Origin of the sequence: Variovorax sp. KK3, assembly GCF_001984055.1 — a bacterium.
Classification (GTDB): Bacteria; Pseudomonadota; Gammaproteobacteria; order Burkholderiales; family Burkholderiaceae_C; genus Variovorax.
In genome coordinates this window covers 56,952-112,817 of the sequence record NZ_LYVO01000004.1, presented here as the reverse complement: position 1 = coordinate 112,817, position 55,866 = coordinate 56,952, and the positions used below count along the sequence as shown (strand labels likewise).

Annotated in this window: 51 protein-coding genes (2 of these 51 running past the window's edge); 21 read left to right on the top strand and 30 right to left on the bottom strand. The window is 67.3% G+C overall.

All coding sequences use genetic code 11. The features are described from left to right. Positions 1-604, bottom strand: partial view of a D-erythronate dehydrogenase gene (gene denD / locus B0W80_RS03435; protein WP_076997702.1) — the 5' portion only. 413 nt of this gene lie to the left of the window's left edge; 604 of the gene's 1,017 nt are visible here — the first part of the coding sequence; its start codon is at positions 602-604; its stop codon lies off the left edge, out of view. A gap of 59 nt (positions 605-663) precedes the next feature. On the opposite strand from denD, the gene B0W80_RS03430 reads away from it, so the two are divergent. From B0W80_RS03430 to B0W80_RS03415, 4 genes are all read left to right on the top strand, one after another. After that, the gene (locus B0W80_RS03430; RefSeq protein ID WP_076997701.1) at positions 664-1,569 is read left to right on the top strand and encodes a LysR family transcriptional regulator; all 906 of its coding nucleotides are present in this window, start codon (positions 664-666) and stop codon (positions 1,567-1,569) included. A 70-nt stretch (positions 1,570-1,639) separates the two neighbouring features. Next, positions 1,640-2,455: a putative hydro-lyase gene (locus B0W80_RS03425; RefSeq protein WP_076997700.1), complete on the top strand. Its 816-nt coding sequence runs from the start codon at positions 1,640-1,642 to the stop codon at positions 2,453-2,455. Positions 2,456-2,495: 40 nt separating this feature from the next. Beyond that, positions 2,496-3,785 (top strand): MFS transporter, encoded by a 1,290-nt coding sequence (locus tag B0W80_RS03420; RefSeq protein ID WP_076997699.1) that lies wholly within the window; start codon positions 2,496-2,498, stop codon positions 3,783-3,785. 108 nt (positions 3,786-3,893) lie between these two features. Beyond that, entirely contained in the window at positions 3,894-7,556 is a 3,663-nt protein-coding gene (locus B0W80_RS03415) for a hydantoinase B/oxoprolinase family protein (RefSeq protein WP_076997758.1), read from the top strand. Between the two features lie 46 nt (positions 7,557-7,602). Here the strand turns inward: B0W80_RS03415 and B0W80_RS03410 are convergent, their stop codons facing one another. Further along, on the bottom strand, positions 7,603-9,297 hold the full coding sequence (locus B0W80_RS03410; RefSeq protein WP_076997698.1) for an electron transfer flavoprotein-ubiquinone oxidoreductase: 1,695 nt from the start codon (positions 9,295-9,297) through the stop codon (positions 7,603-7,605). Between the two features lie 145 nt (positions 9,298-9,442). Here B0W80_RS03410 and B0W80_RS03405 point away from each other — a divergent pair, with 145 nt between their 5' ends. Both B0W80_RS03405 and B0W80_RS03400 read left to right on the top strand, forming a co-directional pair. Further along, a complete protein-coding gene (locus B0W80_RS03405) occupies positions 9,443-10,225 on the top strand; it encodes an SDR family oxidoreductase (protein WP_076997697.1) in 783 nt (260 codons plus the stop codon). After that, a complete protein-coding gene (locus tag B0W80_RS03400; protein WP_083745156.1) occupies positions 10,225-11,136 on the top strand; it encodes a DMT family transporter in 912 nt (303 codons plus the stop codon). Before B0W80_RS03405 ends, B0W80_RS03400 begins: the two co-directional genes overlap by 1 nt. A 15-nt stretch (positions 11,137-11,151) precedes the next feature. Here the strand turns inward: B0W80_RS03400 and B0W80_RS03395 are convergent, their stop codons facing one another. Continuing rightward, on the bottom strand, positions 11,152-12,543 hold the full coding sequence (locus B0W80_RS03395) for an ATP-binding protein (protein WP_076997696.1): 1,392 nt from the start codon (positions 12,541-12,543) through the stop codon (positions 11,152-11,154). Next, positions 12,540-13,217 (bottom strand): response regulator transcription factor, encoded by a 678-nt coding sequence (locus tag B0W80_RS03390; RefSeq protein WP_076997695.1) that lies wholly within the window; start codon positions 13,215-13,217, stop codon positions 12,540-12,542. The genes B0W80_RS03395 and B0W80_RS03390 overlap by 4 nt, the downstream gene beginning before the upstream one ends. 87 nt (positions 13,218-13,304) lie before the next feature. Here B0W80_RS03390 and B0W80_RS03385 point away from each other — a divergent pair, with 87 nt between their 5' ends. Continuing rightward, a complete protein-coding gene (locus tag B0W80_RS03385) occupies positions 13,305-14,021 on the top strand; it encodes a phosphatase PAP2 family protein (protein ID WP_076997694.1) in 717 nt (238 codons plus the stop codon). 46 nt (positions 14,022-14,067) lie between these two features. Beyond that, the gene (locus B0W80_RS03380; RefSeq protein ID WP_083745155.1) at positions 14,068-15,846 is read left to right on the top strand and encodes a phosphoethanolamine transferase; all 1,779 of its coding nucleotides are present in this window, start codon (positions 14,068-14,070) and stop codon (positions 15,844-15,846) included. Positions 15,847-15,875: 29 nt separating this feature from the next. Here the strand turns inward: B0W80_RS03380 and B0W80_RS03375 are convergent, their stop codons facing one another. Then, positions 15,876-17,003: a flavin reductase gene (locus tag B0W80_RS03375; protein WP_076997693.1), complete on the bottom strand. Its 1,128-nt coding sequence runs from the start codon at positions 17,001-17,003 to the stop codon at positions 15,876-15,878. Between the two features lie 101 nt (positions 17,004-17,104). Beyond that, entirely contained in the window at positions 17,105-18,124 is a 1,020-nt protein-coding gene (locus tag B0W80_RS03370) for a LysR family transcriptional regulator (RefSeq protein ID WP_179106819.1), read from the bottom strand. A gap of 134 nt (positions 18,125-18,258) precedes the next feature. Between B0W80_RS03370 and B0W80_RS03365 the strand changes: the two genes are divergently transcribed. From B0W80_RS03365 to B0W80_RS03340, 6 genes are read left to right on the top strand one after another with little or no spacing between them, the layout of a single operon-like run. Continuing rightward, positions 18,259-19,239, top strand: coding sequence for a tripartite tricarboxylate transporter substrate binding protein (locus B0W80_RS03365; RefSeq protein WP_076997692.1), 981 nt, complete (start codon positions 18,259-18,261; stop codon positions 19,237-19,239). 27 nt (positions 19,240-19,266) lie between these two features. Continuing rightward, positions 19,267-20,643 carry an LLM class flavin-dependent oxidoreductase gene (locus B0W80_RS03360; RefSeq protein WP_076997691.1) on the top strand — a complete coding sequence of 459 codons (1,377 nt, stop codon included), beginning with the start codon at positions 19,267-19,269 and terminating at the stop codon, positions 20,641-20,643. Next, complete coding sequence (locus B0W80_RS03355; protein WP_076997690.1) at positions 20,640-22,016, top strand: acyclic terpene utilization AtuA family protein; 1,377 nt, start codon at positions 20,640-20,642, stop codon at positions 22,014-22,016. Before B0W80_RS03360 ends, B0W80_RS03355 begins: the two co-directional genes overlap by 4 nt. Then, a complete protein-coding gene (locus B0W80_RS03350; RefSeq protein WP_076997689.1) occupies positions 22,013-22,363 on the top strand; it encodes a DUF4387 domain-containing protein in 351 nt (116 codons plus the stop codon). Before B0W80_RS03355 ends, B0W80_RS03350 begins: the two co-directional genes overlap by 4 nt. After that, positions 22,360-23,757 carry an MmgE/PrpD family protein gene (locus B0W80_RS03345; protein WP_076997688.1) on the top strand — a complete coding sequence of 466 codons (1,398 nt, stop codon included), beginning with the start codon at positions 22,360-22,362 and terminating at the stop codon, positions 23,755-23,757. Before B0W80_RS03350 ends, B0W80_RS03345 begins: the two co-directional genes overlap by 4 nt. Further along, positions 23,757-24,728: a tripartite tricarboxylate transporter substrate binding protein gene (locus B0W80_RS03340; protein ID WP_076997687.1), complete on the top strand. Its 972-nt coding sequence runs from the start codon at positions 23,757-23,759 to the stop codon at positions 24,726-24,728. The genes B0W80_RS03345 and B0W80_RS03340 overlap by 1 nt, the downstream gene beginning before the upstream one ends. A gap of 27 nt (positions 24,729-24,755) precedes the next feature. Here B0W80_RS03340 and B0W80_RS03335 read toward each other — a convergent pair whose 3' ends face one another. From B0W80_RS03335 to eat, 18 genes are all read right to left on the bottom strand, one after another. Then, positions 24,756-25,556 (bottom strand): transporter substrate-binding domain-containing protein, encoded by an 801-nt coding sequence (locus tag B0W80_RS03335; protein WP_076997686.1) that lies wholly within the window; start codon positions 25,554-25,556, stop codon positions 24,756-24,758. Between the two features lie 31 nt (positions 25,557-25,587). Then, positions 25,588-26,313 carry an amino acid ABC transporter ATP-binding protein gene (locus tag B0W80_RS03330; protein WP_076997685.1) on the bottom strand — a complete coding sequence of 242 codons (726 nt, stop codon included), beginning with the start codon at positions 26,311-26,313 and terminating at the stop codon, positions 25,588-25,590. Next, the gene (locus B0W80_RS03325) at positions 26,310-26,981 is read right to left on the bottom strand and encodes an amino acid ABC transporter permease (protein ID WP_076997684.1); all 672 of its coding nucleotides are present in this window, start codon (positions 26,979-26,981) and stop codon (positions 26,310-26,312) included. The genes B0W80_RS03330 and B0W80_RS03325 overlap by 4 nt, the downstream gene beginning before the upstream one ends. Beyond that, complete coding sequence (locus B0W80_RS03320) at positions 26,978-27,661, bottom strand: amino acid ABC transporter permease (protein WP_076997683.1); 684 nt, start codon at positions 27,659-27,661, stop codon at positions 26,978-26,980. Before B0W80_RS03320 ends, B0W80_RS03325 begins: the two co-directional genes overlap by 4 nt. After that, positions 27,658-28,545, bottom strand: coding sequence for a ribokinase (gene rbsK, locus B0W80_RS03315; RefSeq protein WP_076997682.1), 888 nt, complete (start codon positions 28,543-28,545; stop codon positions 27,658-27,660). The genes B0W80_RS03320 and rbsK overlap by 4 nt, the downstream gene beginning before the upstream one ends. Then, positions 28,546-29,325 carry a FadR/GntR family transcriptional regulator gene (locus B0W80_RS03310; RefSeq protein ID WP_076997681.1) on the bottom strand — a complete coding sequence of 260 codons (780 nt, stop codon included), beginning with the start codon at positions 29,323-29,325 and terminating at the stop codon, positions 28,546-28,548. 11 nt (positions 29,326-29,336) lie between these two features. Then, positions 29,337-29,867: an RpiB/LacA/LacB family sugar-phosphate isomerase gene (locus B0W80_RS03305; RefSeq protein ID WP_076997680.1), complete on the bottom strand. Its 531-nt coding sequence runs from the start codon at positions 29,865-29,867 to the stop codon at positions 29,337-29,339. Positions 29,868-29,968: 101 nt separating this feature from the next. Further along, on the bottom strand, positions 29,969-30,550 hold the full coding sequence (locus B0W80_RS03300) for a phosphatase PAP2 family protein (protein WP_083745153.1): 582 nt from the start codon (positions 30,548-30,550) through the stop codon (positions 29,969-29,971). Between the two features lie 57 nt (positions 30,551-30,607). Further along, positions 30,608-31,513: a 4-deoxy-4-formamido-L-arabinose-phosphoundecaprenol deformylase gene (locus tag B0W80_RS03295; RefSeq protein WP_076997678.1), complete on the bottom strand. Its 906-nt coding sequence runs from the start codon at positions 31,511-31,513 to the stop codon at positions 30,608-30,610. A 5-nt stretch (positions 31,514-31,518) separates the two neighbouring features. Then, positions 31,519-32,562, bottom strand: coding sequence for a bifunctional UDP-4-keto-pentose/UDP-xylose synthase (locus B0W80_RS03290; protein WP_076997677.1), 1,044 nt, complete (start codon positions 32,560-32,562; stop codon positions 31,519-31,521). A 28-nt stretch (positions 32,563-32,590) separates the two neighbouring features. Continuing rightward, a complete protein-coding gene (locus B0W80_RS03285; protein WP_076997676.1) occupies positions 32,591-33,547 on the bottom strand; it encodes a formyltransferase in 957 nt (318 codons plus the stop codon). After that, positions 33,544-34,527, bottom strand: coding sequence for a glycosyltransferase (locus B0W80_RS03280; protein WP_076997675.1), 984 nt, complete (start codon positions 34,525-34,527; stop codon positions 33,544-33,546). The genes B0W80_RS03285 and B0W80_RS03280 overlap by 4 nt, the downstream gene beginning before the upstream one ends. A 2-nt stretch (positions 34,528-34,529) precedes the next feature. Continuing rightward, on the bottom strand, positions 34,530-35,675 hold the full coding sequence (locus tag B0W80_RS03275) for a DegT/DnrJ/EryC1/StrS aminotransferase family protein (RefSeq protein ID WP_076997674.1): 1,146 nt from the start codon (positions 35,673-35,675) through the stop codon (positions 34,530-34,532). Further along, positions 35,672-37,393 carry a glycosyltransferase family 39 protein gene (locus B0W80_RS03270; RefSeq protein ID WP_083745152.1) on the bottom strand — a complete coding sequence of 574 codons (1,722 nt, stop codon included), beginning with the start codon at positions 37,391-37,393 and terminating at the stop codon, positions 35,672-35,674. Before B0W80_RS03270 ends, B0W80_RS03275 begins: the two co-directional genes overlap by 4 nt. A 233-nt stretch (positions 37,394-37,626) precedes the next feature. After that, the gene (locus B0W80_RS03265; RefSeq protein WP_076997673.1) at positions 37,627-38,208 is read right to left on the bottom strand and encodes a peroxidase-related enzyme; all 582 of its coding nucleotides are present in this window, start codon (positions 38,206-38,208) and stop codon (positions 37,627-37,629) included. Positions 38,209-38,275: 67 nt separating this feature from the next. After that, positions 38,276-39,052: an ethanolamine ammonia-lyase subunit EutC gene (eutC, locus tag B0W80_RS03260; RefSeq protein WP_076997672.1), complete on the bottom strand. Its 777-nt coding sequence runs from the start codon at positions 39,050-39,052 to the stop codon at positions 38,276-38,278. Beyond that, a complete protein-coding gene (locus tag B0W80_RS03255; protein WP_076997671.1) occupies positions 39,049-40,449 on the bottom strand; it encodes an ethanolamine ammonia-lyase subunit EutB in 1,401 nt (466 codons plus the stop codon). The genes eutC and B0W80_RS03255 overlap by 4 nt, the downstream gene beginning before the upstream one ends. Before the next feature lie 16 nt (positions 40,450-40,465). Further along, positions 40,466-41,836 (bottom strand): ethanolamine permease, encoded by a 1,371-nt coding sequence (gene eat / locus B0W80_RS03250; RefSeq protein ID WP_076997670.1) that lies wholly within the window; start codon positions 41,834-41,836, stop codon positions 40,466-40,468. A gap of 165 nt (positions 41,837-42,001) precedes the next feature. Between eat and B0W80_RS03245 the strand changes: the two genes are divergently transcribed. Continuing rightward, positions 42,002-42,358, top strand: a complete 357-nt coding sequence (locus B0W80_RS03245; protein WP_256856469.1) for an FKBP-type peptidyl-prolyl cis-trans isomerase — start codon at positions 42,002-42,004, stop codon at positions 42,356-42,358. 39 nt (positions 42,359-42,397) lie between these two features. Here the strand turns inward: B0W80_RS03245 and B0W80_RS03240 are convergent, their stop codons facing one another. Then, positions 42,398-43,150: a glucose 1-dehydrogenase gene (locus B0W80_RS03240; protein WP_076997668.1), complete on the bottom strand. Its 753-nt coding sequence runs from the start codon at positions 43,148-43,150 to the stop codon at positions 42,398-42,400. A 177-nt stretch (positions 43,151-43,327) separates the two neighbouring features. Next, positions 43,328-44,683: an esterase-like activity of phytase family protein gene (locus B0W80_RS03235; RefSeq protein WP_076997667.1), complete on the bottom strand. Its 1,356-nt coding sequence runs from the start codon at positions 44,681-44,683 to the stop codon at positions 43,328-43,330. 231 nt (positions 44,684-44,914) lie between these two features. Here B0W80_RS03235 and B0W80_RS34645 point away from each other — a divergent pair, with 231 nt between their 5' ends. Both B0W80_RS34645 and B0W80_RS34640 read left to right on the top strand, forming a co-directional pair. Beyond that, positions 44,915-46,054: a hypothetical protein gene (locus B0W80_RS34645; RefSeq protein WP_143684458.1), complete on the top strand. Its 1,140-nt coding sequence runs from the start codon at positions 44,915-44,917 to the stop codon at positions 46,052-46,054. Between the two features lie 6 nt (positions 46,055-46,060). After that, positions 46,061-47,272 carry a hypothetical protein gene (locus B0W80_RS34640; RefSeq protein ID WP_143684457.1) on the top strand — a complete coding sequence of 404 codons (1,212 nt, stop codon included), beginning with the start codon at positions 46,061-46,063 and terminating at the stop codon, positions 47,270-47,272. A gap of 291 nt (positions 47,273-47,563) precedes the next feature. Here B0W80_RS34640 and B0W80_RS03230 read toward each other — a convergent pair whose 3' ends face one another. Then, complete coding sequence (locus tag B0W80_RS03230) at positions 47,564-49,159, bottom strand: glucan biosynthesis protein (RefSeq protein ID WP_076997666.1); 1,596 nt, start codon at positions 49,157-49,159, stop codon at positions 47,564-47,566. A 193-nt stretch (positions 49,160-49,352) separates the two neighbouring features. Between B0W80_RS03230 and ada the strand changes: the two genes are divergently transcribed. The 3 genes from ada to alkB are packed head-to-tail and all read left to right on the top strand — an operon-like array spanning position 49,353 to position 51,775. Further along, a complete protein-coding gene (ada, locus tag B0W80_RS03225) occupies positions 49,353-50,429 on the top strand; it encodes a bifunctional DNA-binding transcriptional regulator/O6-methylguanine-DNA methyltransferase Ada (RefSeq protein ID WP_076997752.1) in 1,077 nt (358 codons plus the stop codon). After that, entirely contained in the window at positions 50,426-51,112 is a 687-nt protein-coding gene (locus tag B0W80_RS03220) for a 2OG-Fe(II) oxygenase (RefSeq protein ID WP_083745151.1), read from the top strand. The genes ada and B0W80_RS03220 overlap by 4 nt, the downstream gene beginning before the upstream one ends. 3 nt (positions 51,113-51,115) lie before the next feature. Beyond that, complete coding sequence (gene alkB, locus B0W80_RS03215; RefSeq protein WP_076997665.1) at positions 51,116-51,775, top strand: DNA oxidative demethylase AlkB; 660 nt, start codon at positions 51,116-51,118, stop codon at positions 51,773-51,775. A 42-nt stretch (positions 51,776-51,817) separates the two neighbouring features. Here the strand turns inward: alkB and B0W80_RS03210 are convergent, their stop codons facing one another. Beyond that, positions 51,818-52,810, bottom strand: coding sequence for a tripartite tricarboxylate transporter substrate-binding protein (locus B0W80_RS03210; protein ID WP_076997751.1), 993 nt, complete (start codon positions 52,808-52,810; stop codon positions 51,818-51,820). A 131-nt stretch (positions 52,811-52,941) separates the two neighbouring features. Here B0W80_RS03210 and B0W80_RS03205 point away from each other — a divergent pair, with 131 nt between their 5' ends. Continuing rightward, complete coding sequence (locus tag B0W80_RS03205; RefSeq protein WP_256856465.1) at positions 52,942-53,937, top strand: LysR family transcriptional regulator; 996 nt, start codon at positions 52,942-52,944, stop codon at positions 53,935-53,937. 4 nt (positions 53,938-53,941) lie between these two features. Here B0W80_RS03205 and B0W80_RS03200 read toward each other — a convergent pair whose 3' ends face one another. Next, on the bottom strand, positions 53,942-55,579 hold the full coding sequence (locus B0W80_RS03200) for a hypothetical protein (RefSeq protein ID WP_373038127.1): 1,638 nt from the start codon (positions 55,577-55,579) through the stop codon (positions 53,942-53,944). Beyond that, a protein-coding gene (locus B0W80_RS03195) for a PAS and helix-turn-helix domain-containing protein (protein WP_076997664.1) crosses the window boundary here: on the bottom strand, positions 55,576-55,866 show its 3' portion. It continues 324 nt past the right edge of the window; the window shows 291 of its 615 coding nt (coding positions 325-615); its start codon lies beyond the right edge, outside the window; the stop codon is at positions 55,576-55,578. Before B0W80_RS03195 ends, B0W80_RS03200 begins: the two co-directional genes overlap by 4 nt.

The window sequence follows — 55,866 nt, the reverse complement described above, 5'->3', positions numbered from 1 at the left end:
AGAAGCTCGACGCCGCGCCGTTGGGCCGGCCCGGACGCACGCTCACCGTCATCAGGCGCACGCTGCGGCCGCGCACGAAGCCCTTGCGCGTGTAGTCGGCCACCAGTTGCTCGCCGATGAACTTCTGGATGCCGTAGCTGGACTGCGGCGTGGGCAGCGTCTCGTCGCCGATCACCGCGGGCACCGGCTGCTCGGGCGAGTGGCCGAACACCGCCAGCGAACTGGAGAACACCAGCACCGGCCGCGTGCCGAGGCCGCGCAGGCGTTCGAGCAGGGCGTGGGTGGCGGCGAAGTTGCTGCGCATGCCCAGGTCGAAGTCGGCCTCGCATTCGCCGCTGACGGCGGCCGCCAGATGGAACACGGCGGCGGCGGTGGCCCAGTAGCTGGCATCGGGCGCGGCCAGTTGGTCGTTGAGGTCGCCCACGGCGGCGGCGATGCGCGTGTCGCCGGCCAGGTCGTCGGGTGGGGCGACCCGGTCGACCAGCGTGATGCGTTCGATGGGTTGCGCCGGGGCGCCTGCCAGGGACAGACTTCCACTGGCCAGGAGCGTGCGGGCGAGTCGGGCGCCCAGGAAGCCGGCGCCGCCGGTGATGACGATTTGCATGATGTCTCCTTGTGCGCCGGAGTCTATCTGCCTTGCTCGCTCTCCCTTACCCTCTGGCCATGAACCTGCGATTCGTCGAAGCCTTCCACTGGGCGGTCGCCCTCAAGAGCGTCACGCGCGCAGCCGAAAAACTGCACCTGACGCAATCGGCCTTGTCCAGCCGCATCGCCGCCCTCGAACGCGAGCTCGGCGTGCTGCTGCTGGACCGTCGCGACAAGCAGTTCCGGCTGACCGTGGCCGGCCAGCGCTTCCACGCCTTCGCCCAGCGGCTGCTCGAGATGCAGATGAACATCAAGGCCGAGATGGGTTCCGGCACCGTGCGCGAAACGGTGCTGCGCGTGGGTGCCATCGAATCGGTGGTGCACAGCTGGCTGACCGGATGGCTCAAGCACATGCAGGCCACGCATCCGGACTTCGAGCTGGAGCTGACGGTGGAAACCACGCCCGTGCTGGTCGATCAGCTGCAGCGCGGCAAGCAAGACCTAGTGTTCGCCGCGCTGCCGGCCACCGGCGACGGCGTGCGCACGCGGGCCGTGCCTCCGATGCCGATGTGCTTCGTCGGGCACCGCGAACTGCACTTGCGCCGGCGCTACAAGCTCGCCGACCTGCTGGCGCTGGACCTGCTGACCTTTCAGCGCGGCTCGCAGCCGCACGTGGCGCTGCTGGAGCTGTTCCGCGAGGCGGGCAGCCCGGCGCCGCGCGTGCACGCCATATCGTCGATCTCGGCGATGGCGCAGCTCGTGGAGGCCGGGTTCGGCGTGGCGACGCTGCCGCGTGCGGTGGTCGAGCCGCTGGCGCGCCGCCTGCCGCTGCGGGTGCTGCCCTGCGACCAGACGATGGAGCCGCTGCCCATCTACGCGAGCTACCGGGACGATCCGTCGTCGCCGCTGCCCGAGGCGGCACTGGGCTCCGCCGTGGTGCATGCGTCGCACGGTTCCAGTTCATCGAAAAAATCGATGAGCTGAGCAAGAAACTTTGCGTTGGCGCTCGAACGGGCGGATTCCCACAATCCGCTTCATCGACACGTCAACGCCCATGTCCAGCCTTCAACAACCCTTTCAAACCCCCGGCGCGAGCAGCAGCGCCCACGCGGTGCGCCTCGCCGCCCGCAGCGGGCAGCTCGACTCGCACACCAGCGGCCTCGCGGCAGCGCAGGTGCAGGCCAACCTCGTCATCCTTCCGCAAGTTCATGCGGCGGACTTCCTGCGCTATTGCCAGGCCAACCCCAAGCCTTGCCCGCTGCTGGGTGTATCGGAGCCCGGCAACCCGTCGCTGCCGGCGCTGGGCGACGACATCGACCTGCGCAGCGACCTGCCGCGCTATCGCGTCTGGCGCGACGGCGAACTGGTCGACGAGCCCACCGACGTGCGCGCGCTCTGGCGCGACGACCTGGTGAGCTTCGTCATCGGCTGCTCCTTCACCTTCGAACACGGCTTGCTGGCCGAGGGCATCTCGCTGCGCCACGTCACGCAAGGCCGCAACGTGGCCATGTACCGCACCGGCATCCAGACCGTGCCTGCCGGCCCCTTCAGCGGACCCATGGTGGTGTCGATGCGGCCGCTGCGCGCTGCCGATGCCATCCGCGCAGTGCAGATCTGCTCACGCTTTCCGGCCGTGCACGGCGCGCCCGTGCACCTGGGCGACCCGGCGCTGATCGGCATCCGCGCGATCGGTGAGCCGGACTACGGCGATGCGGTGGAAGTCATGCCCGACGAGCTGCCCGTGTTCTGGGCTTGCGGCGTCACGCCCCAGGCCGCGCTGGCGCAGGCGCGGCTGCCTTTCGCGATCACCCATGCACCAGGCTCGATGCTCGTCACCGACCTGCTGCACCACCACCTGGCCTGCTTCTAGGCCGCTTCGATTCCAGACAGACGAACCAAGGAGACAAGACATGAGCACACTGGATCCCGTGCATTCGGGAGGCGAGGCCACGTCCGGCCGCAACTGGCTCGGCACGCTGAACCGCAACGAGAAGCGCACGCTGGCCGCGTCCTTCAGCGGTTACGCGGTCGATGCCTTCGACTACTACACGCTGCCGCTGGTCACGCCGATCCTGCTGGCGCTTTGGGGCATGAGCAAGACCGAGGTCGGCTTCATCGGCACCGCCACGCTGGTGGCCTCGGCGCTGGGCGGCTGGCTCGCGGGCATCCTGGCCGACCGCTACGGCCGCGTGCGCATCCTGCAGCTCACCATCCTGGTGTTCGCGATCTTCACCTTCGCCTGCGGCCTGGCGCAGACGCCGGGGCAATTGCTGGTCGCGCGCACGTTGCAGGGCCTGGGCTTCGGCGGCGAATGGGCGGTGGGTTCGGTGCTCATCGCCGAAATGATCCGCCCTGCCTACCGGGGCAAGGCGGTGGGCCTGGTGCAAAGCAGCTGGGCCATCGGATGGGGCGCGGCGGTGCTGGTGTCGATGGCGCTGTTCTCCTTCCTGCCGCCGGAGGTGTCGTGGCGCGTGATGTTCCTGCTGGGCCTGCTGCCGGCGGTGCTCATCGTCTTCATCCGCCGTTCGATCCGTGATCCGGAAATCTACGTGCAGACCCGCGCAGCGGTGGCGCGCGGCGAGCGCAGCGGCAACTTCCTCGCCATCTTCAAGCCGGGCATCCTGGGCACCACGGTGCTGGCCAGCCTGCTCTTCACCGGCATGCAGGGCGGCTACTACGCCATCGGCGTGTGGCTGCCGACCTTCCTGAAGAACGAGCGGCATCTCACCGTGCTGGGCTCGGGCGGCTACCAGTTCATGTTCATTGTCGGCGCCTTCCTGGGCTACCTCTGCGGCGCCTACCTGTCGGACCGGCTCGGCCGCCGGCTCGCCTTCATCGTCTTCGCGATCGGGGCCGGCACGCTGGTTTATGCCTACACGCTGCTGCCGATCACCGACGCGATGATGCTGGTGCTGGGCTTCCCGCTGGGCTTCTTCATGTCGGGCATCTTCAGCGGTGCGGGCGCCTTCCTGGCCGAGCTGTTCCCCAACGAGCTGCGCGGCTCGGGGCAGGGGTTTTGCTACAACTTCGGGCGCGGCATCGGCGCCACCTTTCCGGCGCTGGTGGGCGTGTTGAGCGATCGATTCAACATGTCGCTGGGCTCCGCGATCGGCGTGTGTGCGGCGGTGGCGTACGCCATCGTGGTCGTGGTTGCGCTCTGCTTGCCCGAGACGCGCGGCCGCGATCTCCACCAGAACTAGTTGCTCCCCCAGGCTCCCCCACTTCGTGTGGTCCGCGACACCAGCGGCCCGGCAAAGCCGGTTCCGCGGTGTCCCCCGACCATGCCCGAAAACTTCTCGGACTTTCCCATGAATCCCCATACCGTTTCGAACCCTCTCTCACGCTGGCAGTTCTGGATCGATCGCGGCGGCACGTTCACGGACCTGGTCGGCCGCGACCCCGAAGGCGGCCTGCACACCCTCAAGCTGCTGTCCGAGAACCCCGAGCAATACCGCGACGCTGCGGTCGAAGGCATCCGGCGCCTGCTGGGCCTGGGCGCCGGCGAGCTGATCACGGCCGAGCGCGTCGAGTGCGTGAAGATGGGCACCACGGTCGCCACCAACGCGCTGCTGGAGCGCAAGGGCGAGCGCACGGTGCTGATCACCACGGGCGGCTTCCGCGATGCGCTGCGCATTGCCACGCAGGCCCGGCCGCGGCTCTTCGATCGCCGCATCGTGCTGCCCGAATTGCTGTACGAGCGCGTGATCGAAGCCGACGAGCGTGTGGATGCCGACGGCAGCCTGGTCCGTCCGCTCGAAGCATCGGCGCTGCGCGACGGCTTGCAGCAAGCCTTCGATGCCGGCCTGCGTGCCTGCGCCATCGTCTTCATGCACGGCTGGCGGCATCCGGCGCACGAACTCGCCGCCGAGCGCCTGGCGCGCGAAGTCGGCTTCACGCAGGTGTCGGTGTCGCACAAGACGAGCCCGCTGATGAAGCTGGTGCCGCGCGGCGACACGACGGTGGTCGATGCCTACCTGAGCCCCATCCTGCGCCGCTACGTGGACCAGGTCTCGCAGCAGATGCCCGGCGTTCCCTTGTTCTTCATGCAGAGTTCGGGCGGCCTCACGCAGGCGCAGCGCTTCCAGGGCAAGGACGCGATCCTCTCCGGCCCGGCCGGTGGCATCGTCGGCATGGTGCGCACGGCGGTGGAAGCCGGCCATCCGAAGGTCATCGGCTTCGACATGGGAGGTACCTCGACCGACGTGTCGCACTACGCCGGCGAGTTCGAACGCTCCTTCGAGACACACGTGGCCGGCGTGCGCATGCGCGCGCCGATGATGAGCATCCACACGGTGGCCGCCGGCGGCGGCTCGGTGATCGCCTTCGACGGTGCGCGGCTGCGAGTCGGGCCGGAGTCGGCTGGCGCCAACCCGGGGCCGGCCAGCTACCGCCGCGGCGGGCCGCTGACGACCACGGATGCCAATGTGCTGCTGGGCAAGATCCAGCCGGATCACTTTCCGAAGGTGTTCGGCCCCGCGGCCGACCAGCCGCTGGACCTGCAAGCCGCGCGCCGCGGCTTCGAGGACATGGCACGGCGCATGGGCCAGGCGACCGGCCGCAGCGTGAGCGCGGAAGAGGTCGCCGGCGGTGCGTTGCGCATCGCCGTCGCCAGCATGGCGAACGCGGTGAAGCGCATCTCGGTGGCGCGCGGCTACGACGTCACGCAGTACACGCTGCAGTGCTTCGGCGGCGCGGGCGGGCAGCACGCCTGCCTGGTGGCCGACGCGCTGGGCATGCAGACCGTGTACCTGCATCCTTTCGCAGGCGTGTTGTCGGCCTTCGGCATGGGGTTGGCGGATCAGCTGGCCATGCGTGAAAGGGCGATCGAGCGCAGGCTCGATGCCGAGGGCCTCGTCGCTGCGCGCAGCACCGCCCGCGCGCTGGCGGACGAAGCCGTGACCGAGCTTCACGCGCAGGGAGCGCCCAGCGACGGCATCGCCACCGTGCAGCGCGTGCAGCTTCGCTACGAAGGCACCGACACCGCGCTGCCTTGCGTCTTGCCCATGACCCAAGGCCAGGACGAAGCCATCGCGGCGCTGCGCGACGAATTCGAAACGGCGTACCGCCGCCGCTTCGCCTTCCTGATGCCCGATCGTGCGCTGGTCGTCGAAGCCGTGACGGTGGAGGCCACGGCGTCCGGCGAGCGTCCCGTCGTCGGTGCCGCGACAGGCGATTCGGCGCATCACGTGCCGTCGCCCGATGCCGCCGTGCGTGTCTACTGCGAAGCCGACGAGCAGGCGGCCGGCTGGCGCGATGCCGCGCTGTTCCTCGAAGACGCGCTGCGCCCCGGCGCCGCCATCGACGGCCCGGCCATCGTGGCCGGCCGCAACGCCACCACCGTGATCGAACCCGGCTGGCAGGCGCGCGTGCGTCCGACGGGCCTGGTGCTGCAGCGTGTGCGTCCCCGCGTCACGGCCCAGGCCGTGGGCACCAGCGCCGATCCGGTGATGCTGGAGGTCTTCAACAACCTCTTCATGAACATCGCCGAGCAGATGGGCCTGCGGCTGCAGAACACCGCCTACTCGGTGAACATCAAGGAGCGGCTGGACTTTTCCTGCGCGCTGTTCGACGTGCAGGGCAGCCTGATCGCGAATGCGCCGCACATGCCGGTACACCTGGGTTCGATGAGCGAATCGATCCGCACCGTGATCGACGCCAACCCGGGCATGAAGCCGGGCGACGTCTACATGCTCAACGACCCGTACCACGGCGGCACGCACCTGCCGGACATCACGGTCGTCACGCCGGTGTACCTTCAGCCCAGCGATGCGAAGCCCTCGTTCTACGTCGCCTCGCGCGGTCACCACGCGGACGTGGGTGGCATCACGCCCGGCTCGGTGCCGCCTTTTTCGAAGACCATCGACGAAGAAGGCGTGTTGTTCGACAACTTCAAGCTGGTCGAGCAGGGCCGGCTGCGCGAATCCGAACTGCGTGCGATGCTGGCCAGCGGCCCGCATCCGTCGCGCAACGGCGATCAGAACCTGGCCGACCTGCGCGCGCAGGTCGCTGCCAACGAGAAGGGGGTGCAGGAGCTGCAGGCCATGGTGGCGCAGTTCGGCCGCGACACCGTGGCCGCCTACATGGGCCACGTGCAGGACAACGCCGAGGAGTCGGTGCGCCGCGCCATCACGGCGCTGAAGGACGGCAAATACACGCTGCCGCTGGACAACGGCGCGCAGATCCGGGTGCGCGTGCAGGTAGATGCGGCCGCGCGCAGTGCCACGGTCGACTTCACCGGCACCAGCGCGCAACTGCCCAACAACTTCAACGCGCCCAAGGCCATCACCATGGCCGCGGTGCTCTACGTGTTCCGCACCCTGGTGGACGACGACATCCCGCTCAACGCCGGCTGCCTGAAGCCGATCCGCGTGATCGTGCCCGAGGGCTGCATGCTCAACCCCGTGGCGCCGGCTGCCGTGGTGGCGGGCAACGTCGAGACCTCGAGCTGCGTCACCAATGCGCTCTACGGCGCGCTGGGCGTGCTGGCGGCGAGCCAGTGCACGATGAACAACTTCACTTTCGGCGACGGCGATCACCAGTACTACGAGACCATCGCCGGCGGCTCGGGCGCCGGCCCCGCCTTCGATGGCACGAGCGTCGTGCAGACCCACATGACCAACTCACGCCTCACCGACCCGGAGGTGCTGGAGTTCCGCTACCCGGTGCGGCTCGAAAGCTACGGAATCCGCGCCAGCTCGGGCGGGGCAGGGCGCTGGCGCGGCGGTGATGGTGGCGTGCGCCGCATCCGCTTCCTGGCGCCGATGACTGCGTCGATCCTCAGCAACGGCCGCCTGCACGGCGCCTTCGGCGGCGCGGGCGGCGAGGCGGGTGCTGTGGGCATCAACCGGGTGGAGCGCGCCGACGGTACGGTGCAGGAACTCGGCCACATCGGGCAAGTGCAGATGGGTCGCGGCGACGTGTTCGTGATCGAGACGCCTGGGGGTGGGGGGTGGGGGTCGGGACGGGCATAAAAAAAGGCGCCGACCGGCGCCTTTATTTCGTGTCTTGAACAGGGGCCTACATCCCCACGTAGTTCGGCCCACCGCCCCCTTCGGGCGTTACCCACACGATGTTCTGCGTCGGATCTTTGATGTCGCAGGTCTTGCAGTGCACGCAGTTCTGCGCGTTGATCTGCAGGCGCGGCTTGCCGCCCTCGCCGTCGACGAATTCGTAGACGCCGGCCGGGCAGTAGCGGCTTTCGGGGCCGGCGTACTCGGGCAGGTTGATTTGCGTGGGCACCGCGGCATTCTTCAGCGTCAGGTGCGCGGGCTGGTTCTCTTCGTGGTTGGTGTTGCTGATGAACACCGAGGACAAACGGTCGAAGGTGAGCTTGCCGTCGGGCTTGGGGTAGGCGATCTTCTTGGCGGCCGCGGCCTTCTTCAGGCGCTCGTTGTCGGGCTGGTCGCGGTGGATGGTCCATGGGATGCGGCCGCGCAGCACCAGCTGCTCGATGCCGGTCATCACGGTGCCGACCGTCAGGCCCTTCTTGAACCACTGCTTGAAGTTGCGGGCCTTGTTGAGTTCCTTGTGCAGCCAGCTCTTTTCGAAGGCCGCCGGGTAGGCCGTCAACTCGTCGTGCTGGCGGCCGGCCATCACGGCGTCGTAGGCGGCTTCGGCGGCGAGCATGCCGGTCTTGATGGCGGCATGGCTGCCCTTGATGCGGCTCGCGTTCAGGTAGCCGGCCTCGCAGCCGACCAGCGCGCCGCCGGGGAACACGGTCTTGGGCAGCGACAGCAGGCCGCCGGCCGTGATGGCGCGGGCGCCGTACGAGATGCGCTTGGCCGGCTTCAGGCCCTTGTCCTGTCCCTCGAAGTACCAGCGGATGTTGGGGTGCGTCTTGAAGCGCTGGAACTCCTCGAAGGGGCTCATGTGCGGGTTCTGGTAGTCCAGCCCGACCACGAAGCCGACGATGACCTGGTTATTCTCGGCGTGGTAGAGGAAGGAACCGCCGTAGGTGTCTGCCGGCAGCGGCCAGCCGGCGGTGTGCACGGCCAGGCCGGGCTCGTGGCGGGCGGGGTCGATTTCCCACAGCTCCTTGATGCCGATGCCGTAGCTCTGCGGGTCCTTGCCGCCGTCGAGCTTGTACTTGGCGATGAGCTGCCGCCCCAGGTGGCCGCGCGCGCCCTCGGCGAAGATCGTGTACTTGGCATGCAGCTCCATGCCGAGCTGGAAGCTGTCGGTGGGCTCGCCGTCCTTGCCGATGCCCATGTTGCCGGTGGCGACGCCGCGCACCTTGCCGTCGTCGGTATAGAGCACCTCGGCCGCGGGGAAGCCGGCAAAGATCTCGACGCCCAGGGCCTCGGCCTGCTGGGCCAGCCACTTGACCACGTTGCCGAGGCTGACGATGTAGTTGCCCTCGTTGTGGAAGTTGCCGGGCAGCATGAAATTGGGCGTGCGGTAGGCGCCGGTTTCGCTGAGCATCAGGAAGGTGTCTTGCGTCACCGGCTGGTTGAGCGGGGCGCCTTGCTCTTCCCAGTCGGGCAGCAGCTCGTAGAGCGCGCGCGGGTCCATGATCGCGCCCGACAGGATGTGCGCGCCGGGCTCCGAGCCCTTCTCGAGCACCACCACCGAGATGTCCTTGCCGTGCGAGGCGGCCAGCTGTTTGAGGTGGATGGCGGTGGCCAGGCCGCCGGGGCCCGCACCGACCACGACCACGTCGTATTCCATGGCTTCGCGGGGGCCGTACTGGGCGAGGATTTCGTCGTGAGTCATCTGGGGTCTCGTCGATAATGATTTTGGGAGGGCGAGGCGCCGCCTTCGTGCCGGGCAAGGGCCAGTCCACAGGGCCGGGCCATTTTATGCGGCGCCTTATGCCTGTTCGGAATGTCGCTTATCCAAGCCAACAGGGACGGTTTCCATGTCATACAGCATCGATCTTTCGGGCCGCGTGGCCTTCGTCACGGGTGCGTCGAGCGGGCTCGGCGCGCAGTTCGCCAAAACACTGGCCCGCGCGGGCGCCGCCGTGGTGCTGGCCAGCCGCCACACCGACCGCCTCAAGGAACTGCGCGCACGCATCGAAGGCGAGGGCGGTGACGCCCACGTGGTCGAACTCGACGCACGCAACATCGACAGCATCAAGGCCGCGGTGGCGCGTGCCGAGACCGAGGTCGGGCCGATCGACGTGCTGGTCAACCATGCGGGCGTGAGCACCACGCAGCGCCTGGAAGACGTCAAGCCCGACGACTACGACTTCATCTTCGACGCCAACGTCAAGAGCGCATTCTTCGTCGCGCAGGAAGTCGGCAAGCGCATGCTGGCGCGCGCGCGCGGCTCGGCACCGGGCACCTACGTCGGCGGGCGCATCGTCAACATCGCCTCGGCGGCGGCGCTCAAGGTGCTGCCCAAGATCGGCGTCTATTGCATGAGCAAGGCCGCAGTGGTGCAGATGACCAAGGCCATGGCGCTCGAATGGGGCCGCTACGGCATCAACGTCAACGCGCTGTGCCCCGGCTACATCACGACCGACATCAACGAAGAGCACTGGAGCTCGGAAGACGGGCAGAAGCTGGTCGCGGGCCTGCCGCGCAAGCGCCTGGGCAAGCCGGAAGACCTGGACGGTTTGATCGTGCTGCTGGCCAGCCGCCAGAGCCACTTCGTCAACGGCGCCGTGATCGCGGCCGACGACGGATACGCGCTCTGATGGCACCCGGCATAGTTGTCGGCCTCGCGGCCGGCTTGGCTGCGGGCGCCTTGTGGGGCCTGGTGTTCGTGGCACCGCGCATGGTGGGCCACTTCGGCATGGTCGACATCACGGCCGCGCGCTTCGTCGTCTTCGGCGCGGTGTCGGGCCTGGCCATCTTCTGGCGGCCGCCCGGGCAGCGCTGGCCGAGCGCGCGGCAGGCGCTCACGGTGCTGGGCCTCAGCGGCCTGGGCTTCAGCGGCTACTACCTGCTGCTGGCCTTCGCGATCGTCGAGGCGGGCACCGAGGTGCCGAGCCTGATCATCGGCACCATTCCAGTCTGGATGATGCTGCTGGGCCGGCCCGCGGGGCTGCGGCTCGGCGCACTGCTGCCGGGCCTGGCGCTCACGGCCGCCGGCATCGGGGTGATGGTCTGGGCCGCCTGGCCACAGGGCGGCATCGGCGCCGGGTCAGGTGCGCATTTCGGCTGGGGGCTGATGCTGGCCGTGGTCGCGATGGTGAGCTGGACCGCGTTCGGCCTGCTCAATGCGTCGTGGCTGAAGCGGCATCCTGACGTGCATGCGGCGGACTGGACCAACTGGCTGGGCATCGCGACCGGCCTCGGGGCCCTCGCACTGTGGCTGGTGGCGGGATCGGATGTCGCCACCCTGCGGGCGCAGCCCGATGGAGGCCTGTTCGTCCTGCTGGCGCTGGCGGGTGGGCTCGGCTCGTCATGGCTGGCCACGGTGTTGTGGAGCATCGCCAGCCAGCGCCTGTCGGCCAGCCTCTGCGGTCAGCTCATCGTGAGCGAAACCCTGTTCGCCTTGCTCTACTCTTTTCTGTGGGACGGACGCTTTCCGCACGCCAGCGAATGGGCGGCCGCGCTGCTCTTCGTGCTGGGCATCCTGGCATCGATCAAGGCGCATCGATGAGGCGAGGCGCCCCGGCTACGCGCTGACGTTCAACACGATCCGCGCCTCGAAGCCGGTGGCCGCGCCCGGCGGCGGCGAATACAGCTCGAGCCGCGCGCCGTGCTTCTCGACGATGGTGTTCACGATCGAGAGCCCGAGCCCGTAGCCTGCACGGTCGGAGCTGTGGCGCACGTGGCGTTGCTGCAGCGTGTGCAGCTGTTCGGCACCGACACCGGGCCCCGCGTCGCGCACGGCCAGCGTGCCCGGCGGCATCACTTCGACGACCACGCGGCCGCGGCCGTAGCGCAAGGCGTTTTCCACCAGGTTGCGCAGCGCGATGGCCAGGGCATCGACGTCGCCGAGCACCGTCACGGGCGAATCGCTGTCGGGCAGCTTCAGCGACAGGCGTTCGTTGGCGCTCGCGCCTTTCCAGAACTCTTCGGCCACCGTGCCCGCCAATTGCACCAGGTTGACCCGGCTGCGCGCCAGCGACGCACCGGACTCGGCGCGCGACAGTTGCAGCAGCTTCTCGGCGCGGTGGCCCAGTGTCTGCAATGCGTCGAGCGCGGCTTCGACGTCGTTGCGGCGCAAATCGTGCTCCAGCGCGGTCTGCAGGCGCAGCCGCGCGGCAGCGAGCGGGGAGCGCAGCTCGTGGGCCGCGTTCGCCGCCAGCGCCCGCTCGACGTCGAGGGCGTGCGACAGCCGCTGCAAGAGCCGGTTGACGTCTTCACCCACCGAATGCAGCTCGCGCGGCAGGCCGACCAGCGGAATGGCGCGCAGGTCCGCGCCACTGCGCAGCGCGATCTCCCCGGCCAGCGACTGCAGGCCGCGCAACTCGGTGCGCGCCACCTTGCGCAGCACCAGCGCGAGCAGCGGCAGCACCGCAATCAGCGGAATGATCAGCCCCAGCAGCGTGCGATTGAGGGCGGCGCGCCGCTCGTCCAGCGGGTCGGCCACCTGGATGAACATCTGCAGCGTCGGGTGGCGCACGGTGAAGATGCGCCAGGCCGCGGAGTCCGCGAAGCCCGGCGCCAGCGGCACGTCGAAGGCATTGACGGGCGCCTCGGACGAGCGCAGCAGCACGCGCTCGTGCAGGTCGACGACCTGGTAAAGCACCGCGTCGGTGGGAAAGAGCTGCGGCGGCGCGATCAGCGGCTGGTTCGGGTCGGCGGGCTCGCCCCGCCGCTCGCGCTCGGCGCGCAACGTGCCGAGCTCGTGCACGGCGGTGTCGAACATGCGGTGCGCGACCTCCGCGAGTTCGTTGTCGAAGTTGTGGTTGATCTCGCGGTCCACGTACCAGGCGACGCCGAGCACGCACAGCAGCCAGACACCGCCGACCCAAACGATCAGCGTGCGCGTGAGCCGCCCGGCCAGCGATTCGCGGGCTTCGGACTCGGCCCGTCCCTGCGCCAGAAAGCCGAGTTTCATTCGTCCTCGTCCTCGGCAGAGAACGACAGCCGGTAGCCCAGGCCGCGCAGGGTCTGGATGTGATTGCGTCCGAGCTTGCGGCGCAGGCGGCTGATGAACACTTCGAGCGTGTTGCTGTCGGCCTCGTCGCCGAAGCCGTAGAGCGCGTCGGCCAGGTTGTCGCGCGTGTGGATGCGTTCGGGCCGCGTGGCCATCACGCGCAGCAACGCCCATTCCTTCTGCGTGAGCGTGACCGGCAGGCCGTCCTTGCGCACCATGTCGCGTGACAGGTCGATCTCGAGCCCGCCGAACTGCAGCACCGGCGTGCTCGCACTGCTGCGGCGGCGCTCCACGGCGCGCAGGCGCGCGAGCAACTCGGCCGGGTCGTAGGGCTTGATCAGGTAGTCGTCGGCGCCGGCATCGAGGCCGCGGATGCGGTCGGTGACCTGGTCGCGGGCCGTGAGCACGATGACGATGGGCCGGTCGCGCAGGGCGCGCACGTCTGGCAGCAGCGACAAGCCTTCGCCGTCGGGCAGGTGCAGGTCCAGCAGCACGGCCGCGTATTGCACCGCGGCCAGCGCGGCACGCGCCTGCGCGAGGCCGGGCGCCACGTCCACCACGAAGGCCTTGGCCTCGAGGTAGCTGCAGACCGCGCCGGCGAGCGCGGCGTCGTCTTCGACCAGCAATATGCGCAAGGTGGCTGTCCTCTCGTCAAAGTACCCGAGTCTATCGATGGTCCCTTCAGGCTGCGTTCATGCGGCGCACCTAGTCTCGCGCAGCTCATGCGCCGTTCCGATTCCGCCCCTCTTCTTGCCTGGACTTTCCTCGCGCTCCTGCTGATCCTGGCCTGGGACGCCTCGGGCCTCGACCTTCCGCTCGCCCGACTGGCCGGCACACCGTTCGGCTTTCCGTTGCGCGAGGACTGGTGGCTGGTGCAGGTGCTGCACGAGGGAGGCAAGAGCCTGAGCTGGGCCTTGCTGGCGGTACTGATGCTCGCGATCCGCTGGCCCTTCGGCTTTTTGCGGCGCCTGCCGCTGCGCGAGCGGGTGCAGCTGGCGTTCAGTGTGCTGGCCGGCGTGCTGCTGGTGTCGCTCGTCAAGACGTCGAGCACCACCAGCTGCCCCTGGGATCTGAAAGCGTTCGGCGGCGTGGCGCATTACGTGTCGCATTGGTCCTGGCGCGTGCGCGACGGCGGCCCGGGTGGCTGCTTTCCGGCCGGGCATGCGTCTGCGGCCTTCGCCTATCTGGGCGGCTGGTTCGTGTTGCGGCGGCATGCGCCTCGCGCGGCGCGCGCATGGCTGATCTGCACCTTGGCCGCCGGCTTGCTGCTGGGCCTCGGGCAGCAACTGCGGGGCGCGCACTACATGAGCCACACGCTGTGGACCGCCTGGCTGTGCTGGTCGATCGGGCTCGTGATCGATCTCGGCTTGCATCGGCGCCGAGGCCGCGGTGCGGATTCCGCGTCCGGCGCCCTCGTTCCGAACCTGAACGAAAGCTGACTGAGCCATTCAGCGAGTTTTCAGGCCCGGTTTCCAGACTAGGGCCATGCCTTCGCTGAATGCTCGTTCTCCCGTGCTCGCGCACGACCTGGTCGCCAAAGCTCCCGAAACTCTCGAACCTCCCGCCCTCGAATCGAAATTCGCTCCAGCTGCCGCGGCGTGGCAGCGGCTCGACGCCTGGCTGACGCAGCCCCGCTCGGCGCGCAGCGTGGTGGTCTGGCTGAGCCTGTACCTGGCGCTCGCTGCCAACTGGCCCTTGTGGCACGAGCTGGCCCGCCTGGGCGGCGCGCCCAGCGTGTACGTGCCCTCCATCGCGCTGATGGCGCTGCTCATGGTCTGCGGCACCGTCGCGCTGCTGTCGCTGGCGGCATGGACGCGATGGATGAAGCCGCTCTGGCTCGCGGTAGTCGTCGTCGCCGCCGTGGCGCAGCACTACATGCTGAGCTACCACGCGGTGATGGACCCGACCATGCTGGCCAACGCCATGCAGACCGACCTGCACGAGACACGCGACCTCATGAGCTGGACGCTGTTGCTGCGCGTGCTGCTCGTCGCCGCCCTGCCGGCCTGGGCGCTGTGGCGCGTGCGCATTGCGCCGATGGGCCTGTTGTCGCAAGCCTGGCGCAACGCGCTGCTGCTGGTCGCTGCGGTTGCGGTGGCGGCCGGTGGCGCGCTGGCGATGAATCGGCAGCTCGCGCCGCTGATGCGCAACAACGTGCACCTGCGCTACATGATCAATCCGCTGGCCAGCATCTACTCGGCGAGCGCCGTCGTGCTCAAGCCCATGTTCGCGCGCAGCAAGCGGCTCATTCCCGTGGCCGGCGGCGCGACCTTGGGCGCGAGCTATGCGGCCCAGGCTAGGCCGCCGCTCTTCCTGCTGGTCGTCGGCGAAACCGCGCGGGCCGATCATTTCGCGCTGAACGGCTACGCGCGCGACACCACGCCGGCCTTGGCGTCGCGCCAGGTGCTGTCGTGGCGCAACGTGCATTCCTGTGGCACCAACACGCTGGCCTCGGTGCCCTGCATGTTCTCGCCGCTGGGCAAGGCGGCCTTCGAGGCGCGCAAGGACGACTACGAAAACCTCGTGGACGTGCTGCAGGCCGCCGGCCTGGCCGTCTTCTGGCTCGACAACCAGCCGGGCGGTTGCAAGGGCGTGTGCGACCGCATTCCGCATGCCTCTGCGGTCGACCAGCTCGACCCTGCCATGAAGAGCGCGCTGTGCGACGGCGACGAGTGCCTGGACGACGCGATGCTCAAGGGCCTGGACCAGCGCCTGGCCGCGCTGCCAGCCGAGCGCCGTGCCAAGGGCGTGGTGCTGGTGATGCACCAGATGGGCAGCCATGGCCCGGCCTACTACAAGCGCTCGTCGGCGGATGCGAAGCGCTTCGTGCCCGAGTGCAAGACCAACGCGCTGGCCGAGTGCAGCCATGCCGAGCTGGTCAATGCCTTCGACAACTCGATCGCGTACACCGATCGATTCCTGGGCCAGGCCATCGACTGGCTGCAGGCGCAGTCGGGCCGCTACGACCCGGCGATGCTGTACCTGAGCGACCACGGCGAGTCGCTCGGCGAATACGGCCTGTTCCTGCACGGCGTGCCCTACAGCTTCGCGCCGGAGGTGCAGAAGCACGTGCCCATGGTGATGTGGATGGGGCCGCGCATGGGTGAGCGCGCGGGGCTGTCGCGGCCCTGCCTGGAGGGCAGGCTGGATGCGCCGCTGACGCACGACAACCTGTATCACACGGTGCTGGGGCTGATGGACGTGCAGACGTCCAGCTACAAACCGCCGCTCGATGCATTGGCGGATTGCCGCAAAGCCGGATAAGAGGGCAAGACTCCCGAGGCGACGGGCCGTTAAGCGTTCAGTGCAGCCATCGTGGGCTCGCCGGCGCCTGGCTGGCACTTGCGCTCGATCTGGCCAGAGATGTCGCGCGCCGCCGCCAGCAGTGCCTGCGGCACATCGCCGTCCCAACGCGGATCCAGCCGGTCCGCGCACGATGTCAACGACAGCGCCATCACCATGTGACCTTGCGCATCGGTGATCGGCGCGCTGAATGCATTGACCGCCACTTGGTGGATGGGCGAGGGCGCTGCACCGATCGCGCGCGCCAATCCATGCCGGCGAACATCGGCGAGCGTTTCGTCGAAGCGTGAGCGACGCCCTGCCGCGGTTTCGCTTCCTTCCGTCCACGCGCGCAGGTCCTCTTCCACCAACGGGCGCGTCATCTCTTCGGGCAGGAACGCAGCGAACGCACGCCCCGTTGCCGACCGGCTGATGCTCATCACCAGGCCTGGCCTCAGCTGGTCGCTGACGGGTCGGCCCGACGGCTCCCAGTGCACGGCGGTGGGCCCGTGGTTACCCCACACGGCAAGGCACAAGGTGTGCTCGCCGAGCTGCGTGGCGATGCGTGGCAGGGCATCGACGGCCAGGCGAATCGCGTGCAGGTCGGCCGGGCGCGACGTGCCGAGGCGCAGGGCGGTCGGGCCCAGGTCGTGCGCGTAGGGCACCATGTACTTGCCGCTTCCGAAGGCCAGAGGGCGTCGGGCGGATTGGCCGAGCTGGTCGACGCGCCCGATGAAGACCACGTGGTCGCCGCCGGGATAGGCCGCCACCTTGGTGCACTCGAGATGTGCCGCCACGCCGTCGAGCACCGGGGCGCCGCCGATGCCCTGCACGTGCGCGATGCCGTTGAACTTGTCGTCGCGCGACTTGGCGAAGTGGTTCGACAGCGCGATCTGGTCGTCGGCCAGGATGTTGATCGCGAAATGGTCGCTTTGCTGGAACGCCTGGTGGCTGCGCGATGTGATCGACTGGCTCCACAGCACGAGCGGCGGGTCGAGCGACACCGAGCTGAACGAGTTGGCCGTCACGCCGTGCGACACGCCCGCCGCATCGCGCGTGGTGACCACGGTGACGCCCGTCACGAAGGTGCCCAGAACATCCCTGAGTTGTCTTGCCTCGAAGCCGGTCGTTGCTTGCATTGCTTGTCTCCATCGGTGTTTGCGATGCGACCGAGTCTAGGAACGCGAGCCTGTTGCAACAATTCGAGTGTTGCGATCGATTGATACGCCGGCGCAATAAATCAGTCGCTGCTGCCGGCGTGGATGTCGGCCTGCCGAAGGAAGCGGATGAAGCTCTGGAGCGTGCTGTTGGGTTTGCTGTCGCGCGCGGTGATGATGCCGAAGTTGCGCGTCATGTCGATGTCCCTGATCTCGATGCGCGCATGCTTGCCCACGTTGCCGCGGCACGAGACGGAGCGCGGCAGCAGCGTGACACCCATGCCCGCATCGAGCATGCCGAGCAGGGTGTTGAGGTTGCCCACCACCTTCGATGGCGGCATGGTCAAGCCGCGCTCGCGCAGTGCGGCTGCGATCTTCTCTCGCACCGGGTGGTACTGATCGACGACGATCAGGGGCACCGAGGCCAGGTCTTCGGGCCCGACGCTGGTGTTGCGGGCGAGCGGATGCTTCTTCGGCGCGACCAGCACCATGTCGTCCTTCCACAGGGCGGTGAAGCGATAGCGCCGGTCGGCCGCATCGAGCGCCAGCACGGCCACGTCGGCCTCGCCCGTGTCGATGGCGGCCAGCACGCCTGAATACTTGAGGTCGAGCAACTCCACTTCGACGTCCGGATAGCGCTCGGAATAGGCCTGGATGAGGGGCGGAAGGCGCAGCGCGGCAATCGTCGGGGTGGCCGCGACGATCACGCGCTGCCGCGCACGGCGCGCCTCCTTGCGAAAGCGATCGACCAGCGTCGTGAGCCCCACCAGCGTCTTGACCGCTTCGCGCAGCAGCAGCCCGCCGGCGGGCGTGGGCTCGACCTTGCGCGTGGTGCGGCGCAGCAGCTGCACGCCGAGCAACGCTTCGAGCCGGTGGATGCGGCCGGTCACCGTGGGCTGCGTCACGTGAAGCTGTGCCGCGGCCGCGCTGAAGCTCAGCGAGCGGGCCACGGCGATGAAGGTCTGCAGATCGACCAGGTCGAGTCCCGGCGTCGCCGGAATCTGCGGCAGGTCGGCCGCCGGATCGGAAGGGGAATCCCAAGCGGAATCCGAAACGGAATCGGAAGCGGAATCGGAAGACGAAGGGGGACGCGAAGCGGCCATGGTGAGGTCCATTTATAGAGCCAACCAATAAGTGTATTGCGCTTCTCGATTTGTCCGGACGCACCCCGAGGCGAACAATTCATTCAAGGCCGACGACCGTGCATCGCAGCCCACAGACCAAGGAGACAAGCACCATGTTTCAACGCAGAGCGCTTTGCCGCGCCGCCTTCGCCGCCGTTTCGCTGGCCACGCTGGGTGCGCCGTCGCATGCAGCGGACTATCCGGAGCGCGCCATCAAGCTGGTGGTCGGATTTCCCGCCGGCCAGAGCTCCGACACCAGTGCGCGGCGCATCGCGCAGAGCATGACCGAAACGCTCCGGCAGCCGGTCTTCGTCGACAACCGGCCAGGCGCGGCCGGCATCATCTCGCACGAAGCCGTGCGCAATGCGGCGCCCGATGGCTATACGCTGCTGCTGGGTTCGACCGGCACGCTGGCGATCAATCCGGCGCTCTACAAGAAGATGCCCTACGACCCGCTGAAGGACTTCGAGCCCGTGGCGCTGGTTTCCGCATCGCCGCTCGTGCTCTTCACTGCAGCGAGTTCGGCGTTGAAGACCTTCAAGGATTTCACGGCGCTCGCCAAGGCACGGCCGGGCAAGGTCGGCTACGGCTCCAGCGGCAGCGGCACCACCGGGCACATCGCGATGGAGATGCTCAGGAAGGATGCCGGCATCGACCTGCTGCACGTGCCGTACAAGGGGTCGCCGGCCATGATGACCGACGTGATCGGCGGCCAGGTGGAAGTCGCCTTCGACACCGCCGGCTCCGTGCTGCCCATGGTCAAGAACGGCCGGGTCAAGATCATCGGCGTGGCCGCGCTCAAGCGGCTGCCGCAGGCGCCCGAGATTCCGACGTTGGCCGAGCAAGGGCTGCCGGGCTTCGAGGCCGTCCCGTGGTCCGCCATCCTCGCACCCAAGGGCACGCCGGCGCCAGTGATCCAACGCCTCAACGAAGCAATCAACGTCGCATTGAAAGACCCGGCCGTGCTCGAGCAGTTCGGCGCCACCGGCAACTACGCGTTGGGCGGCTCCGCGAAAGAGCTGCAGGCCTACCTTCAGAAAGAGCACGCGCTCTGGGGCAAGGCCGTCGCCATTTCAGGTGCGCAGGTCGACTGAGCACCGCAACTCCAACCAGGAACCCTGATGACCCATCCCAAACGCCAGATGGCACTCGTGGCCTTTCTTCAGGCCCAGAACTGCACCAACTACGTCGGCTCGTGGCGGCATCCCGCCAGCATGGGCGACTTCACCACGCCAGAGTACTTCCAGCGCATCGCTCGCACGCTGGAAGACGGCAAGTTCGACATGGCCTTCTTCGACGACCGCTTGGCCATGCCCGACATCTACGGCGACAGCCACAGGGAGACGGTGGCCAACGGCGTGCGCTGCGTGAAGATGGACCCGGCCACCATCCTCATGGCGATGGCCGGTGTCACCAGCCGCCTGGGGCTCGGCGCCACCTACTCGACCACTTACTACGAGCCATTTCATGTGGCGCGCCTCTTCGCGACCTTGGACCTCATGACCAAGGGGCGCGTGGGCTGGAACGTGGTCACGTCGCTCAACGATTCCGAGGCGGCCAACTTCGGCCGCGACGAGCACCTGGAGCACGACCTGCGCTACGACCGCGCCGACGAGTTCCTCGAGGTGGTGATGGGCCACTGGGACAGCTGGGAAGACGATGCGCTGATCGTCGACAAGGCCAGCGGCCGCTTCGCCGATCCGGACAAAGTGCACCGCCTCGATCACCAGGGCCGCTTCTTCAAGTCGAAGGGGCCGCTGCCGGTGCCGCGCTCGGCGCAAGGCCACCCGGTCATCCTGCAGGCCGGCCAGAGCGGGCGCGGCATGCGTTTCGCCGGGCGCTGGGCCGAGCTGGTCTTCGCCGCCTACCCGAATCTCGAGGGCGGCAAGAAGCAGTACGCGGCGCTGAAGAACGCCGTGGCCGAAACCGGCCGCAACCCGGACGAGGTGAAGATCGCGCCGGCGCTCAAGTTCGTCGTCGGCGAATCGGAGGCGCAGGCGCAGGACCGGCTGGCGCTCATCACGTCCACCGCGCGGCCCATCGACAGCCTGGCGCTGCTGTGTGAAGTGCTGAACGTCGACTTCGCCAGCCGGCCGTACGAGCTGCCCTTCACCGACGAGGAGTTGGCCGCGACGTCGTGGCACGGGCTGCGCGACCGCGTGATCGCTGCGAGCGGCAAGAAGAACCCGTCGGTGAAGGACTTCGTGGACTTCTCGGGCCGCGGCACGGTCAAGGAAGGCCCCAACTTCGTCGGCACGCCGACGCAGATCGCCGACCAGATGGAAGCGTGGTTCGGGACGGCCTGCGACGGCTTCGTGATCCAGGCGCTGTACACGCCCGGCGGCTACGAAGACTTCGTGCGCATGGTGGTGCCCGAGCTGCAACGGCGCGGTCTTTTCCGCAAGGAATACGAAGGCAGCACGCTGCGCGAGCACCTGGGCCTGAAGCGTCCGCAGCCGCAGGACTGGCGGCTCCCCGAACTGCGGGCGGCGGCATGAACGACGCCGCTGAAATCAAGATCCTCACCCCGGTCGGCATGCTGGGCTACGGGATCCCCGAGGCCGACTTCATGCGCGGCATCGACGCCGGTGCCGACGCGGTGGTGGTGGATGCGGGATCGACCGACCCCGGGCCCTATCAGCTCGGCCTGGCCAAGCCCATCGTCTCGCCCAGTGCCCTGGAGCGCGACCTGCGCACCATCCTCAAGGGTTGCCGGGTGCGCGGCATTCCGCTGCTGATCGGATCGGCCGGCGGCCCGGGCATTGGCGCGCACGTGGACGAGACGATTGCCGTCATCGGCCGTATCGCGGAGGAGGGCGGCTACCGGCTCAAGGTCGCAGCGATCTACGCCGACGTCGACAAGAAGACGGTCATGCAGCGCTTCGAGGCGGGCCGCCTGTCTTCGTGCGCCTCCGCACCGGAGGCCACGCGCGAAGACATCGAGACCTCCGAACGCATCGTCGCGCAGATGGGCGCCGAGCCGATCCTGAAGGTGCTGCGCGAGCATCCGGACGTCGACGTGGTGGTGGCCGGCCGCGCGTACGACCCGGCGCCTTACGCCGCCTTCTGCCAGCTGCACGGCATCGAGGACCCCGGCATCTACTGGCACATGGGCAAGATCATGGAGTGCGGCGCCAACTGCGCCGAGCCGAAGGGCAAGGTCATCCTCGCAACGATCCGGCAAGACAGCTTCGACCTCGAGCCGATGAGCGCACAAGAACGCTGCACGCCGCTGTCGGTGGCCGCGCACACGCTGTACGAGAAGACCCGGCCCGATCTGTTGTCGGGGCCCGGTGGCGTGCTGGACCTCACCGGCGCCCGCTACGTGCCGCTGAACGAACGCACCGTGCGCGTGAGCGGCAGCGTGTTCCGCCCGACGCCCGGCTACTTGGTAAAACTCGAAGCCGCGGCCATCGTGGGGCACCGGACCATCTTCGTCGGCGGCATCCGCGATCCGATCCTGGTCGGCCAGATCGACGGTTTCCTCTCGTCGCTGAAGAAGCGTCTGAACAGCGTGTTTCCGGAACTGGCGTCAGGCGAGGCGCAGCTGCACTTCCACGTGTACGGCAAGAACGGCGTGATGGGTGAGCTGGAGCCGCAGAAGGACTTCGTGCCGCTCGAGGTCGGCATCCTCGGCGAGGCCACGGCACCGACGCAGGAGCAGGCCAACGCCATCTGCAGCCATGCGCGCATCGGCGTGCTGCACATGCCTTATCCGGAGCAGATGGCCACCGCGGGCAACTTCGCCATTCCACTGAATCCGCCCGAGAACCCGATCGGCCCCGTGTGCCGGTTCTCGCTGTATCACCTGATGGAAGTCGAGTCGCCGCTCGAACTGTTTCCGTCGCGCATCGAGGAGGTGGGCGCATGACCGCACTCAAGGATCTGGCCCGGGTCATCCGCAGCAAGAACTCCGGGCCTTTCGAGATCACCTTCGACGTGATGTTCGACGACGCGGACCGCTACCGCCACGTGCAGCGCAGCGGCGTGCTCACGCGCACGCTGATCTGCGGGCTCTACGGCGTCGACGACAAGGACATCGTGGCCTTCCTGTTCTTCGAGCCCGCGCTTGCTTTCAAATTCACACTGCGGCGCGGCTGGGCACAGGGCAGCATCGCCGAGCGCGACACCTTCGGCGCGCAGCAGCACGCGCCCTTGATGAGCATCGACATCCCGCAGGCCGAAGGCGGCCACCCCATCAGGACCCAATCAACATGACCGAGACAACTTCCCCTACCCTCACCGAGAGCGAAAAGATCACCGACTTCGCGTTGCGCCTTCGGCTCGCCGACGTTCCCGCCGACGTGCTGGTGCTCGCCAAGGAGCATTTCCTCGACGTGGTCGGCATCGCGCTCGCGTCCTCGAAGTTCGACATCGGCACGTCGGTGCTCGAGGGCGCCAGGACGCTGGGCCAGGGCCATGACGCGACCGCCATCGGCAGCGGCGAACGCCTGCCTGCCGCGTCGGCGGCGCTGGTCAACGGTGTGCTGGCGCACGCGCTCGATTTCGACGACACGCACATCGGCGCCATCTACCACGCCAGTGCCCAGGCCATGGCGGCAGCCGTGGCGGCCGGGCAAGCCAACCAGGCCACGGGCGAAGAGGTGCTGCTGGCTTTCGTCGCGGCGCTCGAGATCGGCTGCCGCCTGGCGACCGTGGGCGCGCCCGATTTCCACAACCGGGGCTTTCACCCGACTGCGCTGTGTGGCACCTTCGCGGCAGCGGCTGCCGCGGGCCGCCTCTACCAAAGCTCGCCGCAGGCGCTGGTGTCGGCGCTGGGCCTCTGCGGCAGCCAGGCCTCGGGCATCCTGATCGGCGGCAACTCGTGGCTCAAACGCCTGCATCCGGGCTGGTCCGCGCACAGCGCGCTCGCGGCGGTCGCGCTGGGGCGTGCGGGCTTCCTGGGCCCGAACACCGTCTTCGAGGCGACCAAGGGCGGCTTCTACCAGACGCACATCCAGCGCACGCCCGCGGCAGACCAGCTGCCGACCCTCGGCCTGGGTGCCGAGTGGTTCAGCCGCGGCATCGCCCTGAAGCCTTACCCCTGCTGCCACTTCATCCACGCGTTCGTGGATGCGGCGCTCGAGCTGCGCGGGCAGTTCGCGCTGGAGGATGTGGAGCGCATCGATTGCCCCCTCACGCCCGACCTCCACAAGATGGTGGCGGAGCCGCGCGAAGCCTGCATCCGTCCGACCATCCCCTACCGTGCGCTGTTCAGCGTGCAGTACGTCGTCGCGCTCGCACTGGCACGCGGACGCGTGGACCTGGCTGCCTTTCACGACGAGCCGCTCGATTCGCCCGACGTGCTGCAGGTCGCGGCCAAGACCTTCTGCGTTCCCGACCACGACAGCGACTTTCCCAAGCGCTTTCCTGGCGAAGTCGTCGTGCACCTCAAGGACGGCCGCATGCTGCGCTGCCGCAAGGCCGCCAGCCTGGGCACGCCGGACGTTCCGCTCTCGAGCGAGGCGGTGCAGGCCAAGTTCATGACCAATGCGACCCGTGCCATCCCGGAGCCCGCGGCCCGCGAGCTGATGGCGCAGGTGCTGCAGCTGCAGGCGGCACCCTCGCTGGACCGCATCATGGCGCTGTGCGGCGCACAGGCGGTGCTGTGATGCGCCGCCGCCATTTCGCTGCTGCACTCTGTGCAGCGCCCTTCGTCGCACACCGGTCGGTGCACGCCGCCGGCTACCCGGAGCGACCGATCCAGATACTGGTCGGCTTTCCGCCGGGGCAGGCTTCGGACATCGGCGCCCGGGTCGTGGCCGCGCGGCTCGGCGAGGAGCTGAAGCAGACCGTCATCGTCGACAACAAGGCCGGTGCCATGGGCATCATTTCGCACCAGTTCGTGAAGGGCGCGGCGCCCGACGGCTACACGCTGCTCTACGGCTCGTCGGGCACGCTCGCCATCAACCGCGGGCTGTACCGCAAGCTCCCCTACGATCCGCTCAAGGACTTCCAGCCGGTCATCCTGCTCAACTCGTCGCCGATGTTCCTGGTGAGCGCGAACGACACGCCGGTTCGCAACCTCAAGCAGATGATCGCGTTCGCCAAGGCGAATCCGGGCAAGGTGTCGTACGGGTCGAGCGGCAACGGCGCGACCCAGCACATCGCGATGGAGATGCTCAAGAAGGAAGCCGGCATCGACATGCTGCACGTTCCCTACAAGGGATCACCGCCGATGGTGACGGACCTCATCGCGGGGCGGGTGCAGTTCGCGTTCGACGTCTCCACGTCTATCCTGCCGCACGCCAGGGCAGGGCGCGTCCGGCTCATCGGGGTGAGCAGCGCCGAACGCCTGGCGGCCCATCCCGACATTCCCACCGTGGCCGAACAAGGACTGCCCGGCTTCGAAGCCTTGACCTGGGCCGCGCTGATGGTGCCCGCGGGAACGCCGGCGCCCATCGTGCACCAGCTCAACGCGGCCGCTAATCGCGCACTGCGGTCGAAGGAAGTTCGTGAGCACTATGCCAAGTCGGAATCGCAGGCCCGGGGCGGAAGCCCGGACGAGTTCGCCGCTTTCCTGAGGCTCGAGGTCAAGAAGTGGGGCGAGGCCGTCGTGGCGTCCGGCGCACAGGTCGACTAGATCGCGCCGCGCCGCGTCGCGCCCGCCTCACTTGACCCACTTCTCCACGACGTCTTTCGGGATATCGGTGCCGTGGTACTTCTTGAAGATCTCGTTGAGCTTGCCGTTGGCGTGATTGGCCTTCACCCAGGTGTTGACCCACGCGAGCAGCTGCGGGTCGTCCTTGCGCACGCCGATGCCGAGGTCGTTGACGCGCAGCACGAACTTCTGCTCGAGTTGCCGGTTGGGTGCCTTCTCCTTCATGGTCTGGAAGAGTGCGTTCGACGTGCCCACCAGGTCGGCCTGGCCGGTGACCACGGCCGTGATCACGCCGGCATCGTCGTCGTAGCGCACCACGGTGGCGCCTTTGGCATTCTGGGTGAGGTCGTTGTCTTGTGTGGTGCTGCGGTTGACTGCAACGCTCTTGCCGGCCAGCTCGGCCATGCTCTTCACGTCGATGCTTTTGATGCCACCCACCAGCGAGATCTGAGGCGCGTAGGGAACCGAGTAGTCGATCACCTTGGCGCGCTCCGGCGTCCACGCCAGCGTGGAGATGATGATGTCCGCTTTGTTGGTCTGCAGGTTGGGGATGCGCGTGGCGCCGACGGTCGGCACCACTTCGAGAGCGACGCCGAGGTCCTTCGCCAGCAGCACCGCCACGTCGTAGTCCGAGCCGGTCGGCTTCATGCTCGCATCGGTCATGCCGGAAGGCGGGACGGCCAGGTCGATCGAAACACGGATCTTCTTGTCCGCACGAATCTTGTCCAGCGTGTCGGCTTGCGCGCCAAAGATGACCGTGGACAGCGCAGCCAGCATCAGTGCGCGGCGGATCAGGTGCTTGAGGGTCATGGTGTCTCCTGTGGTTGTGGGGGAAGAACTCTCAAAGGCCGATCCCGAGGAACTTCTGCAGTTCCTCCGTCTGCGGCCGGTCGAACATCTCCGGCCCGCCTTGTTCCCAGACGCGGCCCTTGTGCATGAACAGGGTGGTGTCGGCGACGTTGTGCGCGAAGGCCATTTCATGAGTGACCAGGACCATGGTCATCCCGCCCGCGGCGAGGTCGGCCATCACCTTGAGCACCTCGCCCGTGAGTTGAGGGTCGAGCGCCGAAGTCACTTCGTCGAAAAGCATGACCTGGGGCTCCATCGCGAGCGAGCGGGCGATGGCCACGCGCTGCTGCTGCCCGCCGGAAAGCTGCTCGGGGTAGCTCTTCGCCTTGTCGGACAGTCCCACTTGCGCCAGCACGCGCTCGGTCAGCTCGTTCGCCTCGGCGCGCGTCTTGCCTTTGCTGTGACGCGGCGCGAGCGCGATGTTTTCCGCGGCGGTGAGGTGCGGGAACAGGTTGTAGCTCTGGAAGACGATGCCCACGTCGCGGCGCAGTTGGCGCAGGTCGAGCTTGGGGTCGCTCACCTCGTGCCCGGCCACCTGGATACGGCCCTGGTCGATGCGCTCCAGCCGGTCGATGCAGCGCAACGCCGTGCTCTTGCCCGAGCCGCTGCGGCCGATGATGGCGAACACTTCACCTTTGTTCACGCTGAAGCTCACGCCGTCCAGCACTTTCAGGGCGCCGAAGCTCTTGTGTACGTTGTCGAGCACGATGATGCTCATGCCGGGGCGACCTCCACGCGATGGGCCACCAGCAGGCGGCGTTCGAGTTGCCGGCTCCACCACGAGAGCGGAAAGCAAAGCAGAAAGTAGAGACCCGCGACGAGCATGTAGACCACGAACGGTTCGAACAGCGAGTTGTTGACGACTTGGCCGGCGCGGGCGAGTTCGACGAAGCCGACAACCGAGGCGAGCGACGTGTTCTTGACGATCTGCACCATGAAGCCCACCGTGGGCGGCGTCGCGATGCGCAAGGCCTGCGGCAAGACCACGAGGCCCATGCGCTGCGTCGAAGAGAGTGCGAGGCACTCCGCGGCTTCCCACTGCGTGCGGGGCACGGCCTGGATGCAGCCGCGCCAGATCTCGCCGATGTACGCGCTGACGTAGATCGTCATCGAAACGCCGGCCGCCACCAGCGCAGGCAGGCTCAGGCCGATGATGCTCAGGCCGAAATAGGCGAGGAACATCAGGATCAGAAGTGGCGTGCCTTGCACCAACTGCACGTACAGGGTCGCTGCCCAGCGCACCGGGCGGATCGGCGAGACGCGGGACAAGGCCACGATGAACCCGACGAGCCCGCCACCGATGAAGGCGATCAGCGAGAGCACCAGCGTCCACCCCGCGCCTTGCAGCAGGAACACGAGGTGATTGGCGTTGAACGCGCTGTTCACAGTGGCGTTCCCAGCTTGCGGCGACGGGTGAAGAGCGCCTGCCCGGCGGCCCAGAACGCGCCGCGCATCAGCAGCGACAGCAGGAGGTAGAACACCGCGACCACGGCATAGGTTTCGAACGAACGGAAGGTGTCCGACTGCACCCGATTCGCGATGGCTGTGAGCTCTTCGGCCGAGATCTGCGAGGTGATGGAAGTTGCCAGCATCAGCAGCACGAATTGGCTGGTAAGGGCCGGGTAGACGCGCTCCATCGCGGGACGCAGGATCACGTGCCAGTAGACCTGCGCGCGCGAAAGCGCGAGGCACTCCGCTGCCTCGATCTGGCTCTTGTGGATCGACTCGATGCCCGCGCGCATGATCTCGGTGGTGTAGGCGCCGATGTTGATGACCATCGCCAATACCGCGGCGACGAAGGCGGGCACCTTCAGGCCGATGCTCGCGAGCCCGAAGTACACGAGGAAGATCTGCACCAGCAGCGGCGTATTCCGGATCGCCTCGACGTAGATCGCGCACGCGCGCGCCACCAACCTGTTGTGGCTGCCACGGCCGATGGCGCACAGCGTACCGATCACGATGCCGAGCAGTGTGGCGGCCAGCGACAGCTTGATCGTGAGCCACGCGCCATGCATGAACAGCGGCCATTGCGCCAGTACGCTGGTGAAGTCGAACTTGTAGTTCACGGCCCGGCCATTTCGTGGAGATAGGGGATCGAGGCCTGTGCTCCGGGCCGGGTGACGCAGATCGTCGCGGCCTGTATCCCCCGCATGACGGCGGCGTCCATCGATCGCCCCGCAGCGCGCGCCGCGCACATCGCGCCGATGAACGTGTCGCCGGCCGCCGTGGTGTCGACCACCTGGACGTCCATCGCGGGGAAGTGACGGCAGCCGTCCTCGTCGGCGAGCACCACGCCCTGGCCGCCCAGTGTCACGATCGCCGTCGAAGGTCCGCGCTGGCGAACCGAAGACGCCGCGATGGCGGCGTTCGCAGGATCGCTCACGGGCAGGCCAGTGAGTTCCGCAGCCTCGATTTCGTTCATGACGATGATGTCGACCAGCGACCAGAGTTCGTCGGGGAGCTGGCAGACGGGCGCCGGATTCAGCACCACGATCGCTCCCCGGGCATGCATGATCCCTGCGGCCAGCACGACCTCGCTCATCGGAACTTCGCACTGCAGAAGCAGGAACTCGCCCGCAAGGGTCTCGCCGTCTGCCTTCACCGACTCGTTGGCGCCGGGCACGAGCGTGATGCGGTTCTCGCCCTCTGCGTCCACCATCACCACGGCCACGCCCGTGCTGCCTTCGACGGAGCGGACGTTGGCGACGTCGACCCCGTCCGCGGCGAGCGCATGGCGCAATGCCTCGCCGAAGTCGTCTTCTCCGACGCAACCCACCATCGCCACGCTGGCGCCTTGCCGGGCGCAGGCGACGGCCTGGTTCGCGCCCTTGCCACCCGGGTTGGTGAGGAACCCGAGCCCGCGCATCGTTTCGCCGGCCCGCGGCGCACGCGTCACACGGACCATCAGGTCCATGTTCAGGCTGCCGAAGACGACGATGGAGGCGGCCATTCAGTTCCCCCGCTGGGTGGCGCGCTGCTTGCCGGGCCGCCGTGTGGCCACGCCCACCTGGGCAGCGTCTTCGCGCAGGTTCGCGCCGATCTCGAAATGCTCGGCGAGCAGTGCATCTGCTTCAGATGCGTTCTTGCGTCGAATCGCCAGCATGATGGCCTCGTGGTGGTCGACGAGGTACGAGTCGACGCCGGGCACGCTGGCGATGACCCGCCTGCGCTCCATGTGCGAGTGCTGCAACAGCTTGGCGACGGCCGCGTAGACGCTGGAGAGCGCCGGCGAGTGCGCCGCGTCCACGATCATCGTGTGGAAGTGAAAGTCCGCGGCACCGCCCTTGACCGGGTCGTCGATGGTTTCCTTGATGGCCTGCAGGGCCTGCGTGAGCCTGTCCAGGTCCTGCGCGAGCGCACGTGTGCACGCCAGGCGGATCGCCTGCCGCTCGATGGCGATGCGCGCCTGCATCACGTCGTCCGCGGCGCCCGCCTGCTGGGCCAGGACCAGGCTGAAGTAGTCGGAGAGCGCCGTGAAGTCGGGCTCGCGCACCACCGTGCCGAAGCCGCGCTTGATCTCGAGCGCACCTAGCGTCGCCAACGCGCGCAGCGCCTCGCGAATGACCGGGCGGCTGACGCCGAGCGCGCTCGCGAGGTCACGTTCCGGCAGGAGTCGATCGCCGGTCTTGAGCTGACCCGTGACCAGTTGCTCGCGCAGGAACGACACGACGCGTTCGTAGCCGTCTTCGCTGCCGTCGGACTGCTGGATGATCTTGATCGGCTTGTTCATCCCGCGCGTGGTCAGGGGAAACGCCGGCCTTCGACCAGGGCCTGTGCCGCTTCGCGCTCCAGGTCGCCGAGCTTGTCGACGCGACGGCGGAAGTGCTCTTCCGTGCTGAAAGCCGAGGCCAGAAACGTCTCGATCACGTCGCGCGCCACCTGCGGCCCGACGATCCAGGCACCGATGCACAGCACATTGACGTCGTCGTGTTCCACGGCTTGGCGCGCCACGAAGGTGTCGTGACAGACCGCCGCGCGAATGCCGGGAATCTTGTTCGCGGCGATGCACGCGCCTGCGCCCGTGCCGCAAACGAGCACGACCCGTTTGACCGTGCCTTCCTGGATGAGGGAAATGGCTTTTCGCGTGACGTCCGGAAAGTCGACCGGCGCGTCCGACATCACGCCGACATCGATGACCTGATCGCAGTGCTGCGCGAGAACACCGAAGACGAATGCCTTCAGCAGGAATCCGGCGTGGTCGTTCGCCAGGCCGATGGCCGGCCAACGTGGAACCTCGAGCGCGTGCGGGGAGCGTGCTTCGTCTCTGGACATATTCCTGCCTTACCGTGGTAAGACCAAGGATAGACCAAGGCGAGGCGTTTCGTCGATAGGGCTCTTCCCGCCCGGTGCAGACACCCCTGCGGCTCTTGACCTTAGCCGGCAGGTCGACCTTCTTCGCCCGGCGTGGAATCAAGCCGTGCGAGAGTCGGAATGACGAGGCGCCGAGTCAGCCATTGAGCGCCCAAAAATGCGACCAGCAGCACACCCGACAGCACGAAGCCAGCCAGGATGTCGGAGGGGAAATGCACGCCGACATACACACGCGCCCACCCGGTCACCAGTGCCGCGATGGCCGTCACCGGAAACCAGCCTCGCAAACCAGGTCGACAGAGGGCGCCGAGCGCAATCAATCCCATGACGGTGGCGTGCGTGCTTGGCAGGGCAGCGGACGGTGCGTGTGCGATGTAGGCCGGGCTGAGCCCGAGAACAAAGGGGCGCTGCAGTCCGATCATGCTGGCGATGGCATGCGACGTCAGCGAAGAGATGCCGGCCATCGCGAGCAAGGCCATCAGATAGCTGCGCTCGCGTGGCATTCGAAACGCCACCCAGCCCATGATGGCCGCGGTGACCCAAGGGCCACCTCGCGCGATCGCGGAGGCGATGTCGACCAACCATGAAGGAGGCAGCGCACCCGCCGACATCCAGAGAAAAAGTGCGACATCGGGATGGGTCATCTAGGCACGGATGCTAGAGAAGCCGCGTGAACCAAAGCTGACGGTGCCGTTCAGCATTCAGCAAGCTGCGCCTTGCACCGCCAGGAGACCGGAGCGACCGGGCACGGTGCCCAGTGTGATCCGGTGCTGTGGCAGCGCCCGCGTCGGCACGTCCCGGTACAGGGACCCCAACGCCACGAGTTCGTGCCCCTGCGCCTGCCAGCCTGCGAGCAAGCGCTCGAAGACCGGCCGCAGCTTCTGACCTTCGAGTTCGGCATGCAGGGTGTAGACCTGGTCCTGCGTGGTCCCCTCCGTCAATCGCAGCAGGTGGCGGTGGACGTTGTTGGTGGTCAAGCCGTCCACGCCGAGAAGTTCGTCGAGCGTCGGAAGCGTGGTGGGATATTGCGGCGGTCCCAAGGTGCTGCCGTCATCGGCCACGGGCACGAAGGGATGCGTGCCGCGTGTGTCGGACGCAAACGCGATGCCCAGCGCCACCTGGGCGCGTGCAGCCGCGGCGTTGAACTGCCAGCCAGCCGCGCCATGCAACCGTGCGGGTGCGCCGAAGACTTCGGCATGCCGATCGAGCGCGCGTCGCATTTCGCGCTCGGCCCAGGCGGCATCGTGGCTCAGCAGCCCGTCCTGCCAACGCACGTGGTCCCAGCAGTGCACCCCCACCTCGAAGCCGGCGTCGCGCACGCTGCGCAGGGTGGCCGCTTCACGCCGACCGATGTCGGGCCCGGGCAACAGCACGCCGTGCAGCAGGGTTCGCACGCCGTAATGTTCGACGACCGAGGTGCGCGCCACCTTGCCGATGAAGCCGGGGCGCAGCACGCGCAGGATGGCGCGGCCGGTGTGGTCCGGTCCCAGGCTGAACAGAAAGCTCGCGCCGCAGCGCCGGTCTGCCAACAGGCGCGCCAGGGCCGGCACGCCTTCGCGCGTTCCGCGCCAGGTGTCGACATCGACCTTCAGGGCAATCCGCGCCATCGCGCTCAGGCCACCAGGTCGGCGGCTGCCGCAGCGTGGTCGCGGTAGTAGGCGAACATTTCGCGCAGCGCTTCCTGCATTCCGACACGTGGCTGCCATGCCAGGTCGGCCTTGGTCCGCTCGATGTCGGGGACGCGATGCAGGACGTCCTGGTAGCCGTTGCCGTAGTAGTTCTCCGAGGCGACGTCGACCAGTTGAACCGAGGCCGCGGCCTCCTGGTACTCGGGGAGCGTGCTCGCGAGGTCCAGCATCATGCGTGCGAGCGAGCGGATCGAGTGATTGTTGTCCGGGTTTCCGATGTTGTAGATCTTGCCGTCGGCGACTCCGCCTTCGTTCGCGATGATCTTCACGAGCGCCGCGATGCCGTCGTCCACGTAGGTGAAGGCGCGCTGCTGCCTGCCGCCGTCGACCAGGCAGATCGGTTCGCCACGCACGATATGGCCAAGGAACTGCGTGAGCACGCGGCTCGAGCCCTCTTTCGGGGCGTGGATGCTGTCGAGCCCCGGCCCGATCCAGTTGAAGGGGCGGAACAGCGTATACCGCAGTCCTTCCTGCTGGCCGTAGGCGTGTATCACGCGGTCCATCAGCTGCTTGGCGCACGCATAGATCCACCGCGGCTTGTTGATCGGTCCGTAGACGAGCGACGAAGCTTCCGGGTCGAACTGTTCGTCGGTGCACATGCCGTACACCTCGCTGGTCGAGGGGAAGACCACGCGCTTGCGATAGCGCAGGCACTGCCGCACGATCGGCAGGTTGGCCTCGAAGTCGAGCTCGAACACGCGCAGCGGCTCACGCACGTAGGCGGCTGGCGTCGCGATGGCGACCAGCGGCAGCACCACGTCGCACTTCTTCACGTGGTACTCGATCCATTCCTTGTTGATCGTGATGTCACCCTCGAAGAAGTGGAAGCGCGGGTTGGACATCCATGGCGCTACGCGATCCGAGAGCATGTCCATGCCGTGCACTTCCCAGTCCGTGCGCTCCATGATGTAGCGCGTCAGGTGGTGGCCGATGAAGCCGTTGACGCCGAGGATGAGGACTTTGAGCATGATCGTGGTCGTTCAGGGGAAAGCAGAATCAATCGGCGTCAGCCGCGATCCAGCGGCTGGGAAACAGCGCGATGAAGCCTCGGGCATTCAGGGCGATGGAATCTCCATCGCGTCGCGCGGCGAGTACGCGCAGCGCACCACCGTCTGCAGCGATCAACCACAGGGTGAAGCCATCGCTCAGCAGCCGCAGCCCGCTGCCGGGCGCATCGGCCCGCGGCGGGGCGGGGAGCGTTCTCTCGATGAAGAAGCGCTTGCCGCCGATGTGGAGAAAGGCGCATGGATACGGCGGCGCCAGCGCGCGAACCAAGTCGTGGATCTGCCGGGCATTCGCATCGGGCGGGATGCGGCCATCCTCGGGCCGGCGTCCACCGAAGTAGCGCCCTTGCGACAGGTCCTGGGTCCATTCGAGCGCGCTGCCGTCGAGCAGCCCGGGCAGGCTGCGCGCGAGCACGATCTCGGCCGCCACCGTCACTTTGCCGAACACCTCGTGCGCGGTGTCGTCGGACAGGATAGGCACTGCGAACTGGTCGACGATCGCGCCGTTGTCGGGCTTCTCGTTCATCCGGTGCAGCGTGGCGCCGGTCTCGCGCTCGCCGTGGATCACGGCCCAGTTCACAGGCGCGCGGCCGCGGTAGTGCGGCAGCAGCGAGCCGTGCATGTTGTAGGCCCCGCGTCGCGGCAACTGCAGCCAGTCCCGCTTGAGCATCTGCCGGTAGTAGAAGGAGAACAGGAAATCCGGCTCGGCCGCCTGCGCGGCGGCCAGCAGGGCCGGGTCGTGCGGGTCCGCGGGGTGCACGCAGCGCAGGCCGTGCTCGGCCGCCAGGGCGGCGACGCTGCGAAACCAGATCGTCTCGCCCGCGGCGTCCGCGTGGGTGACGACCAGCGGGACTTCGACGCCTGCATCGAGCAGTACACGCAGGCAGCGCACGCCCACGTCGTGGTAGGCGAAGACGATCGCGCGCGCGGGGCGGTTGTCGACGCTCATCGCTCGCGCTCCAGGATCGCACTGACCTGGTAGCGCGGCCGTGCTCGAACTTCTTCGTAGATGCGCCCGATGTACTCGCCGAGCAGACCGATGCCGAACAGCGCGAGTCCGACCAGCAGGAACAGCAGCGCGAACAGCGTGAAGACGCCGCCTTCCTCGGGCCCGAACAGCAGCCGTCGCCCGGCCAGCAGCACGAACAGGGAGCCGGAGAGCAGCGAGACCACGATGCCCAGCATCGAGAAGGCCTGCAGCGGCATCACCGAAAAACCTGTGACCAGGTCGAAATTCAACCGGACCAGCCGATAGAACGAATACTTCGACTCGCCCGCATGGCGCGCCTCGTGGCCGACCACCACCTCGGTCGGGTTCTTGGCGAACTGGTAGGCCAGCGCGGGGATGAAGGTGTTCATCTCGTTGCACTGGTTGATCAGCTGCACGATGTCCCGGCTGTAGGCCCGCATCATGCAACCCTGGTCGGTCATCACGATGCCGGTGATGCGCTGGCGCAGGCCGTTCATCGCGCGCGAGGCCCATCCTCGCCAGGCCGCATCCTGCCGTTCGCGGCGGATCGAGCCGACGTAGTCGTGGCCGCTGTCCATGGCCTGGATCAGCAGGCCGATGTCCTCGGGGGGGTTCTGCAGATCGGCGTCAAGCGTGACCACGCGTGTGCCGCGGCAATGCTCGAAGCCGGCCAGGATCGCACGGTGCTGGCCGAAGTTGCCGTTCAGCAATATCACGCGCGTGACGTCCGGCCGGCGCTCGAACTGCGCGGCCAGCAGCGCGGCCGAGCGGTCTCGGCTTCCGTCGTCGATGAACACGATCTCGTAGTCGAGTGCCAGTGCGTCGAGTGCCGGATAGATCCGCTCGAAAAGCGCGGCCAACCCGGGCTCCTCGTTGTAGACGGGGATCACGACGCTGAGGACCGGGCCCGGCTGCCGGTCGAGCGGCAGCGTGCCCGAGATGTCGGTGGGCTCGTTCATCTTCACAGCGATGTCCCGTGTCGAAGCGATCGGGTCGCGTCCGTCACCGCCTGGCACACGCGGTCCACGTCGGCATCGGCCATGGCGGGAAAGAGGGGCAACGTGACGGTGCGTGAGCCGATGTCCTCGGCCATTGGGAAATCGCCTGGCGCATGGCCGTGCCGGCGGAACAGCGAAAACAGATGCATGGCCGGGTAGTGCACGCCGACGCCGATGCCCTGTTCGCGCATGGCGGCGATGAAGTCGCCGCGTCGCGGCGCCATGCCGCGCGGCAGCAGCGGCTGGAACATGTGCCAGTTGCAGTGTTCGGCGATATCGGTGGGCGGCAGCTCGAAGCCCAGGGACCGGTCCCAGCGCGCGAAGTAGCGCTCGGCCAGTGCGCGGCGCCTGGCCGTGAATGCGTCGATCGATCGCAATTGCCCGAGGCCGATCGCCGCAGACACGTCGGTCAGGTTGGCCTTGTCGCCCCAGGCCTCGACATCCATGGTGCCGTCCGGCAGGCGGGCCACGCCTTGCAGCCGCAGCCTCTCGAAGCGTTGGGCTTCGACCTCGTTGTTGAGCACGAGGCAGCCGCCTTCGGCGGTCGTGAGATTCTTGTTGGCGTGAAAGCTGAACGCCACGAGGTCGCCGAAGCTGCCGATGATGCGGCCGCCCCAGCGCGCGCCGAAGGATTGCGCAGCGTCTTCGATGACGCGCAGCCCATGGCGGCGGGCGATGGCATCGAGCCGCTCACGGTCGACCGGCAGGCCGGCCAGGTCGACCGGGATCAGCGCGCGCGTGCGCGGCGTGATCGCGCGCTCGACCTGGCCGAGATCGATGTTGCGGGTAGCTGCCTCGACGTCGACGAAGACGGGCGTGGCGCCGACTGCCAGGACCACGTTGGCGGTCGCGACCCAGCTCAGCGGGGTCGTGATCACTTCGTCGCCGGGGCCGATGCCGCACAGGCGCAAGGCCAACTCGAGCGCGGCGGTGCCCGAATTGACCAGCCGTACGGGCCGGCCATCGAAGCGCTGCGACAGGGCGGATTCCAGGGCCTGGCAGCGGGGTCCGGTGGTGATCCAGCCCGAGCGAAGCACCTCTGCGACCTCGGCGATCGTTTGCTCGTCGATCGCTGGCCGGGTGAAAGGAAGGAACGGGTTGGAGGTCATGGGGGAGAAGGCTTGACGACGATGACGCGGCGGGGGTCTTGGAAAACGATGCGCATCGGAAGGCCGCGCCGGTGCAGTTCGACCCAGGTCGCGGCGCCCATGTAGGCCGCCGCTTGCGGAGCGGCCTGCCAGCGCACGACGAATTCGTCGAGGGTCGGGATCCACCGGCCCGGCTCGCGTTGCTGGCCGAGCGCGAACTCGTCTTGATAGTCGACCAGCACGACGTTGCGGCGCAGATAGAACGGCAGGGTCTGGTCGTAGTCGCGCACGGCGAACACGGGCGTGTCGGGCGTGATGAAGGGCGGAAGCGCGGTGGCCAGCGTGGCGGCGCTCTTGAGTTGGCCGTAGCCGTTGTGGGCCTGCAGCAGCAAGGCGATGGCAATGGCGTGCGAGATCGCCAGGCTCAGCACGGCGGCGGTGACGCGCCTGCGCCCCAGGCACCACCAGGCCAGCGCGCAGCCCCCCAGCACCAATGCAGCGCCGCTGCGCAGCGCGGCGGCCAGAGGCTCCAGCACCTCGGCAGGCGTCGTGATCGAGATGAAGCGTGCGCTCTGCGTGGAGGCCAGGGCCGCGACAGTCCAGAGGCCGGCGGGCAAGAGCAGGTGCTGCCGCAGCCTCGTCGGTGAGGCCGTGCGCATTGCCATGGCGACGCCCAGCGCCAGCGCCGGGAACATCGGCAGGATGTACGAGGGCAGCTTGGAGCTCGACGCGCTGAAGAAGATCAGCACGAACCCGCACCAGACCGACAGGATGTGGCGAACCGCGATCGGCTCGGGTGCCGCGCTGTCTCCTTCCCGCCGGAACAGCCAGGGCAGGGCGCCTGTCCACGGCAGCATGCCGGCCAGCAACAGCGGCAGGTAGTACCACCAGGCGCCATCGCGGTTGTGCGAGGGCGTCAGGTAACGGGCGAAGTGCTCGTGGACGAAGAAGAACTCCGCGAAGCCGGGGTTGCGCAGCGAGACCAGTACGAACCAGGGTGCCGTGATGGCCAGGAAGAGGGCGATGCCAGGCACCCAGTGCATGCCGCGCCAGAGCGTGGCGTCGCGGCGCCAGAGACTCACCAGCACCAGTACGGCCCCGGGGATCACGATGCCCACGAGGCCCTTGCTCAGGACGCCGGCGGCCATCGCGGCCCATGCCAGCAGGATCCAGCGGCGCCGCGACGGCGCAGGCGCTTCGTTGGCCAACAGCACCGCGCACAGGGCGAGCGTGAGGAACAGCGTCAGTCCGGCATCGAGCGTGAGGAAGTGGCTGTTGAGCTCGATCCACGTCATCGACGCCGCGATCGCCAGCGCGCGCAGACCCGTCGCGCGCCCGAAAAGCCGAGTCGCGGTGAAGCCGACGATCAGCACCGTGAGGAAGCCGGCCAGCCCGGGCCACAGGCGCGCCGAGAATTCGGACACGCCGAAGGCGAGAAAGGCCAGCGCACCGATCCAGGCCTGCAGGGCCGGCTTTTCGAAGTAGGGCAGTCCGTTGAGCCGAGGCGTGACCCAGTCACCCGTGCGCGCCATCTCGAGCGCAAGGCTTGCGTAGCGACCTTCGTCGGGATGCACCAGTGAGCGGGTCCCGAGTGTGCCGAACCAGATCACGGCCAGCACGAGCACGGCGCAGACGACTTTCCACGTGAAGGCGTCCGCAGAAGTGTCGGCAGTCCTTCCGTCGGTGGAGTCGATTGCGAGCACGGAGGCTTCTTCCGGCCGGCTGGTGGCGGTCTTCATCGATGGTCAGGAAAGTCGTCGGGCGGCCGAAGCGCGAGTGAATGCTTCGACAGGCGATAAGGTGCCTTGGCGAGATGAACCAAACGTGAATGTCCCGCCTGGTTCCGCCAGGAAGGCGCGGCCGCGCCGCATCGCGCCGCGCCCAGCCTGGACTGCGCGTCTCGCAGAGCACGAGAGAAGACAGACGAACTATCGCAACCAAGCCCGAGCGCATGCGCAGGCGTGTCCGATGCCTACTTCTTTGGCTTGGGCACCCGGCCCAGAAGATAGAACTCCGCATTGGGCTGCATTCCGCTGAAGCTCGCCATGCGGTTCGACAGGCCGAAGAAGGCGGTGATGGCCGCGATGTCCCAGATGTCTTCGTCGCTGAAGCCGTGTGCGTGCAGCGGCGGAAAGTCGGCATCGTCGATCTCGTGCGACCGCTCGCAGACCTTCATCGCGAACTCGAGCATGGCGTATTGGCGCGGCGTGATATCCGCCTTGCGCCAGTTGGTCGCCACCTGATCGGCCACCAGCGGCTTCTTCTCGTAGATGCGCAGCAGCGCGCCGTGCGCCACCACGCAGTAGAGGCAGCGGTTGGCCGCGCTGGTGGTGGTGACGATCATCTCGCGGTCACCCTTGGTCAGCGAGCCTTCTTCCTTGAGCATCAGCGCGTCGTGGTACGCGAAGAAGGCGCGCCATTCGGCCGGGCGGCGGGCCAGGGCGAGGAAGACGTTGGGGACGAAGCCGGACTTCTCCTGCACTTCGAGCACCTTGGCGCGGATGTCGTCGGGCAGGTTGTCGAGTTCGACGAGCGGGTAGCGGTCTGCGGTCATGCGGTCTCCTTGTCTCCTTGTCTGCGGCCGCCCATGATAGGCACCGCCGGCCCGGCACGAAGTCGCTCTAGGGGATGGCCGCTGCGTCGCCCGAGTCCAGCACGGCCTGTGCGCTGTCGTCCTTGAGCGCGACGCCCGTCACGCCGCGCCGCAGCGACTCGCGAATGAACCAGGCGAGCCGGAAGGCGGCGGCCTGGATCGGCAGGCCTTCGGGGCGGACGTTCGAGATGCAGTTGCGTTCCGAATCGTTGCGGCCGCGCCGCGGATCGTGGGTCAGGTAGATGCCCAGGCTGTCGGGGGAGCTGAGGCCGGGGCGTTCGCCGATCAGCATCACGGCGAGGCGGGCGCCCAGGGCCTCGCCGATCTCGTCCGCCAGCGCGACGCGGGCCTGCGTGGCGATGACCACCGGCGCCAGCGTGACGGAGGCCGGCAGCAGCGGACGCAGCGCATTCACCAGCGGTGCGGCATGCCGACTCGTGGCTAGGGCGGAGAGGCCGTCGCCGATCACGATACACAGGTCGTGCGGGCCGGTCGCCGCTTCGCGCAGCCTCCCGGCTCCTTCGTCTTCGAGCCGGCGGCCGAGGTCGGGGCGACGCAGATACGTCGCGCGCTCAGGCGCCTGGCTGCGGGTCTGCAGCACGTCCCAGCCAGCTTCGCGCAGCGTCGACGCGAGCGTGGCCGTATCGAGCTGCGCATGGACAGCGTCGCGCGCCATCGCATGCGCCCATCCGAAGCGTAGCACCTCGTCGGTCGGCATGCCGGCGCCCGCACGTCCCAGGGCGAGGCGCGCCGGCGTGGCCTGGCGCCAATCGGTCCAAGGGCTCGGCGTGACGGCGTCGCTCATCGGTGCGCTCCCAAGGCCTTCAGCGAAGACATGTCGGTCAGCAGCCGGTTGGCCTCGGGCGGCAGCAGCAGCCCGGCGCCATCGGTGATGCGCATGCGCTGCAGCCAGGCTTCGAACTCGGGCGCCCGCGCGAGGCCAAGTGTCTGGCGCAGGAACAGCGCATCGTGGAAGGACGTGCTCTGGTAGTTGAGCATGACGTCGTCTGCACCCGGCACGCCCATCACGAAGCTGATGCCCGCGGCGCCCAGCAGCACGAGTAGCGAGTCCATGTCGTCCTGGTCGGCCTCGGCATGGTTGGTGTAGCAGACGTCGCAGCCCAGGGGCAGGCCCATGAGCTTGCCGCAGAAGTGGTCTTCGAGCCCGGCGCGGATGATCTGCTTGCCGTCGTAGAGGTACTCCGGGCCGATGAAGCCGACTACCGTGTTGATCAAGAGCGGCTGGTAGCGCCGCGCCAGTGCATAGGCGCGCACTTCGCAGGTCTGCTGGTCGACGCCGAAGTTGGCATCGGCCGACAGCGCCGAGCCTTGGCCCGTTTCGAAATACATGACGTTGCGGCCCACCGTGCCGCGCGCGAGCGACTGCGCGGCCGCATGGGCTTCGTCGAGCAGTTCGTGCGTGACGCCGAAGGAGCGGTTGGTCTTCTCGGTGCCGCCGATCGACTGGAACACCAGGTCCACCGGCACGCCGGACTCCATCAGCTTCAGCGCGTGGGTCACGTGGGTCAGCACGCAGCTCTGCGTCGGGATCTCGAAACGCTGGATCACCTCGTCGAGCATGCGCAGCAGGTCGCCCAGGTGCTGCAGGCTGTCGGACACGGGGTTGATGCCGATCACCGCATCGCCGGCGCCCATCAGCAGGCCGTCGAGCATCGACGCCGCGATGCCGCGCGGGTCGTCGGTCGGATGGTTGGGCTGCAGCCGCACGGCCAGGTGGCCAGGCAGGCCGATGGTGTCGCGAAAGCGCGTGACCACGCGGCACTTGCGCGCGACGGCGATCAGGTCCTGGTTGCGCATCAGCTTGGAGACGGCGGCGACCATTTCGGGCGTGAGGCCCGGCGCGAGCGCGCTCAACGCGTCCGCATCGGCCAGGTCAGACAGCAACCAGTTGCGGAAGTCGCCCACCGTCATGTGGGCCACGGGGGCGAAGGCGGCTGCGTCGTGGGTGTCGACGATCAGGCGCGTGATGTCGTCGTCCTCGTACGGGATCAGCGCTTCGTTCAGAAACTGCTTGAGTGGTGTCTCGGCCAGCACGTGGCGCGCCGCCATGCGCTGCTGCGCGCTGGTCGCTGCGATGCCGGCCAGCTCGTCGCCCGAACGCGCGGGGCTGGCGACGGCCATGACCTGGCGCAGACCATCGAAGTCGAAGACCTGCGCGTCGAGGGTGGTGCGGTAGCGCATCGTGGCAGAAGGGCGGTCAGCCCGTGTTGGACAGCATCTTGTCGGGCAGCGCCGCCTCGCGCTGTGCCGCCGTGAGGCGGAAGTAGCCGTAGGCCAGCGCCATCAGCACCAGGTACAGCAGCGTCAGCCGGCCATTGAACCAGACCATCGCGCCCAGGCACACCAGGCCGAGCCCGAAGGCGATGCCCGGGAAGACGGGGTAGAAGGGCGCGCGGTAGGGCCGGCGCAGCCCTGGCTCGTCGCGGCGCAGCTTGAACAACGCCGCCATCGAGACCAGGTACATGGTGATCGCGCCCAGCACCGACATGGTGACGATGTTGGCCGTGAGCGTTTGCCCGCCGAACTGCACCCACTCGTCGCTGAAGATGGCCGCGATGCCGATCACGCCGCCGGCCAGCAGCGCCCGGTGCGGCGTGCCGAAGCGCGGGCTCAGCGCGGCGAAGGTGGGCGGCAGGTAGCCGGCGCGCGCCAGCGCGAAGATCTGGCGCGAGTAGCCCATGATGATTCCGTGGAAGGACGCGATCAGCCCGAACAGGCCGATCCACACCAGCATGTGCAGCCATCCGCTGTCGGCGCCCACCACCGCCTTCATGGCCTGCGGCAGCGGGTCGTTGATGTTGGCGAGCCGGCGCCAGTCGCCCACGCCGCCGGCGAAGATCATCACGCCGAAGGCCAGCACCACCAGCGTCACGATGCCGGTGGTGTAGGCGATCGGGATGGTGCGTTGCGGATCGCGTGCCTCTTCGGCCGCCATGGCCGCGCCCTCGATCGCCAGGAAGAACCAGATCGCGAACGGGATCGACGCGAAGATGCCTGGCACGGCCGCGCTGCCGAAGCTGCTGCTGCCCGACCAGCCATGGGCCATGAAGTTCGCGAGCGACCAGCCCGGTGCGACCACGCCCATGAATACGAGCAGCTCGAAGATGGCCAGCACGGTGACGAACAGCTCGAAGGCTGCCGCGATGCCGACGCCGATCCAGTTGAGCGCGATGAAGACGACGTAGGCGCCGAGTGCGAAATGCTTGGGGTCGATGCCGGGAAACTGCACGTTGAGGTAAGCCCCGATCGCCAGCGAGATGGCCGGCGGCGCGAACACGAATTCCACCAGCGTCGCGAAGCCGGCGACGAAGCCGCCCGTGGGCCCGAAGGCGCGCCGTGCATAGGCGAAGGGCCCGCCTGCATGCGGGATCGCGGTCGACAATTCGGTGAAGCTGAAGATGAAGGTGGTGTACATGGCCGCCACCAGCACCGTGGCGACCAGGAAGCCCAGCGTGCCGGCCGTGTTCCAGCCGTAACTCCAGCCGAAGTACTCGCCCGAGATCACCAGCCCGACGGCGATGCCCCAGAGCTGGACGGGGCCGAGTACTTTCTTCAGGCCTGTGGACATGCACGCGCTCCTTGGTCGGTGGGCTGGTCCTTCAGCAAGAGCGATGCCATGGTGGCACGCGCCGCAATAATGGACTGTTTTCAACCAACCCGGGAGATCCTTGTGCGTTCCTTCTTTCGTTCGACAGCCGCTGCCCTCGCCACTTTGTGCCTGCTGCCCGCCGCCATGGCGCAGGGCGCGCCCATCACCACGCCCAGCGGCCTGATCTACCAGTCGCTCAAGGAAGGCACCGGCGCATCGCCCGCCGCCACCGACGTGGTCAAGGTGCACTACCGCGGCACCTTCCCCGACAGCGGCAAGGAGTTCGACAGCTCCTACAAGCGCAATGAGCCGACCGAGTTTCCGCTGAACGGCGTGATCCCGTGCTGGACCGAAGGCGTGCAGAAGATGAAGGTCGGCGGCAAGGCCAAGCTGACCTGCCCGCCGGCCATCGCCTACGGCACGCGTGGCGCGGGCGGCGTGATCCCGCCCAACGCGACGCTCAACTTCGAGGTCGAGCTGATCTCCGTCGGCAAGCGCTGATGGCCTGGCTGGCCCGGATCAGAGATCAGGGATCAGGGATCAGATCTGGGCCGAGCCGCCGTCGACGAACAGCTCGATACCGTTGACGAAGCTGCTGTCGTCCGAGGCCAGGAAGACCACCGCCTTGGCAATTTCGTCGGGCGTGCCCACGCGGCCCAGTGGAATGGTCTGGGCCTGTGCGTCCACGAAGCCCTTGAGCTGTTCCTTGTCGAGGCCCAGCAGGTCGTAGGCCGGCGTCGGCACCACGCCGGGGCTGACTGCGTTCACGCGAATGCCTCGCTCCTTGAGGTCGATCGTCCAGCTGCGCGCGAAGCTGCGCACTGCCGCCTTGCTGGCGCTGTACACGCTGAATGCGGGGTTGCCCTTGATCGAGGTGATCGAGGCATTCAGCACGATGGTGCTGCCCTTGCCCATCAACGGCAGCGCCTTCTGCACGGTGAAGAGCAGGCCGCGCACGTTGGTGTCGAAGATCTTGTCGAAGTGCTCTTCGCTGATGTCGCCCAGCGGTGCGACGCTGCCGCCACCCGCATTGGCGAACAGCACGTCGAGCTTGCCGGCCTGCTGGCGGATGGTGTCGTAGACGCGATCGAGGTCGGCCAGGTTCGCGACGTCGCTGCGAATGCCTGTGGCTTGCGGGCCGATCGCCTTGACGGCGGCATCGAGCTCGGCCTGGCGCCGGCCGGTGATGAAGACGCGTGCGCCTTCAGCGACGAAGCGCTGCGCGGTGGCCAGGCCGATGCCGCTGCTGCCGCCGGTGACGAGGGCGATCTTGTCCGAGAGTTTCTGGGTCATGCTGTGGTCCGATGTGGTGAGTTGCGATGCCCTGGAGTTTGGGCACCGCATCCACATCGACCAAGATGCTGCAGGGCATCCCAGAATTCGCGATTCGCTAACAATCCAGGCGCTGGCCGCGCCAACGCATCTTTGAGCGCAACGGCGGCCGGCCGTGCGCCGGCCCCGGCGATGGGCTTACTTGGCCCGCAGAAGCTCCCCCACTTCCAGCAACACCAGTTCGTTGTCGTCCGCCCGGTTCGGCTCGCGGCTGCTCGAGAAGGGCAGGTTGTTGTCGTTGCCCACCACGATGTGGGTGGCGTCCACCACGTCGACGTTCTCGATCGTGAAGAAGGGGAAGCTCAGCACGCCCTCGACCGTCGGCTTGCGTGACAGCTTCTGCGGGTCGGCGATCTGCAGCAGGTCGATGTAGCCGACCTTGCGTACGGACTGGCCCACGTTGGCGTCGCTCATCTCGATCTTGTAGACGCGCTTGAACTTCGCGAGGTCATGGAAGCAGTCGGCGCGCTTCTGGCCTTCGGGGCAGGCCTTATCGGGCGTGCCTTCGCCGTTGTCGCGTTCGATCACCAGGCCGGTGGTGCCGTCGATCATGTTGAAGTCGCCGATGGCGTGGCCCTTGGCTTCGAGCGGGTACTTCCAGTGGCGGCCGGTCCATTTTTCGCTGGCGACGTCGAACTCCAGCACCCGCAGCGCCTCCTTGCCGTCGACGCGCTCGTAGTCCTGGGCTTCGGCGTTCCACACCGGGCCTTCGAGCAGCGCGTAGAGCTTGCTTCCGTCCTTGGACGACGCCATGCCCTCGAAGCCCTTGGAGCGTTTCACCTGGAAGTCCACCGCGCCGCCGGGAGCGCCCGGCGTGGTCACGGCCGGGTGATCGGGCGAGCGCACTGTCTTGCCGTCGACCTGTGTCTCGAAGACGGCCAACACCTTGCCCTTGAGGTCGGCCTTTATCAGGTAGGGCCCGAATTCCTCGCCGATCCACAGCGCGCCGCCGGCGAACTGAAAGCTCTCGGGGTCGAAATCGGACCCCGTGAGGTAACGCTGCTTCGTGCCTTCCTGGACGATCCGGAAAGGCACCTTCTTGTCCGGGTCGTGCAGGAACACCGTGCCCAGCCGGTCGTATTTGCCGCTCTTGAAGTCCACCTTGTAGTGGTTCAGGTAGAGCATGAAGTCAGGCGAATTGGCCTTCGCGCCGGCTCCGTTGTCGGTGAGCACCCAGAAGCTGCCGTCGCTCATCTTCTTGATGCCCGACTGGCCCTGGATCGGCTGGCCCTTGAAGGGCAGCGACACGCCGGTGCCACGACCGCCCGATTGGCCTTCGACGCTGCCGATGGCTTCGACGCGCTTGCCCGTCGTGAACTTGCCACTGACCTGCAGGTCGGCGGGCGCGTCCTTTGGCGCGGGGATGAAGGTGCGTGCCGGCAGGAGCGCATGGCCTGCAAGCGTGGCGGTGTAGGCCGTCTGCGCTGCAGCAGGGTTGCCGGCCAGGGCGGCTGCGGCGATGGCGAGAAGAGAGAAGGAAGCGATGCGCTGCATGGTGCGAAGCGTTGTTGTGACAAAGCGCCCGACGATGCCGCGAATGGGTGACGGGGCCGTGACATTCGCCGCTCTGAGGCGAAATCGGGCGGCAACTACAGAAAGAATTAATCAATTCGGCTTTAACAGACTGAACTGCGAAGAAGCTGCGTAACTTAAGTCTTCTATTTGAGGTAATTGATCTCGATATCCTTGCTTCCTCCAAAAACGACGCCTTTAAAGGAGGAATTCATGGCGAAACTTAATTTATTTGCATTTGCCGGCAGAGCGGCGCCCGTCGGCACCCGCGTTGATGCGGGCACACTCCCAAGTGCATTCGTCAAGACGCTTCTTGCGGGCTTGCTGGCGTGCTATGCGGCATGGGTCAGCGCCGCAAACCTCCCTTCTGGCCAGGGTCTGGCGCCAGGGCAGGGCATCTACTCGGACAACGGTCAGTACCTGTTGGTGATGCAAGGCGACGGCAACCTCGTGCATTACCGCGTCAGCGATGGCGCGGTGCGGTGGCACAGCAACACGGCGGGGAGTCCTGGGTCCATTCTTGCGATGCAGGGTGACGGTAATGCGGTGACCTACTTCACTCCGCCGCACGTACCACCGACGAAGGGGGGCGGATATGCGAAGCCGCAAGGACTCCGGACTTACCCGACGTGGTACTCGGCGACGGCAGGTAATCCAGGCGCTTATATGAGATCGCAGGACGATGGAAATCTCGTTGTGGTCGCGGCGGATGGGCGCGCGCTTTGGGGTACGGGACCAGATCCGGACCTCAACAAGCCTGACCCGAAAAATCCAGGGGACGTTGTTGGAAGGGAATTGGTGTCCTCGAATGGTATTGTTCAATCGCTTGGGCACATTGCTTTTTCTGATGGCTTAAATCTTTACGAGGTCATGAATGAACCGCTGGTAGTTCAGTACACATCGCTCTCAAGCTTCAAGAAGAAGGTGGCGGCGCAAGGCCCGCAGGCATATTGGGGTACCGCGTCACCGAGCATCCCGTTTTTCTACCTGCTCGGATGTTATGAAACGAACTGCAGTGAAGGCGCAAGAAATCAAGTGCTTAGCAGTCGCGAGGCGATGGTCGCCCGCGCACGTCAGATATATCAATTGGGATCGTTCTACACGCTGTCGGACAAGTCGGTCCCGTCGTTGCCCAAGCGAGACAGCTATCCACTGAGGGTCGGGACTTATCGCTGCGATACATTCGTGCTCGACATCTATGATCTTTACGGGTCCGTTTACACCGATGCGACGGGCAAATATGTATCCATAGCGCCCGCTGTTGACAGATGGATCAACTTCAGAGACACCGTACTAAAAGTGAAAGTTCTACCTACGATCGCGTTTCAGTTGCTCAAGAATTTTAGAGGTTGAATCAAAATGAAAAGAATTTATTGGGCGTGTTCTGGATTAATCGGTTTCTTGGTAATTGGAGCCTTGGTCTACGGCTCTTTGTCAGCCGTGCCCGCGTCTGGCGTGGACACGATGGAGGCGAATTTCAGCACCCAATCGCTTGCTGCTCATGCCACCGATGGCGCCGCGCAATACCGGGAAAAATTGGCGGCGGCTGCAGCAATAGCAGACGAGCGCAATCCGCTGCGCTCCTATGTCCCGACACCGGGAGTTGCGGGTCGTCTTGCCTTGGACAACATCTATGCAAAAGGATTAGCCGCTACGCCTCAGTCCGCTACCTTGGCATTGGATCTTTTGCGGAGCGGGCGCTTGAGCCCTGATGAAAAAATTTCGATGGCCGTCATTTTGTATGGCTTGTATAACCGCGAGAATACGACGGGCGCCAATCAGGATATCGCACTCGAACTCAAAATTCTTGCTTCCGATTCAAACAAGCAAATCGCACATAACGCGGCCGTCGCTTACGCAGGCTTGGAGTATATGCCGGGAACGGAAATTGTACTTAAGCAGGCTTTAAAAAGCGGCGCTTTGGAGAGCGAATCATATTTTCGCGCATTGGCTCATTTGGTCACTAGTGCACCGCCTGAGAAGCAAAAGGAGTTTCTCGCAGAAATCAGGACGGCGTCCAATCGACTCGCGTCAGACATCTTGGCAGACGCGCTCAACACCGGCAAGGAATTCAATGCCGCATCATTTTTGAGGTCTTCCGAAGATATGGCGGAATTGCTGCGCGCTACTGAGCCTGAATTTTCGACCAGCGTTGGCTTGTACGGCTTGACAGATGCTCTTCGCTACAGAACATGGATACGAGCCAGTGCCACTATTGAAAGTCAGAAAACAGGGCGCAGCGTAGACGACATCATTTTGGCCAGATTGAGCGAACAAGGCACGGATGCGCGAAAGGTCGTCGCGTACCTATCTTCTCCAGAGGCTGTGCACCTTCTCGCCTCTGCCAAGCCTGACTCGCCAGTTCAACAACTGGCGGTCATCGCTGAAAGCTACGCCGGCCAGCACCCGAACAACGGCCATGTGAAAGAGATTGCACAGGAAATCAGGGCTCGCATGAACACGCCGCCGCCCGTCATTCCGAAGCCGGTGTTCACCATGCCCGTCGGCCCAGTTCCGGGTCCGCAACCGATACTTCAGGCGCCCGGGACGGTGCCAGGACAGCATCCATGATTCAACTCGATGAAAAAAAGCGGTAGCTGCATAAGTTCGTCCAATCGCGTGGGCACCGATGCCGATGCTGGCCAATGTGCTGCCGGAATCGAAGGTCCAAAATCTTGCCGGATTGGTCCGGCACTATGCCGGTCAGCATCCAGCAAACACTGACATGGCGGACGATTCAAGAATGATCGAGTCGCGCATGAAGTATCCGCCGCCGGCTGCACCGAAGCCAATCTTCACGATGCCGACAGGCCCCGTACCGGGCCCGCAGCAGCTACCTCGATAGCCAAGCGCCGACGCGGCTCACCCCGGCTGATACTGATACAGCCAAGTCTCCGTCAACGTCTGGTCCCCGTTCTTCATGTAGAGCCGCATGTCCACCGGCTCCGCGCCCTCGGCCGTGAAGTCGAACTGCGCGCGCCAGTGGCCCGGCACGCCGTTGGGCACGGCCTCGGAGAACACATAGGAGAACTTGCCGCGCGAGGCGGTGAGCACCAGTTCGGGTTTGACGCCGAAGGGAATCGACTCGAGCGGCTTGCCGAGGAACTCGACCATGAACTTGCGCACGCCCTGCGGCCGTTGCGTGCCGGGCTGGCCGCCGCGGCCCAGGCGGGTGGCGATGCAGCGGGCGAGGGGCGAAGGAAAGGGCTCTTGGTCGGTCCAATGCAGGCGGTACTTCAGCGAATAGCTGCTGCCGGCAGTCGCCGGTGCCTTGGGCACCCAGCAGGCCAGGATGTTGTCGTGGATCTCGTCGTCGGTCGGGATCTCGACGAGTTGCACCGAGCCTTCGCCCCAGTCGCCCAGCGGCTCGACCCACAAGCTCGGCCGCTTTTCGTAGAACACGCCGTCCTGGTAGTGGTCGAAATTGCGGTCGCGCTGCAGCAGGCCGAAGCCGCGCGGGCGGGTGTCGCTGAAGGCCGATGCGCGTGTCTGTGTGGGGTTGTTCAGTGGGCGCCAGATGCGCTCGCCACCACCGGTCCAGATGGCCAGGCCGTCGGAATCGTGCACCTCGGGGCGCCAGTCGATGCCGGTGGGCTTGCTCTCCGAATACCAATACATCGACGTCAGCGGCACCAGGCCGAAGCGGCCGACGTCGCGCCGCAGGAAGAGGCGCGCCTCGATGTCCATCACGACAGCGCGGGTGCGCTGCATGACGAACTTGAAGGCGCCCGTGATGCTGGGGCCTTCGAGCAGGGCGTACACCGTCATGGTGTTGGTCTCGGGCGTGGCCGGCGGCTCGAAGTAGAAGCGGGTGAAGTTGGGGAATTCCTCGGCGCGGTCGGGCATGGCCGCGTCGAGCGCGATGCCGCGGGCCGACAGGCCGTACTGGTAAAGCTCGCCGATGGCGCGGAAGTACGAGGCGCCGAGAAAAGCGACCCAGTCGTTGGTCTGCCAGGCCAGCTTCTTCTGGTCGCCCAGGCGGCTTTCCTGCAGGCGGAAGCCGGCGAAGCCCGCACCGTCGCGCAGCTGCCGCCCGGGGCTGTCGGCGGGCATGCTGAAGTAGGCGCTGTCGTAGAGGATTTCGCGCGCGAAGCCATCGCCGCCCGCGCTCTCGGTGACGAACATGTGGACCGGTGTCTGGAAGTAGCGGCCCAGGTGGAAGAAGGTGACGGGGTACTGGCCCGGTCCGTCCTTGAACACGGCCAGATGGGGGTTGTATTTGATCTTGCCGTGCGCGTCGTAGTCGATGCGTTGCAGCACGTCGGCCGGCAGCGAGGTGTCGGCCACGAAAGGCCGTGAGCTCAGCGTCTTGGCCTCGGTAACAAGACGTTCGAAAGAGAAAGGTCGGGGCTGGCTGAGCTTGATTCCGTCGGCCGCAATGGCATCTGCAGGGAATCCGAGTGCGGCGAGCGCCATGGAGGCACCGCCGGCGGTCAGGAGTGAGCGTCGGTCGATCATCGGCCAAGATGGTAGCGAAGCCCGCGGCCGGGGCCCGTAGGCCGATGGCGCGAGCCGGCACGTCGTTGTCCGGCTTGTCCTACGATCGAATTCGAAAGCAAGAGCCGGAGTGCCAGTGCAAGGCCCGATGCCTACAGTCGACCCATCGATTCACGAAGGGCCGGCAAGGCCGAAAGGATTGGCAATGAACATGATGAGCAACCCCCACGAAATGCGTGCCGTGCAAACGACCGGCGATTCGCGCTGGTCCGCCGTGGTGGCACGCGACGCCGCGGCCGATGGCCTGTTCTTCTATTCGGTGCGCAGCACGGGTGTGTATTGCAGGCCGTCGTGCGGTGCGCGCCAGCCGCGGCCGGAGAACGTGGACTTCCATGCGACGGCAGCCGATGCGGAGCGCGCGGGCTTTCGTCCGTGCAAGCGCTGCAAGCCCGACCAGCCGACGCGTCAAGTGCAGCAGGCGGCGCAGGTGGCCGAGCTCTGCCGCCACATCGAAAACGCGGACGAAGCGCCAACGCTCGATGCGCTGGCGGAGCGCGCAGGCATGAGCAGCTATCACCTGCACCGCGTCTTCAAGGAGGTCACGGGGCTCACGCCCAAGGCCTATGCGGCCGCGCATAGGGCGAAGCGCGTGCGCGAGGCGCTGACGCGCAGCGACACGGTGACCGATGCGATCTACGACGCGGGCTACAACTCGAACGGCCGCTTCTACGAAGGCTCGAACGACGTGCTGGGCATGACGCCGACCCGCTTCCGCGAAGGCGGCGCCGAAACGGAGATCCGCTTCGCCATCGGCCAGTGCGCGCTCGGCGCGATCCTGGTGGCGCGCAGTGATCGCGGCGTCTGCGCGATCGCCCTGGGCGACGATCCCGATGTGCTTGCGCGCGAGCTGCAAGACCGCTTTCCGCGTGCGCGGCTGATGGGCGACGACCCCGACTTCGCGCGACTGGTGGCGCAGGTGGTCGGCTTCGTCGAAGCGCCCGGCGTGGGGCTCGATCTGCCGCTGGACGTGCGCGGCACGGCGTTCCAGCAGCGCGTATGGCAGGCGCTGCGCGACATCCCGTCGGGCAGCACGGCGAGCTATGCCGAGATCGCGCAGCGCATCGGCAGTCCGAAGTCGGTGCGCGCCGTGGCCCAGGCCTGCGGCGCCAACACGCTGGCGGTGGCGATACCTTGCCATCGCGTGGTGCGCAGCGACGGTGGCCTGTCGGGCTATCGCTGGGGCGTGGAGCGCAAGAGCGATCTGCTGACGCGCGAGGCCCGGCGCGCATGATCATCGACCGGGACCGCATGGCGCAGGATCTCGATGCGGAGGGCAGCGCACTCATCGAGGGTCTGCTGACCCGTGCGGAATGCGAAGCCCTTGCATCGCTGTACCCGCGCGACCCGTTCTTCCGCAGCCGGGTGCTGATGGAGCGCCACGGCTTCGGCCGCGGCGAGTACAAGTACTTCGACTACCCGCTGCCCGAGCGGCTGGCCGGGTTGCGCGAGCAGATGTACGCGGAGCTCGCGCCGATCGCGAACCGATGGAACGAGATCATGGGCATCGAGGTGCGCTACCCGCCGGAGCATGCCGACTTTCTGGCGCGCTGCCACGCGGCCGGGCAGGCGCGCCCCACGCCGCTGCTGCTGCAATACGGCGAGGGCGACTACAACTGCCTGCATCAAGACCTGTACGGCGAGCACGTGTTCCCGCTGCAACTGGTGATCCTGCTGTCGGAGCCCGGCCGCGATTTCACGGGTGGCGAATTCGTCATGACCGAGCAGCGGCCGCGCATGCAGTCGCGGCCGATGGTGCTGCCGCTGCGGCAGGGCGACGCCGCAGTGATCGCGGTGCACCACCGGCCGGTGCAAGGCACGCGGGGCGTGTACCGCGTGAACCTGCGGCATGGGGTGAGCCGGGTGCGCACGGGGCGGCGGCACACGGCGGGCATCATCTTTCATGATGCGAGCTGACCCATGACGACGCCCGGCCTCTTCGACGACCTGGAAGACGATGCCCTGCCGGCGACGCAGGCGCTCGCGTCCGGCGCGGTGCTGTTGCGCGGCTTCGCACGGGCGCGGGCCGGGGCCTTGCTGGACGGCGTGTCGAAAGTGTTGGCGCAAGCGCCGCTGCGTCATCTGGTCACGCCCGGCGGCTTTCGCATGTCGGTGGCGATGAGCAACTGCGGCCCGCTCGGCTGGGTGTCGGATCGCAGCGGCTACCGATACGACGCGAACGACCCCGACAGCGGCCGGCCGTGGCCCGCGATGCCGGAGGTGTTCGCCGAGTTGGCCGACAGCGCGGCGCGGGCCGGTGGGTTCGACGGCTTCGCGCCCGACGCCTGCCTGATCAACCGCTACGAGCCCGGCACGCGGCTGTCGCTGCACCAGGACCGTGACGAGGGGCACTACGACTGGCCCATCGTCTCGGTGTCGCTGGGCTTGCCCGCCGTATTTCTGTTCGGCGGGGGCCGGCGCTCCGACAAGGCGCAGCGCGTGCCTTTGGTGCATGGCGACGTGGTGGTGTGGGGCGGGCCGTCGCGGCTGCACTACCACGGCGTGCTGCCGGTGAAGGACGGCGTGCATCCGATGACGGGTGCGTGCCGCATCAACCTGACCTTTCGCAAGGCGGGCTGAAGCGGAGGTGCCAGGTGCACCGGATGCACCGGATGCACCGAGTCAGTCGTCGGCCTTGAAGCCCGATGCCGCCACCACCGGCTTCCACTTCTCGCGTTCGGCAGCCATGGTCTTCGTGTATTCGGTCGTACCGACGAAGGCGGCTTCGAGGCCCACCTGTTCCAGTCCGGCGATCAGTGCCTTGTCTGTGGCGGCCGTGCGGGCGTTTGCGGCGAGCGCGGCGACGACGGCATCGGGCGTGCCGGCTGGCGCGAACAGCCCGTAGCCTTCCACGCCGACGACCGTGCCGAAGCCCTGCTCGGCGAAGGTTGGCACGTCCTTGAGGAAGCGCGAGCGTTGGGCGCTGCTGACGGCCAGCAGCCGCAGCTTGCCGTTGCCCAGGTACTGCAGGAAGTCGCCGACGAAGCCCAGATAGGCCGGCACCTGTCCGCCCAGCAGGTCCTGCATCGCCGGGGCCGAGCCGCGGTAGGGCACGTGCGCCAATGGCACACCGGTCGCCTGGGAAAAGCGGAAGCCGAGGAACTGCGCCAACGAGCCTGCAGCCGGCGATGCATAACTGCGGCCGCTTTCGTTCGCCTTGAGCCAGCGCACGTAGTCGGCCAGCGTGCGCACCTCGGCCGGCACCGCGCTGCTGATGGCCAGCGCGCATGTGGACGCGGCGATTTCCGCCACCGGCCGCAGGTCGCGCTCAGGGTCGTAAGAAAGGCGCGTGTAGACGTGCGGATAGATGGTCATCGCCGAGGTCTGGGTGCACAGCACCACGCTGCCGTCCGCGCGCTCGCGTTTCAACTGCGCCGTGGCGATGCGGCCGGCCGCGCCGGGGCGGTTGTCGACCAGGTAGGCACGGCTCTGGGCGCGCCAGGCCTCGGCCAGGCGACGCGCGGTCTGGTCCATGGTGCCGCCTGCGGGGTAGCCGACGACGATTCGCCCGGGGGCGCCATCGGTCTGCGCGCGCGCCGGTGCGGCGATCAGGGAAGCGGCCGGCATCAGGCAGGCCACATACTCGGCGAATCGCCGCCGGGAGATTTCGGACATCGCGGGCTCCATGTGATTTCGGTAAGGGGGTGGTTCGTGATCGGATGGATCGGTGTGAGGCTGGACATTGCCAGCGGCGTGCCGTCGCCGGAAGCGACGAATCTGCAACTGCCACATGCACGAGGTGCAACATGACCACCAAAGCGCAGGCCGCACTGAACGCGAGGCGCGTCGACCTGAACCTGCTCCGCGTCTTCGATGCCATCTTCGAAGACCGCAACCTGCTGCGAGCCGGCAAGCGCCTGCACCTGAGCCAGTCGGCCATCAGCCATGCGCTGGCGCGCCTGCGCGAGGCGCTGCAGGACGAGCTGTTCGTGCGCACGCCCAAGGGCATGGAGCCGACGGCGCGCGCGCTCGCCATGGAGGCGCCGCTGCGCGAGGCACTTCGCCGCATCCACGACACGCTGGGCGTGCAGGATTTCGATGCCGCGACGACGACGCAGCGCTTCGTCGTCGCGGCCAACGACTACATGACCTCGGTGCTGCTGGCGCGGCTGGGCGAGTGCATGGCGCAGCACGCGCCGGCCGCCGACCTGGTGGTGCGGCCATCGACGCGGCTGGACCTGGCCGAGCAGCTCGACGTGGGCCGCATCGACGTCGCGCTGGGCATCTTCGCGGAGGTGCCGGCGCGCTTCCAGAGCGCGCGCCTTTGGCAGCAGGACGACGTGCTGGTGTTCCGGCGCGGCCACCCGCTGGCACGGCGCAAGCCGCGCATCGATGATCTCGCGGCCTTTCCGCTGCTGACGGTGTCGCTCGGCGGGCAGGAGGAGGGCGCCGTCAGCGGCTTCATCCTGGAGCGCGGGCTGGCGCGGCAGTCCGAGATGTTCGATCGCTCCGCGCTCGAGGAAGCGCTGGCGGCGGCCGGGCTGCAGCCGCGCTACCGGCTGACGGTGCCGCATTCGCTGGCAGTGCCCGATTTGCTGGCGAACAGCGACATGGTGTCCATCGTGCCGGCGCCGCTGGCGCAGTCATTCGTCGCCCGGCGCGAGCTGTTGTCGAAGGCGCTGCCCTATGCGACGCAGCACGCGGTGGTGCGGGCCGTCTGGCACCGCCGGCACGAGCACGATCCGGCGCATGTCTGGCTGCGCGAGCAGTTGATGGCGCTGTCGAAGCCGTTCGGCGAGTGACGCTTCAAGGGCGGGACGTGGCTTCCCAGCGGTCGGGCGTGGTCGCGACCAGGCTTCGCAGGTCGGTCCAGGTGCTGGCGCCTGGCACGGTGGGCGCGCCGTTCACGGCGGCCGTGGCGAACGCGGCGATGCGCGCCTGCAGGTGCCGGATGTCGGCCGGGTCCCAGGTTTCGATGGCATGCGGGCCGCGCGCGACCACGATCTCTTTCAGGCCCCGGATCCGGTCGTAGGCCGCGACGGTGCCTTCGAGGCTTTCCGCCCGGTCCCACAGGCCCTTGCCGAAGAAGGCGGCGGGCCAGTGGTCCATGCCGGCCAGCGTCTCGGCGCTGGGATAGAACACGATGTGGTGCTCGGCTGCCATGCCTGCCGCGAACAGGTTGCGGTCGGCCAGGTCGGGTGCATCGGGCACATAGCCGGCACCGGCGGCGAACGACGCGAGCAGGATCGCGCCTTTGATGTTGCGGTAGCCCTTGGGCGGCCCGCATCGCACGGTGGGCAGGTCATGGCTGCAGGCCTCGACGAAGTTGCGCGTCATCGCCCAGGCCATGGACATCGAGCCACGCGAGTAGCCCGCCAGCAGCAGCGGGATCTGCCGGGCCTTCATGCCCGCCAACAGGCGCCCGCCGGCCGCGCGGCCCTCGAGCAGGCGACCATCGGGTGTGAGCAGCCGCAGGCCGTCGCCGCTTTCCATGTGTTCGAGGATGCGAAACACGTCTTCGCCTTGTTCCAGCGTGTTCGTGTCGCTGAATCCGCCCGAGATGCCTTCGCCGCGGCGGTCGTAGGCCAGCACGTCGAAGCCGGCGGCGTTCAGCACGTGCAGTGTGTCCCGCCACCAGCGCTGGCCCATGGTCTCGGTGGTGGCATTGGGAAACGGCAGGGCGATGGCGCGGCCGCTCGCGGGGTCGATGCGATAGGCCTGTTCGTCGGGATGCTGGATCGCGGTCATCTGGCCGCCGCCGCCGTTGGCCATGATCACCAGCGCGCGCCGCTTGTGGCCGTGGCCGTCGTCCACGCCGCTGCCTTCGATGTACCAGCCGCGCAGGCGGATGGTGTCGGTCATGCGGAGTTCGAGTCGTTCGAAGCTGTCGCGTGGCGCGCTGAATTCGACGGTGCTGGTGCGGGGCTCGGCTTCGGCAATGGCCTCGCGGTAGGGCGGCCGGGCGAAGAAGGCCGGGCGGCGAATCTGCCGCAGGTCGACCTGGCCTTCAGGGTCGATCGCGCTGGAGGGGTCGAGGAGTCCGGTCGAGCGCCGCGCGCGCTCCTTGTTGGGCGGCAGCCATCGCTGCATCTGGGCGTCGATGCGGCGGAAGCAGGCGGCGTCTGCCTTGCAGGCGCGCCAGCGGGCCTTGAGCTTGGCATCGGTGAACTCTTCGACGTGAAAGTCGGCCCCGGCGTAGCCCGCAGGCGCCCGGTAGGCGCTCTGCAGCAGAGGTACGCAGGTCGTTGCGCCGCTGGCGCTCGGCAGCAGGTAGCCGGGCAGGACCATGTTGCGATCGGCACCCACGCGCGCATGGCAATCGGTGGGCGGGGACGGCGCACGATGCGCCGATGGCGGGCGTTCGGGCTGTGCGCATCCGACCACCAAAAGTGCCAATGCCACGGACAGCGTTCGATGCAGGTGCCGTAGCGTTCGCATGTTCATCCTGCGATCAGCTTCTGCGCCAGCTCCGCCGTGGTCGCCGCCGTGTACTTGCGCATCAGCCGGGCGCGGTGGATCTCGACGGTGCGGTGGCTGATGCCGAGTGCGCGGCCGATCTCCTTCGACGTCAGGCCTTTCATCAGCTGCGCCGCCACTTCGCGCTCGCGCGGCGTCAGCTCGGCCTTGACCGCGCGGCGCGAGCCCAGGTCCTCGAAGGTCCAGATACCGGCTTCGTGCGGCGCTTCGCGGTTGAGCGCCTGGCCGCTCACGTGGCACCAGAAGGTCTCGCC

What these genes read in the sequence shown, in the direction of transcription:
- B0W80_RS03430 (WP_076997701.1), top strand. Translation starts at nt 664, where the DNA reads ATGAACCTGCGATTCGTCGAAGCCTTCCACTGGGCGGTCGCCCTCAAG.
- B0W80_RS03425 (WP_076997700.1), top strand. Translation starts at nt 1,640, where the DNA reads ATGTCCAGCCTTCAACAACCCTTTCAAACCCCCGGCGCGAGCAGCAGC.
- B0W80_RS03420 (WP_076997699.1), top strand. Translation starts at nt 2,496, where the DNA reads ATGAGCACACTGGATCCCGTGCATTCGGGAGGCGAGGCCACGTCCGGC.
- B0W80_RS03415 (WP_076997758.1), top strand. Translation starts at nt 3,894, where the DNA reads ATGAATCCCCATACCGTTTCGAACCCTCTCTCACGCTGGCAGTTCTGG.
- B0W80_RS03410 (WP_076997698.1), bottom strand. Translation starts at nt 9,297, where the DNA reads ATGACTCACGACGAAATCCTCGCCCAGTACGGCCCCCGCGAAGCCATG.
- B0W80_RS03405 (WP_076997697.1), top strand. Translation starts at nt 9,443, where the DNA reads ATGTCATACAGCATCGATCTTTCGGGCCGCGTGGCCTTCGTCACGGGT.
- B0W80_RS03400 (WP_083745156.1), top strand. Translation starts at nt 10,225, where the DNA reads ATGGCACCCGGCATAGTTGTCGGCCTCGCGGCCGGCTTGGCTGCGGGC.
- B0W80_RS03395 (WP_076997696.1), bottom strand. Translation starts at nt 12,543, where the DNA reads ATGAAACTCGGCTTTCTGGCGCAGGGACGGGCCGAGTCCGAAGCCCGC.
- B0W80_RS03385 (WP_076997694.1), top strand. Translation starts at nt 13,305, where the DNA reads ATGCGCCGTTCCGATTCCGCCCCTCTTCTTGCCTGGACTTTCCTCGCG.
- B0W80_RS03380 (WP_083745155.1), top strand. Translation starts at nt 14,068, where the DNA reads ATGCCTTCGCTGAATGCTCGTTCTCCCGTGCTCGCGCACGACCTGGTC.
- B0W80_RS03375 (WP_076997693.1), bottom strand. Translation starts at nt 17,003, where the DNA reads ATGCAAGCAACGACCGGCTTCGAGGCAAGACAACTCAGGGATGTTCTG.
- B0W80_RS03370 (WP_179106819.1), bottom strand. Translation starts at nt 18,124, where the DNA reads ATGGCCGCTTCGCGTCCCCCTTCGTCTTCCGATTCCGCTTCCGATTCC.
- B0W80_RS03365 (WP_076997692.1), top strand. Translation starts at nt 18,259, where the DNA reads ATGTTTCAACGCAGAGCGCTTTGCCGCGCCGCCTTCGCCGCCGTTTCG.
- B0W80_RS03360 (WP_076997691.1), top strand. Translation starts at nt 19,267, where the DNA reads ATGACCCATCCCAAACGCCAGATGGCACTCGTGGCCTTTCTTCAGGCC.
- B0W80_RS03355 (WP_076997690.1), top strand. Translation starts at nt 20,640, where the DNA reads ATGAACGACGCCGCTGAAATCAAGATCCTCACCCCGGTCGGCATGCTG.
- B0W80_RS03350 (WP_076997689.1), top strand. Translation starts at nt 22,013, where the DNA reads ATGACCGCACTCAAGGATCTGGCCCGGGTCATCCGCAGCAAGAACTCC.
- B0W80_RS03345 (WP_076997688.1), top strand. Translation starts at nt 22,360, where the DNA reads ATGACCGAGACAACTTCCCCTACCCTCACCGAGAGCGAAAAGATCACC.
- B0W80_RS03340 (WP_076997687.1), top strand. Translation starts at nt 23,757, where the DNA reads ATGCGCCGCCGCCATTTCGCTGCTGCACTCTGTGCAGCGCCCTTCGTC.
- B0W80_RS03335 (WP_076997686.1), bottom strand. Translation starts at nt 25,556, where the DNA reads ATGACCCTCAAGCACCTGATCCGCCGCGCACTGATGCTGGCTGCGCTG.
- B0W80_RS03330 (WP_076997685.1), bottom strand. Translation starts at nt 26,313, where the DNA reads ATGAGCATCATCGTGCTCGACAACGTACACAAGAGCTTCGGCGCCCTG.
- rbsK (WP_076997682.1), bottom strand. Translation starts at nt 28,545, where the DNA reads ATGGCCGCCTCCATCGTCGTCTTCGGCAGCCTGAACATGGACCTGATG.
- B0W80_RS03310 (WP_076997681.1), bottom strand. Translation starts at nt 29,325, where the DNA reads ATGAACAAGCCGATCAAGATCATCCAGCAGTCCGACGGCAGCGAAGAC.
- B0W80_RS03305 (WP_076997680.1), bottom strand. Translation starts at nt 29,867, where the DNA reads ATGTCCAGAGACGAAGCACGCTCCCCGCACGCGCTCGAGGTTCCACGT.
- B0W80_RS03300 (WP_083745153.1), bottom strand. Translation starts at nt 30,550, where the DNA reads ATGACCCATCCCGATGTCGCACTTTTTCTCTGGATGTCGGCGGGTGCG.
- B0W80_RS03295 (WP_076997678.1), bottom strand. Translation starts at nt 31,513, where the DNA reads ATGGCGCGGATTGCCCTGAAGGTCGATGTCGACACCTGGCGCGGAACG.
- B0W80_RS03290 (WP_076997677.1), bottom strand. Translation starts at nt 32,562, where the DNA reads ATGCTCAAAGTCCTCATCCTCGGCGTCAACGGCTTCATCGGCCACCAC.
- B0W80_RS03285 (WP_076997676.1), bottom strand. Translation starts at nt 33,547, where the DNA reads ATGAGCGTCGACAACCGCCCCGCGCGCGCGATCGTCTTCGCCTACCAC.
- B0W80_RS03280 (WP_076997675.1), bottom strand. Translation starts at nt 34,527, where the DNA reads ATGAACGAGCCCACCGACATCTCGGGCACGCTGCCGCTCGACCGGCAG.
- B0W80_RS03275 (WP_076997674.1), bottom strand. Translation starts at nt 35,675, where the DNA reads ATGACCTCCAACCCGTTCCTTCCTTTCACCCGGCCAGCGATCGACGAG.
- B0W80_RS03270 (WP_083745152.1), bottom strand. Translation starts at nt 37,393, where the DNA reads ATGAAGACCGCCACCAGCCGGCCGGAAGAAGCCTCCGTGCTCGCAATC.
- B0W80_RS03265 (WP_076997673.1), bottom strand. Translation starts at nt 38,208, where the DNA reads ATGACCGCAGACCGCTACCCGCTCGTCGAACTCGACAACCTGCCCGAC.
- eutC (WP_076997672.1), bottom strand. Translation starts at nt 39,052, where the DNA reads ATGAGCGACGCCGTCACGCCGAGCCCTTGGACCGATTGGCGCCAGGCC.
- B0W80_RS03255 (WP_076997671.1), bottom strand. Translation starts at nt 40,449, where the DNA reads ATGCGCTACCGCACCACCCTCGACGCGCAGGTCTTCGACTTCGATGGT.
- eat (WP_076997670.1), bottom strand. Translation starts at nt 41,836, where the DNA reads ATGTCCACAGGCCTGAAGAAAGTACTCGGCCCCGTCCAGCTCTGGGGC.
- B0W80_RS03245 (WP_256856469.1), top strand. Translation starts at nt 42,002, where the DNA reads ATGGCGCAGGGCGCGCCCATCACCACGCCCAGCGGCCTGATCTACCAG.
- B0W80_RS03240 (WP_076997668.1), bottom strand. Translation starts at nt 43,150, where the DNA reads ATGACCCAGAAACTCTCGGACAAGATCGCCCTCGTCACCGGCGGCAGC.
- B0W80_RS03235 (WP_076997667.1), bottom strand. Translation starts at nt 44,683, where the DNA reads ATGCAGCGCATCGCTTCCTTCTCTCTTCTCGCCATCGCCGCAGCCGCC.
- B0W80_RS34645 (WP_143684458.1), top strand. Translation starts at nt 44,915, where the DNA reads ATGGCGAAACTTAATTTATTTGCATTTGCCGGCAGAGCGGCGCCCGTC.
- B0W80_RS34640 (WP_143684457.1), top strand. Translation starts at nt 46,061, where the DNA reads ATGAAAAGAATTTATTGGGCGTGTTCTGGATTAATCGGTTTCTTGGTA.
- B0W80_RS03230 (WP_076997666.1), bottom strand. Translation starts at nt 49,159, where the DNA reads ATGATCGACCGACGCTCACTCCTGACCGCCGGCGGTGCCTCCATGGCG.
- ada (WP_076997752.1), top strand. Translation starts at nt 49,353, where the DNA reads ATGAGCAACCCCCACGAAATGCGTGCCGTGCAAACGACCGGCGATTCG.
- B0W80_RS03220 (WP_083745151.1), top strand. Translation starts at nt 50,426, where the DNA reads ATGATCATCGACCGGGACCGCATGGCGCAGGATCTCGATGCGGAGGGC.
- alkB (WP_076997665.1), top strand. Translation starts at nt 51,116, where the DNA reads ATGACGACGCCCGGCCTCTTCGACGACCTGGAAGACGATGCCCTGCCG.
- B0W80_RS03210 (WP_076997751.1), bottom strand. Translation starts at nt 52,810, where the DNA reads ATGTCCGAAATCTCCCGGCGGCGATTCGCCGAGTATGTGGCCTGCCTG.
- B0W80_RS03205 (WP_256856465.1), top strand. Translation starts at nt 52,942, where the DNA reads ATGACCACCAAAGCGCAGGCCGCACTGAACGCGAGGCGCGTCGACCTG.
- B0W80_RS03200 (WP_373038127.1), bottom strand. Translation starts at nt 55,579, where the DNA reads ATGAACATGCGAACGCTACGGCACCTGCATCGAACGCTGTCCGTGGCA.